Source organism: Escherichia sp. MOD1-EC7011 (assembly GCF_002965005.1).
Taxonomy (GTDB): domain Bacteria; phylum Pseudomonadota; class Gammaproteobacteria; order Enterobacterales; family Enterobacteriaceae; genus Escherichia; species Escherichia ruysiae.
The window spans coordinates 1-47,319 of the sequence record NZ_PTRD01000050.1; the positions used below are offsets into that span (position 1 = coordinate 1).

33 protein-coding genes are annotated in these 47,319 nt (G+C 49.1%); 7 read left to right on the forward strand and 26 right to left on the reverse strand.

Annotated features, from left to right (window positions below):
- The first annotated feature begins 314 nt into the window (after positions 1 to 314).
- Positions 315 to 1,385 (forward strand): porin OmpF, encoded by a 1,071-nt coding sequence (gene ompF / locus A7098_RS21815; protein WP_105281406.1) that lies wholly within the window; start codon positions 315 to 317, stop codon positions 1,383 to 1,385.
- A gap of 184 nt (positions 1,386 to 1,569) precedes the next feature.
- Positions 1,570 to 2,760 (forward strand): aspartate transaminase, encoded by a 1,191-nt coding sequence (aspC, locus tag A7098_RS21825; RefSeq protein WP_032225483.1) that lies wholly within the window; start codon positions 1,570 to 1,572, stop codon positions 2,758 to 2,760.
- A gap of 221 nt (positions 2,761 to 2,981) precedes the next feature.
- Here aspC and gloC read toward each other — a convergent pair whose 3' ends face one another.
- From gloC to cmoM, 7 genes are all read right to left on the reverse strand, one after another.
- Positions 2,982 to 3,629 (reverse strand): hydroxyacylglutathione hydrolase GloC, encoded by a 648-nt coding sequence (gene gloC / locus A7098_RS21830; RefSeq protein ID WP_001109462.1) that lies wholly within the window; start codon positions 3,627 to 3,629, stop codon positions 2,982 to 2,984.
- A gap of 26 nt (positions 3,630 to 3,655) precedes the next feature.
- Positions 3,656 to 4,204 carry a YcbK family protein gene (locus A7098_RS21835; protein WP_001516120.1) on the reverse strand — a complete coding sequence of 183 codons (549 nt, stop codon included), beginning with the start codon at positions 4,202 to 4,204 and terminating at the stop codon, positions 3,656 to 3,658.
- A gap of 180 nt (positions 4,205 to 4,384) precedes the next feature.
- Positions 4,385 to 6,232: a L,D-transpeptidase gene (gene ldtD, locus A7098_RS21845; RefSeq protein ID WP_000926032.1), complete on the reverse strand. Its 1,848-nt coding sequence runs from the start codon at positions 6,230 to 6,232 to the stop codon at positions 4,385 to 4,387.
- A gap of 254 nt (positions 6,233 to 6,486) precedes the next feature.
- Positions 6,487 to 10,947 carry a chromosome partition protein MukB gene (gene mukB / locus A7098_RS21850; protein ID WP_032225484.1) on the reverse strand — a complete coding sequence of 1,487 codons (4,461 nt, stop codon included), beginning with the start codon at positions 10,945 to 10,947 and terminating at the stop codon, positions 6,487 to 6,489.
- Positions 10,947 to 11,651 (reverse strand): chromosome partition protein MukE, encoded by a 705-nt coding sequence (gene mukE, locus A7098_RS21855; protein WP_010344468.1) that lies wholly within the window; start codon positions 11,649 to 11,651, stop codon positions 10,947 to 10,949. The genes mukB and mukE overlap by 1 nt, the downstream gene beginning before the upstream one ends.
- Complete coding sequence (mukF, locus tag A7098_RS21860) at positions 11,632 to 12,954, reverse strand: chromosome partition protein MukF (protein WP_001288859.1); 1,323 nt, start codon at positions 12,952 to 12,954, stop codon at positions 11,632 to 11,634. The genes mukE and mukF overlap by 20 nt, the downstream gene beginning before the upstream one ends.
- On the reverse strand, positions 12,951 to 13,736 hold the full coding sequence (gene cmoM / locus A7098_RS21865; protein WP_010344470.1) for a tRNA uridine 5-oxyacetic acid(34) methyltransferase CmoM: 786 nt from the start codon (positions 13,734 to 13,736) through the stop codon (positions 12,951 to 12,953). The genes mukF and cmoM overlap by 4 nt, the downstream gene beginning before the upstream one ends.
- A 135-nt stretch (positions 13,737 to 13,871) precedes the next feature.
- On the opposite strand from cmoM, the gene elyC reads away from it, so the two are divergent.
- Entirely contained in the window at positions 13,872 to 14,651 is a 780-nt protein-coding gene (elyC, locus tag A7098_RS21870) for an envelope biogenesis factor ElyC (protein ID WP_105281407.1), read from the forward strand.
- Here the strand turns inward: elyC and A7098_RS21875 are convergent.
- The 14 genes from A7098_RS21875 to A7098_RS21940 form a co-directional block, all read right to left on the reverse strand.
- A complete protein-coding gene (locus tag A7098_RS21875) occupies positions 14,628 to 15,521 on the reverse strand; it encodes a YcbJ family phosphotransferase (protein WP_000436930.1) in 894 nt (297 codons plus the stop codon). The genes elyC and A7098_RS21875 overlap by 24 nt on opposite strands.
- Before the next feature lie 152 nt (positions 15,522 to 15,673).
- On the reverse strand, positions 15,674 to 16,420 hold the full coding sequence (kdsB, locus tag A7098_RS21880) for a 3-deoxy-manno-octulosonate cytidylyltransferase (RefSeq protein ID WP_000011598.1): 747 nt from the start codon (positions 16,418 to 16,420) through the stop codon (positions 15,674 to 15,676).
- Complete coding sequence (gene ycaR, locus A7098_RS21885) at positions 16,417 to 16,599, reverse strand: protein YcaR (RefSeq protein ID WP_000350069.1); 183 nt, start codon at positions 16,597 to 16,599, stop codon at positions 16,417 to 16,419. Before ycaR ends, kdsB begins: the two co-directional genes overlap by 4 nt.
- A gap of 51 nt (positions 16,600 to 16,650) precedes the next feature.
- A complete protein-coding gene (gene ycaQ, locus A7098_RS21890) occupies positions 16,651 to 17,883 on the reverse strand; it encodes a crosslink repair DNA glycosylase YcaQ (RefSeq protein WP_105281408.1) in 1,233 nt (410 codons plus the stop codon).
- Between the two features lie 35 nt (positions 17,884 to 17,918).
- Positions 17,919 to 18,905 (reverse strand): tetraacyldisaccharide 4'-kinase, encoded by a 987-nt coding sequence (gene lpxK, locus A7098_RS21895; protein ID WP_032225489.1) that lies wholly within the window; start codon positions 18,903 to 18,905, stop codon positions 17,919 to 17,921.
- Positions 18,902 to 20,650 carry a lipid A ABC transporter ATP-binding protein/permease MsbA gene (gene msbA / locus A7098_RS21900; protein ID WP_000551251.1) on the reverse strand — a complete coding sequence of 583 codons (1,749 nt, stop codon included), beginning with the start codon at positions 20,648 to 20,650 and terminating at the stop codon, positions 18,902 to 18,904. The genes lpxK and msbA overlap by 4 nt, the downstream gene beginning before the upstream one ends.
- 36 nt (positions 20,651 to 20,686) lie before the next feature.
- A complete protein-coding gene (locus A7098_RS21905) occupies positions 20,687 to 22,951 on the reverse strand; it encodes a ComEC family protein (RefSeq protein WP_105281409.1) in 2,265 nt (754 codons plus the stop codon).
- A 206-nt stretch (positions 22,952 to 23,157) separates the two neighbouring features.
- The gene (gene ihfB, locus A7098_RS21910) at positions 23,158 to 23,442 is read right to left on the reverse strand and encodes an integration host factor subunit beta (RefSeq protein ID WP_000167328.1); all 285 of its coding nucleotides are present in this window, start codon (positions 23,440 to 23,442) and stop codon (positions 23,158 to 23,160) included.
- Positions 23,443 to 23,601: 159 nt separating this feature from the next.
- Positions 23,602 to 25,275 (reverse strand): 30S ribosomal protein S1, encoded by a 1,674-nt coding sequence (gene rpsA, locus A7098_RS21915; RefSeq protein ID WP_000140327.1) that lies wholly within the window; start codon positions 25,273 to 25,275, stop codon positions 23,602 to 23,604.
- Positions 25,276 to 25,385: 110 nt separating this feature from the next.
- Positions 25,386 to 26,069 carry a (d)CMP kinase gene (gene cmk, locus A7098_RS21920; RefSeq protein ID WP_000125014.1) on the reverse strand — a complete coding sequence of 228 codons (684 nt, stop codon included), beginning with the start codon at positions 26,067 to 26,069 and terminating at the stop codon, positions 25,386 to 25,388.
- A gap of 172 nt (positions 26,070 to 26,241) precedes the next feature.
- Positions 26,242 to 27,006, reverse strand: a complete 765-nt coding sequence (ycaL, locus tag A7098_RS21925) for a metallopeptidase YcaL (protein ID WP_010344473.1) — start codon at positions 27,004 to 27,006, stop codon at positions 26,242 to 26,244.
- A 168-nt stretch (positions 27,007 to 27,174) separates the two neighbouring features.
- Positions 27,175 to 28,458, reverse strand: coding sequence for a 3-phosphoshikimate 1-carboxyvinyltransferase (gene aroA / locus A7098_RS21930; RefSeq protein WP_085460584.1), 1,284 nt, complete (start codon positions 28,456 to 28,458; stop codon positions 27,175 to 27,177).
- Between the two features lie 70 nt (positions 28,459 to 28,528).
- On the reverse strand, positions 28,529 to 29,617 hold the full coding sequence (serC, locus tag A7098_RS21935; RefSeq protein WP_000057144.1) for a 3-phosphoserine/phosphohydroxythreonine transaminase: 1,089 nt from the start codon (positions 29,615 to 29,617) through the stop codon (positions 28,529 to 28,531).
- A 197-nt stretch (positions 29,618 to 29,814) separates the two neighbouring features.
- On the reverse strand, positions 29,815 to 30,507 hold the full coding sequence (locus tag A7098_RS21940) for a DUF421 domain-containing protein (RefSeq protein ID WP_000642857.1): 693 nt from the start codon (positions 30,505 to 30,507) through the stop codon (positions 29,815 to 29,817).
- A 129-nt stretch (positions 30,508 to 30,636) separates the two neighbouring features.
- On the opposite strand from A7098_RS21940, the gene ycaO reads away from it, so the two are divergent.
- The 4 genes from ycaO to pflA all read left to right on the forward strand — a co-directional run bounded on the left by ycaO (position 30,637) and on the right by pflA (position 36,929).
- Complete coding sequence (gene ycaO / locus A7098_RS21945) at positions 30,637 to 32,397, forward strand: 30S ribosomal protein S12 methylthiotransferase accessory factor YcaO (RefSeq protein WP_105281410.1); 1,761 nt, start codon at positions 30,637 to 30,639, stop codon at positions 32,395 to 32,397.
- Positions 32,398 to 32,802: 405 nt separating this feature from the next.
- The gene (focA, locus tag A7098_RS21950; RefSeq protein ID WP_105281411.1) at positions 32,803 to 33,660 is read left to right on the forward strand and encodes a formate transporter FocA; all 858 of its coding nucleotides are present in this window, start codon (positions 32,803 to 32,805) and stop codon (positions 33,658 to 33,660) included.
- 54 nt (positions 33,661 to 33,714) lie between these two features.
- Positions 33,715 to 35,997 carry a formate C-acetyltransferase gene (gene pflB, locus A7098_RS21955; RefSeq protein WP_001292822.1) on the forward strand — a complete coding sequence of 761 codons (2,283 nt, stop codon included), beginning with the start codon at positions 33,715 to 33,717 and terminating at the stop codon, positions 35,995 to 35,997.
- A 191-nt stretch (positions 35,998 to 36,188) separates the two neighbouring features.
- Positions 36,189 to 36,929 carry a pyruvate formate lyase 1-activating protein gene (pflA, locus tag A7098_RS21960; protein ID WP_000111043.1) on the forward strand — a complete coding sequence of 247 codons (741 nt, stop codon included), beginning with the start codon at positions 36,189 to 36,191 and terminating at the stop codon, positions 36,927 to 36,929.
- A gap of 122 nt (positions 36,930 to 37,051) precedes the next feature.
- Here pflA and bcsC read toward each other — a convergent pair whose 3' ends face one another.
- From bcsC to A7098_RS21985, 5 genes are all read right to left on the reverse strand, one after another.
- Complete coding sequence (gene bcsC / locus A7098_RS21965) at positions 37,052 to 40,159, reverse strand: cellulose synthase complex outer membrane protein BcsC (RefSeq protein WP_105281412.1); 3,108 nt, start codon at positions 40,157 to 40,159, stop codon at positions 37,052 to 37,054.
- Between the two features lie 112 nt (positions 40,160 to 40,271).
- Complete coding sequence (gene bcsB, locus A7098_RS21970; RefSeq protein ID WP_105281413.1) at positions 40,272 to 42,593, reverse strand: cellulose biosynthesis cyclic di-GMP-binding regulatory protein BcsB; 2,322 nt, start codon at positions 42,591 to 42,593, stop codon at positions 40,272 to 40,274.
- Between the two features lie 44 nt (positions 42,594 to 42,637).
- On the reverse strand, positions 42,638 to 44,752 hold the full coding sequence (gene bcsA / locus A7098_RS21975; protein WP_105281414.1) for a UDP-forming cellulose synthase catalytic subunit: 2,115 nt from the start codon (positions 44,750 to 44,752) through the stop codon (positions 42,638 to 42,640).
- Between the two features lie 84 nt (positions 44,753 to 44,836).
- The gene (locus A7098_RS21980) at positions 44,837 to 46,177 is read right to left on the reverse strand and encodes a GGDEF domain-containing protein (RefSeq protein WP_105281415.1); all 1,341 of its coding nucleotides are present in this window, start codon (positions 46,175 to 46,177) and stop codon (positions 44,837 to 44,839) included.
- Positions 46,178 to 46,181: 4 nt separating this feature from the next.
- Positions 46,182 to 47,319 (reverse strand): EAL domain-containing protein (locus tag A7098_RS21985; RefSeq protein WP_157943562.1); only part of this gene is annotated, 1,138 nt, incomplete at its 5' end.

Below are 47,319 nucleotides of genomic sequence, written 5' to 3' on the forward strand. Positions count from 1 at the left end.
TTAGCTAAATTTAATATAAGGAAATCATATATATAGATCAAACTCTCTGCAAACATCATTAAAGTCTAATGGAAATATGACGGCGTTCACAAAGTTCCTTAAAATTTACCTTTAGTTACATATTTTTTCTTTTTGTAACTATATCTTTATATTTGTAGCACTTTCACGGTAGCGAAACGTTAGTTTGAATGGAAAGATGCCTGCAGATACATAAAGACACCAAACTTTCATCAATAGCTCCGTAAATATTTATTGACGAAACTTATTGACGGCAGTGGCAGGTGTCATAAAAAAAACCATGAGGGTAATAAATAATGATGAAGCGCAACATTCTGGCAGTGATCGTCCCTGCTCTGTTAGTAGCAGGTACTGCAAACGCTGCAGAAATCTATAACAAAGATGGCAACAAAGTAGATCTGTACGGTAAAGCTGTCGGTCTGCATTATTTCTCCAAGGGTAACGGTGAAAACAGTTACGGTGGCAATGGCGACATGACCTATGCCCGTCTTGGTTTTAAAGGGGAAACTCAAATCAATTCCGATCTGACCGGTTATGGTCAGTGGGAATATAACTTCCAGGGTAACAACTCTGAAGGCGCTGACGCTCAAACTGGTAACAAAACGCGTCTGGCATTCGCGGGTCTTAAATACGCTGACGTTGGTTCTTTCGATTACGGCCGTAACTACGGTGTGGTTTATGATGCACTGGGTTACACCGATATGCTGCCAGAATTTGGTGGTGATACTGCATACAGCGATGACTTCTTCGTTGGTCGTGTTGGCGGCGTTGCAACTTACCGTAACTCCAACTTCTTTGGTCTGGTTGACGGCCTGAATTTCGCTGTTCAGTACCTGGGTAAAAACGAACGTGACACCGCACGTCGTTCTAACGGCGACGGTGTTGGCGGCTCCATCAGCTACGAATTCGAAGGCTTTGGTATCGTTGGTGCTTATGGTGCTGCTGACCGCACCAACTTGCAGGAAGCTCAGCCTCTCGGCCAGGGTAAAAAAGCTGAACAGTGGGCTACTGGCCTGAAGTATGATGCAAACAACATCTACCTGGCGGCAAACTACGGTGAAACCCGTAACGCTACGCCGATCACTGGCGGCTTTGCCAACAAAACACAAGACGTTCTGTTAGTTGCACAATACCAGTTCGATTTCGGTCTGCGTCCGTCCATCGCTTACACCAAATCTAAAGCGAAAGACGTAGAAGGTATCGGTGATGTTGATCTGGTGAACTACTTTGAAGTGGGCGCAACCTACTACTTCAACAAAAACATGTCCACCTACGTTGACTACATCATCAACCAGATCGATTCTGACAACAAACTGGGCGTAGGTTCAGACGACACCGTTGCTGTGGGTATCGTTTACCAGTTCTAATAGCAGACCTCTTTGTTAAATGCCGAAAAAACAGGACTTTGGTCCTGTTTTTTTTATGCCTTCCAGAGCAATCTCACGTCTTGCAAAAACAGTCGGCGTTTTCATCAGTAATAGTTGGAATTTTGTAAATCTCCCGTTACCCTGATAGCGGACTTCCCTTCTGTAACCATAATGGAACCTCGTCATGTTTGAGAACATTACCGCCGCTCCTGCCGACCCAATTCTGGGTCTGGCCGATCTGTTTCGTGCCGATGAACGTCCCGGCAAAATTAACCTTGGGATTGGTGTCTATAAAGATGAGACGGGCAAAACCCCGGTGCTGACCAGCGTGAAAAAGGCTGAACAGTATCTGCTCGAAAATGAAACCACCAAAAACTACCTCGGCATTGACGGCATCCCTGAATTTGGTCGCTGCACTCAGGAACTGCTGTTTGGTAAAGGTAGCGCCCTGATCAATGACAAACGTGCTCGCACAGCACAGACTCCGGGTGGCACTGGCGCACTACGCGTGGCTGCCGATTTCCTGGCAAAAAATACCAGCGTTAAGCGTGTGTGGGTAAGCAACCCAAGCTGGCCGAACCATAAGAGCGTCTTTAACTCTGCAGGGCTGGAAGTTCGTGAATACGCTTATTATGATGCGGAAAATCACACCCTTGACTTCGATGCACTGATTAACAGCCTGAACGAAGCTCAGGCTGGCGACGTAGTGCTGTTCCATGGCTGTTGCCATAACCCAACCGGTATCGATCCTACACTGGAGCAATGGCAAACGCTGGCGCAGCTTTCCGTTGAGAAAGGCTGGTTACCGCTGTTTGACTTCGCTTACCAGGGTTTTGCTCGCGGTCTGGAAGAAGATGCTGAAGGTCTGCGCGTTTTCGCTGGTCTGCATAAAGAACTGATCGTCGCCAGTTCCTACTCTAAAAACTTTGGCCTGTACAACGAGCGCGTTGGCGCTTGTACTCTGGTTGCTGCTGACAGTGAAACCGTTGATCGCGCATTCAGCCAAATGAAAGCGGCGATTCGCGCTAACTACTCTAACCCACCAGCACACGGCGCTTCGGTTGTTGCCACCATCCTGAGCAACGATGCGTTACGTGCGATTTGGGAACAAGAGCTGACCGATATGCGCCAGCGCATTCAGCGTATGCGTCAGTTGTTCGTTAATACGTTGCAGGAGAAAGGTGCAAACCGCGACTTCAGTTTCATCATCAAACAGAATGGCATGTTCTCCTTTAGCGGTCTGACTAAAGAACAGGTACTGCGTCTGCGTGAAGAGTTTGGCGTGTATGCGGTGGCTTCCGGTCGTGTGAACGTAGCCGGGATGACACCAGACAACATGGCTCCGCTGTGCGAAGCGATTGTGGCAGTGCTGTAAGCGTTAAAACCAATGAAGCCCGCTGAAAGCGGGCTGAGGTTGCTGACAAACGCAGCATTGCCTGATGCGCTACGCTTATCAGGCCTACGCGTCCCCTGCAATATTTTGAATTTGCACGATTTTGTAGGCCGGATAAGGCGCTCGCGCCGCATCCGGCATAAACAAAGCGCACTTTGCCAGAAATCCAGGCCCGCATTGAAAGCGGGCTTTTTTATACGCCTTTACCAGACGGGCATTTCGTCTTGCAGGAAGGGATTATGCAGGCGCTCATAACCAAGAGTGGATAATGGCCCGTGACCCGGAATAAATGTCACGTCATCGCCCAGTGGCAGCAGTTTATCTTTAATCGAAGAGATCAGTTGATTATGGTCACCACGAGGGAAGTCACTGCGCCCTACTCCGCCTTTGAAAATAACGTCGCCAGAAATGAGCAGTTTTGACTGATTATCAAAGAAGACCACATGACCCGGCGTATGCCCAGGGCAATGTAACACCTGTAAAGTCACATTCCCTATGCTGATAGTGTCGCCTTCGTTCAGCCAACGATCCGGCGTTAGTGGCTGACACTCCTCCAGACCGAACATACGGCTTTGCGCAGGCAAGCCTTGCAGCCAGAACTCATCTTCTTTTTCCGGCCCAAGAACCGGCACGCCGTAATGTTGCGCCAGTTCCGCCGCCGCGCCAACATGATCCAGGTGACCATGCGTCAGCAGGATCTGCATTAGCGTCAGGCCGCTGGCATCAACTTCCTGTTTGATTTTTTCCGCATCGCCGCCAGGATCAACCAGTGCAGCCAGGCGAGTTTGTTCACACCAGATCAATGAGCAGTTCTGGGAGAATGCAGTGACCGGAATAATACGATAATTCATACTGCCCCTGTTTTGTTAAGCGATTGTTACCAGTGCCGTGCTGGCCCGGTATCAATATGCACAAAGTTACTACGTGGGTAATATCCTACACCACCTGCACGCATAGATAACGCTGCTTTGCGAATATTGCTTAACGCGACACCTTCAATATGGAAATCCATCGCCTGGCCTTTGGTGTGATAGCTTTTCTTCGCTACCCCACGGCTGTGCGCGCGTAGTTCATTGTTGGTATCAATGGAGCGATAACCGGAAATGAGTTGCACCGGTTTGCGGGTGCCTAACAGCCCTTGCAGGCGATACAACTGGTCGAATAATCCTGGGTCGATGGACTTTATTTTGTTCGCGCGGAAATCGCGGAAAAAATGGTTTAGTTTTGCCAATTCTTCCTGAATATAGCCTCTGCCATCGAAAAACTCCGCTTTAATGGACTCTCCGGTATGGAGATTGTTGAGTGTCAAAATACGCGGACGTGGGGTAGAGAGTGTCGCAAACGCAGGGGTCGGCAAGATGGCGGCACCAAGTGCAACGCCACCAAGCGCCAGCAGTTTACGGCGATTAGCGTCGAATTTGTCCATGATAATCAAGTCTACAGGTCAATGTTATCGTTTATATGCACTTCTGGCGCACAAGAGGCACCTTAACCGCGCATAAAGCTAACGTCAAGATGACTCAATCCCAGCAGTGATGGGGGCTAGCGAGAATAGCCCCCAATTTTGCCAATTATTACGACAACTGATTTACCCGAACTACTTCATTTATCTGATTAATTGTTCCGCTTTCGATACAATTTGCGAGCTGGATCGCGCAGGCAGATCATAATTGTAAATATCTGTACGATATTGAGTACGACCATCTGCACCGACAAAAGCGGTCAGGTAGTAGAGATTAACCGGGATCGACTGACGGATATTGACGTAACGGGTATCTCCCTGCTTCAGGGCGTCGGAAATACGCTTGTCATTCCAGCCTGCATCCTGCAACAGCATATTTGCCAGATCAGATGCCTTATTCACCCGCACACACCCTGAGCTTAACGCGCGTGTATCACGCTTGAACAGATTGTGATTAGGCGTGTCATGCAAGTAGATAGCGTCTGAACTCGGCATATTAAATTTATACCGTCCTAGCGAATTTCGTGGGCCAGGAGCTTGCTGGAAGCGGAACGGTAAATTCGAGGCGGTAATCGTTGACCAGTCAACCTGCCACGGATCAATCGCTTCTTTGCTGTTCCAGCCGCGCATCACCGTATAGCCATGACTTTCCAGATAACCCGGATCGTTACGCACTTTCGGCAGAATATCTTTGCGTGCCAGCGTCGGCGGTACGTTCCACGGCGGATTCACCACCACATTGTTTAAAGCACTGCTCATCATCGGTGTTTTGCGGTCAGGACGGCCGACAATCACCCGCGAGTCCAGCACCTGATTACCGTTCTGGTAATAGACCAAAGAATAGGCGGGTATATTGACCATGATGCCAGTAGAAAGCTCCGCAGGCAGCAAGCGTAAACGCTGGATGTTGAGTGCCAGCACACCTGCACGCTGGGCTGGCGTTACATTTAACCAGTCCCGCGTTGCCGGACCAATAGCGCCATCGGCCCCCAATCCTTGCCATGCCTGAAAACGTTTAACGGCTTCCACCAGCTCATTATCGTAGGCAGCGCGTACGGCTGGCGCAGGTTTACTGCGAGCCGTAGTTTGCCTGTCCATCGGCTTAGTTTCTGCTGTTTCGACGGCAACGGCGGACGGACTCACGACTGCATCTGCGGGTGTTTCATCGCCAGGGAGCGCAATTTTCGGCCCGCCTTCGAGCATTCCCGTTCGCTGCAAAATCTCGCGCAGTGCTGGTACATCATTACTCCACTGGCCAGGACGCAGCGTTGCTTTACCGGTCAGTTGTGGCCACGGTTTCGTATCGCTGAGTAAGGTCAATAAAGATTCATGCATCGCGGCATATTGCGGATGCTGCGGAGCCAGTCCTGCAACAAACGTTGGCAACTGACCATTATTTAGCGCCACCTGCCATTGGTTAATGACCGAGAGCGGTGGTGTAGAGAGCGCATAAGGTTTACTGCTGTACAACCAGTGCGTACCTTTGACCGGAATGTTGGCAACGAAATGGAGATAGCCCAGCATTGCATCCGACAGCACTACGTCGCGTGCCAGACCGTTAACGCCAGGATCAGTCAGTAACTCTACCCATTTATTAAACTGCGGCTGAAAACCGGCAATCGCCACTTCCGCCAGTTGCTGCTGGAAGGCTTTTACCGCATCACGGTTTTCCCACATAGGCTGCATGTCACGTGCGGCATACAGCAGTTGAAGCTGGTTAAGATAAACCGGCTTATAACCTGCGGGTAATTGAGATTCGATTTGTGTGCGAGCGTTTTCCGCCGCACCCTCTGGTAGCGGCTGAAGTCCCGCCATAATTGCCGTAGCTTGCGCTTGCGGCAGTGCATCTCCCTGTTCGCTAACAGCCACCGGGCTGTCGCCAGGGATTACTTCAGGCTCATCAGCCTGCACACTGAACAGTGGAGCGAATGTTACGGCCAGACACAAACTTATTGCCGAAAGCCGACGACCACACATCATGTTAAGCAACATCCCTTGCCCCCTGTTTTTATCATACTTTGAATAGCCAGGCTGCTTTTCTCTACTTGCCTGTACAACGCCAATACTCACGAAAGTATGACGAGCAAGCCTGTTACTTATCAGGCTTACCTTCAGTATATAAACACCGATACGTTTTTACACAACCTAATGTAAAGAAGTTTAAAGAAAAGCGCGCCGTAATGCGGCATTTTTTTAGTGCAGAAACGGAGTTTTCTGAAAAAGGCGACATCGCTGCCGCCTTAATCTTAACTTGCCTGGGAAGACGCTTCGTCAGCCCCTGGAAGCATTTCTGGAAGCTGCGGCGCAAAGCCACGTAAACCAACCACATGAACGTGCTCGGTATTCTGGAATACCTTACGTACCAGTTTGTAGGTGGTGCCTTTCTCCGGGCTAATATTTTCTGGCGCCGCGATGATGAGCTGCATTTGCAAACGCTCACACAATTCAAACAGCGTGGCGATAGAACGAGCATCCAGTCGCGCTGCTTCATCGAGGAACAGCAGGCGGCAAGGAGAAATGTCTTTACCGCGCAGTCGGCGTGATTCATCTTCCCAGCTCTGTACCACCATCACCAGAATCGACATACCTGTACCAATTGCTTCACCGGTAGATAGTGCGCCCGATTCCGCACGCAACCAGCCATCGGAACCACGGTTAACCTCAACTTCCATCTCCAGGTAGTTGCGGTAATCCAGCAGTTCTTCACCAATGGTCTGCGGTGTGCGCTGGCCCATATCAATCTGCGGGTTAAGACGCTGATACAGTTTCGCCAGGGCTTCCGAGAAGGTCAGACGGTTGCTGTTAAATAGATCCTGATGTTGTTCATGCTGTTCAGAAAGGACATCCAGCAGCATGGCGTGAGTTTCACGCACGTTCACGTTCAGACGCACGCTGTTCACCTGACCGAACGAAACGTTCTGCAATCCCTGGTTGAGCATACGGATGCGGTTCTGCTCGCGCTGAATGGTTTTACGAATGATGTTTGCCACGCTGCGGGAACTGATCGCCAGTTTCTGTTCGCGGGAAGTTAACTCTTCGGTCAGACGGCTAAGTTCGATTTCCATCTGCTCGATAGCTTCAACCGGATCATCGGTACGAATAATATCCTGACGAATACGTTCACGCAGATGCTGGTAAACCGCCACGAAAAACTGAATTTTACGTTCCGGACGTTTTGGATCTTCCGACATACGCAGCACGTCGCGTAGATGTTCGTTATCCGCTACCGCCAGACGCAGCGCACCTAACGCCTTATCCGACATGGAACGCAAATCATCAGCGGAGAGATAAGCCAGCTCGCGACGGTGCAAGCGACGCTCAACACCGTTATCTTTCACCATGCGCATGACTGCACACCAGCCCGCTTTGGCGGTCACCACCTGCTCGCGCATCTCAAAGTAATCACGTTCCAGCTTGCGCAGTTTGCGGGTCAGGTTGTCCATCTCCGCTTCGCAGAAGGTAAGTGCTTTTTCCAGTTGGTTGCGACGAGAACGGTTATTGCTCAGTTGCGCATGTAGTTCGTCACGGCGAATGCGCGCCCGTTCTTCTGCCCCGCTATCGGCACGCACACCGATATCCTGCAATTCGCGTTGCAGATCGTTAAGCAGCTCTTTTTTGGTGTCGTAAGAACTTTTCAGCGAGGCCAGTACCTGGTTGTACTGGCTCAACTGCGCTGCATGACCACGCAACGCTTCACGAGCGCGGGTACGTTCCGCCTCTGCCTGCTCCAGACGTTCACGCAGTTTTTCGTTGAGATCGCTGTTACCGCTGAGCATTTCTGCCGAGTCGGAGTAGCTAAAGTGCGCACGACGCTGCACAACTTCAGTCAGGGCAAATGCCTGCTGACGGGCATCGCGCTGCATCTGCTGGGAGTACGCGTAATCTTCTTTTAACTGTTCGAATTGTTCAGGGTCGCTCTGCAATACTGAAACCATCGGCTCCAGTTTCGCCAGTTGATTACCGAACTGCTGAACAAAACGCGCGGCTTCCTGGGCTTCATCCAGACGTTCGCGGATTTCATCGACGCGATCTGCCAGGCTGTCATCAGCCAGCAGGTTGAGACGCGGCAGAATGCGGTTCAGCGCGGTAACGCCCTCTTTCGCCTGCTCAAACTGAATACGCTGCTGCTGGTTATCATTTTCATGATTACTCAGCGCACGCTCCAGCTCGACGCGACGGCTGTTGAGTTGGCGGATTTCGGCTTCCGGATCGGACTCAAACGCCACCGCCAGATGGCTGCCGATAAAGCGGCTAAATGCCTGATGCAAACGCTGGGTTTTCTGTACATCAAAGGAGAGCGTAGCAAAACGTTCAGAGAGCACTTCACGCTCAGCATGAAGGCTTTCAATGCGGCTTTCGCGCGCCGCACGACCAAACAGAGGAACTTCCGGGAAGCGAGAGTAACGCCACTGACGGTCGGCAACTTTCACCACTACCGCTTTTTCCAGCTCATCAACGCTGAACACGCTGTCATCGAACGACTGCGGATCACCTTCGATCAGATAGAGATCTTCCGGGCAATCGGTTAAACCTTCCAGTTGTTCGGCAATCTGCGACAGATCCGGCACGACGATCGCGTGACGAGACGGGCCATATAGCGCAGAGAAGTACGGCGCGTCTTCAAGGCTAACGTCGTCATAAATTTCTGACAGCAGCACGCCGCCAAAACGTTCTGCCAGCGCATTCAGGCGCTGATCTTCAGAGCCGCCCGGCTGGCTTAAACGCTCAATCTCTTCGTCAACGGCGTTTTTGCGTGCCCCCACTTCGTCACGTTCAACAATCGCTTCGCGCTCACGCTCCAGCAACTGTTGCATGTATTCAGTGACGTCCTGGCTGGAAGTGAACTCTTCACCGCACTGCTCACTCAACTGATTGAGGCTGTTTTGCGCCGCCAGCCAAACCGGCGCACGCTGCATCAGACTCTGAATGCGTGATTGTAGTTGTTCCTGTTCCTGACGCAGCGCCATGCGCTCTTCACGGGCGTTAGACACGCTGTCAGAAAGAGAGGCAATGCGCGCTTCCAGCTCCTGATGCAGGGCTTCCAGTTCGTCGATATCGAAATTCTTGCCCTGACGTTTGCAGAATTCTGCCAGCAGGCGTTCGGCTTCTTGCTGCTCGCGCAGACGCTGTTCCAGTTCGCTTAAGCGCATCCGCAGCGGCTGAACCTGTTCTGCCAGGTGGCGCTGATCGACCCCTTCGCGCAGCAGTTCGCGGGCGACCTCCCACGCTTCGTTACGCGCCAGCGGACCGTTGATTGCTACTACCAATTGATAAGCCTGCTCAAACTGGCTGTGCGCGGTTTGCGCCATGCTCATTTTCTGCTCAAGAGAGAGCATTTTTTCGGTCGCTTCCAGCTCTTTCGCCTGGAAGGTTTCCAGCCATTCGGCGGCGCTGTCGGCGGTTAAGTCCGGCAGATGACACAATTCTTTGGCACGATTAAGCGCAGCAATCGCCTGGTTGTACTGGATCGCGCGCGTTTGCTGGACGTCCAGCGCCTGCTGGTAGTCAGCAAGCTGGCTTTTCAGCTCATCCACTTCCAGTTCGGCGGCTTCCGCACGCGCTTCGTTCTCTTCCTGGCGCTCGATGGCTTCTGCCACCACTTCGTTTTGCTCTTCCAGACGGATCTGCAGCTCATCGAGATCCGCTTCGTAACGTTCGATCTTTTCCTGCTGACGCAGTGCAGTCTGCACCAGGTTCAGGTGATCGCTGGCCGCCTGATAATCCGCTTCCAGATCGCCTTCGGCACCGTTGTGCTCTGCCAGCTCACGCGCCATATCGACGTGTTTGTACTGCTCCGCCGCCAGTTGCTGACGCGAAGTGTGTAGCTCACGACGAAACTCCAGAGCTTTGTCGAGATGGACACGGCGCTCGTTGGCGTGACGCATGTAGTCCGCCGCCACGTAGTTGGTGGCTTCGCTAATCAGATGCTTGAACAAGTCACGGTCAGACTGGGTGACACGAATCGCTTCCAGCGTCATGCGGTTTTCACGCAGCGCCGCTTCCATGTCCTGGAACGCTTTACGCACACCGCTGTTTTCTGGCAGCAGGTAGTCGCGCAGAGAACGGGTAATGGCGCTGGAAATACCGCCGTACAGCGAGGCTTCGATCAGACGATAGAATTTACTACGATCAGAAGCAGAACGCAGACGACGCGCGATGATGCCCAGATCGAACATCAGCGAATGGTAATCGGTGATGGAGTTGAACTGCTTAAACTGCACGCCTTCCATCGCTTCGAGTTTGTCTTTCAGCTCGTTAAGCGGCAGCACGCGCGCCTGACGTTCGTTCAGGGTTTCGGTCACCAGTTGCGTCGGCTGCACCGACATCGGCAGCCCCTGAATGGCAAACGGTTTGATATCAACTTTACGATCGCGCCCGGCAACCTGTTGTAGACGCACACCAACCACCACGCGCTGGTGGCGCGAGTTGATGGTGTCGAGCATTGAATAACAGACACCCGCTTTTAACTTACCGTGCAGGCCTTTATCGCGCGAACCGCTGGTGGCTCCGGCTTCCGTGGTGTTACGAAAGTGCAACAAGGTCAGGTCGGGGATAAGCGCCGTAACGAACGCCGCCATGGTGGTTGATTTACCCGCACCATTACCGCCGGAAAGCGTCGTGACCAACTCATCAAGGTCAAAGGTACGGGCAAAAAAGCCATTCCAGTTAATCAGCGTCAGTGAGCGAAATTTACCGCGTTCAATCATTATTCTTCCTCTCCGCTATCTGGCTGATTCTCTTCAGTTTCGTCGTTGAGTTGCAGGTGGTTTTCCAGCGACATAGCTTCACCATCGCGAATCAGGCGACGCTGGGCTTCGCGCGGATCGTCGCCCGCACGGACATCCGCACCGAAACGGAACACCGATTCAGTAATGCGGAACTTGCTGCTGTCGTGCCCCATAAACCACACCATGCCTAAGCGGCGCAGACGGTTGAGCGAAGAGCGTACTTTTTCCTGCAACTTCTGGCGATCCACGTCCGAACCGGTAGAACGATTGTTTACCAGTTTCAGCAGTTTCGCTTCATCAGCCAGGGTGAGCAGTTCATCATACAGTTCCTGCTGAGTAAAAATCCCCTCGTTCGCCAGCCGTTCCGGGCTGAGATAGAGATAACAGAGGATTTTCCCGACCATCATGTCCAGTTCCGACAATACGGAGCGCGGGATAATAGTGGTAGAACGTGGGCGCAAATAGAAAAAACCTTCCGGCGCGCGAATAAGCTCCACGTTATAACGTGCGTAAAACTCTTCCAGATATTCCTGAAAATCCATCAGGAATGCATGATTATCCAGTTCGTCGAGGCCAATATGACGGCCTGAACGTAAGGCGCTATCCAGCGCCGGAAATAACGGATTCGCCAGTGCCTGCGCCAGCTTAACCGGCATCACTTGTTCAATATTTGTCGATGACATGCGCCTGTACCTTGGCTCCGTAATCATTAATCGGCTGCCATTTCGCTGGCAGTCCGGTGAAATCTGCTTGCGCTACGCCGAGGCGTACCGCCTGATCAATAACAATACGCGCAACGTCAAAGTGACGCGCACGTGGATACTGCGCCAGATATTCGCGTACCACCAGACCAAGATCCAGCGGTACTTGTCTGGTTTTGTACACGGCGAGCTGTTCTTCGATGATCGCCGCCAGTTGTTCGCGGATCTCGTTGAACTCTTCGTACTCTAAATCTGGCGGAAGCTCCCCGGTCACTTCTTCGTCGCGCAGCGCCATCTCTTCGTCACGCATATCCAACAGACGATCGGCATTAGCGTAAGTCAGCGCCCACGGTTCATCAAAATAGGTTTGTACCGACTGACGTAACCGCTGAGCAAAGACGCGGTTTTTATCCATATCGATAGCAGTACGGATAAATTTGTGTACGTGGCGATCGTAGCCAATCCACAAGTCGATAGATTGCTGTCCCCAGCTGATAATACGATCGAGCTTACTTTGCAGATCGAACACCAGACTATCGACAAAATGCAGATCGTCATGCGTCATGGTCGCATCCTGGATGCGCAACAGGTTAGCCTGCAATTTGTCACCTGCCGCTTCCAGCGTATCCTGCAATTCACGCAGCGTACCGGAGGTTTCTGAAAGCAACAATTCGCAGCTGGAGATCGCCGCGCGCCAGTCTTTATTCAGCAACTGAGCGATGTCATCTTTCACCTGCTGCTGCTGCTCATCCATCAGACGTTGCGTTAGATCGATGCTGTCGAAAATTTCTGCTACCGAATATTTCAGCGGAGCATAGACATTGCGGTGCCAGTGAAACTCATCGCCGCCCTCTTCTGCCGCGTCCGCCGCACGCTTCAGTTCGCCTGCAACGATCGACAACTGCATAGAAAGACGTAGCGTAGAAAACTCACGCTGACGGATGTAGTAGTCAGTAATGCCGATGCCGAGCGGCGTCAGACGATATATAGCATTCCCTTCCGCCTGCTCACTGGTAAAGCGGTTCAGCAGACGTTGACGCACCATGTCGTTGATCGCGTTGTTGGCGCGCACGCCGATGGTTTCGCTGGTTTGCTCAAACGCATCACTCACATGGCGGAATGCATCCACCAGCTCGCCTTCACTCATCTCACCATCCAGACGCTCGCCATTCAGCGTGGCAACCGCCAGCAGAAAAGAGAGTCGGTCTACCGGCAGCGAGATGGAGAAGTCATTTTTTCTGGCCCAGGCAACCAGTTCGGGGACTGTCTGGGAAAATTCACTCATACTTTATCCTTGCTCTGCGGTTTGCGCGCGGTGACATGAATATAACGCCCCAGGCTGATATACGGTTCCTGACGGCAATAACGCGTTTCTAATTCAAGTAATGCTTCGTAGCAGTCGCGCTGCTGGTGCTTTTCACGCAGATAATCATGAAACACGCGAACGCCGGTTTTACCCATAATTTGCCATCCAGCTTCTTCCAGCCACTGATATACCTGCGCCGGGTCGCGTGGATAGTCTGGCGAAAGCGTCCGTTTTTTCTTTTTCGGCATTCCCGCCTGCACGTAATCAAAATTCCCTGCGACCATGTTATGCATCAGCAAGCCATGCGCATTGTAGAACATTAATGACAACACGCCGCCTGGGCGCAACACTGACCACAACGTTTGCAATACGCTGCGGGGATCAGCCACCCATTCCAGCACCGCATGGAACAATATCAGATCAACGGGCGTTTCCAAATGCGAAGCAACGTCCTGAGCGGCGCAATGTATAAATTGCATGTTGTCGCTCACACCTTTAGCGTCTGCCGCCTGCTTTGCGCGGTCGATCATCTGGGCGGAGAGATCGCATAAAATGACCTGATGCCCTCGTTCGGCCATTTTGATCGCGGTCTGTCCTTCTCCACCACCGGCATCCAGCACACGCAGTTTTTGCGGTTCCATATCCACCAGCACACGATCGAGATCCTGCCACAGAATAGCCTGTCGAAGCTGTCCTTTGGTGGTGCCGTAAATGTTACGGGAAAACTTTTCCGCAATGTCATCAAAATTACGATCCTGCATTGCTTTCTCCACCGGTTGGCTAAGACGTTTTCTGATAAAGGCGCTATTTTGTCACAGCCACGGCGAGAATGAACCCGTCTGGTGTAATATCACTGTCGATCCCTCGCTATATGGTTAAAAAAGGAACCAGAAAGGATGCTTTTTACACTGAAAAAAGTGATTGGCGGTATGCTGCTGCCGCTTCCGCTAATGTTGTTGATTATCGGTGTGGGTCTGGTGCTACTGTGGTTTAGCCGTTTTCAAAAAACTGGAAAGATATTTATTAGCGCAGGATGGTTGGCGCTTTTGTTATTAAGTTTGCAACCGGTAGCCGACCGCCTGCTGCGTCCCATCGAAAGCACTTATCCGACATGGAATAATGCACAAAAAGTGGACTATATCGTGGTGCTCGGAGGTGGTTATACCTGGAACCCGCAGTGGGCACCAAGTTCAAATTTAATCAATAATAGTTTGCCGCGCCTGAATGAAGGTATTCGTTTATGGCGCGAGAATCCGGGATCAAAAATGATCTTCACGGGAGGCGTAGCAAAAACCAATACGGTGAGTACAGCGGAAGTAGGTGCCAGAGTGGCGCAATCGCTGGGCGTGCCGCGTGAACAAATTATTACGCTGGATTTGCCAAAAGATACCGAAGAAGAAGCAGCCGCAGTGAAACAGGCCATTGGTGACGCCCCTTTCCTGCTGGTGACATCTGCGTCTCATTTGCCGCGCGCGATGATCTTTTTCCAGCAGGAAGGCCTGAATCCGCTGCCAGCCCCGGCGAATCAGCTGGCAATCGACTCGCCGCTTAATCCGTGGGAACGGGCAATTCCCTCTCCGGTCTGGTTGATGCATAGCGACCGTGTAGGCTATGAAACGCTTGGTCGCATCTGGCAGTGGCTGAAAGGTTCGTCAGGCGAGCCAGGGAAGGAGTGATTTTGATGCCAGATCGAAGTTGCGCCGACTAAACCGTCCAGTATTGACCAGTTGCGCAACTTCATCCCATAACACATACAGCCAACGCCGCCAGATGAAAGACTCCGCCACTGGCGCGCGTTGCAGGTAACTCCAGAGTAAATCTTCTGCCAGAGTGTTATCCATCAACCGGAACAGCTCATACTCACGTGGCGCCCAAAGCATGAGGCCCGGCCCTACCATCGCCAGTAATTGATCGCTACGAGAATCTTTCAACATGCTGCGCAAACAGAAATTGCCATGAATCAGCACACAATTGTCGTTAAAGCCTTCAAATAAGGCCGGAAGGCATTCGCGAGTGCGGAACAGGATACGCTTATCCTGCATCGTTAGTCCGGTGTTATGGAACTGATTGAGCGTGGTCCATAGCACTTCAACATGTTGCCGATACCAGGAGGGCCAGAAATTTTCCTGAGTGTTGTCGACTGCGCCGACGCAACCTCGACTGTCCTGTCGATGCCAGGCCAGCAGAGCTTCAACAATTTGCTCTTTCAGATGCTCCCAGCGTTCCGGTGTACGCGCGGGAGCTTCTACAGAAACACCACGCATCCGCTCCAGTAACAGGACATCGGGGCCAGGATGTTCTTCATGTGTCATCACGCCATAGATGGTTGGCATACGAACAGTCCCGCTGCGCGCCAGCATGGTGGTCTTCCATGCCAACTGGCGGGCTTGGCCTGGCGTACTAAAGCTTCTCGCCATTAACGGCATTGGGTTTCCCTGGCTGTCATACAAAGCCCACAACGCCGTATCCGCTTTTTCATTGACGCACTCAATACGACTGAGTTTTTCGCCCAGTAAATGGCTTAATTCGGCACGCAGCTGTTCCATTCAGATTACCCTCATAAAAGCTACTGCCTTCATAATGAGCGCCAATGTAAAAGATGTCACCTGAATGAGATCAATTGTTGAAAAGAAAAATGAGGAAAATCGTAACGGTACGACACTCCCCCCAAAATCAGGTGGAGTGTCGTGAAATCAGCTTAGAGCATTTCAGCGCGAACGCGCTCGAGATCTTCAGGGGTATCCACTCCTGTACCAGGAACTTCCTGGGCAACAGCAACGTGGATTTTTTCGCCGTACCACAGTACGCGAAGCTGCTCTAACATTTCGATGTGTTCTAACGGACTTGGCTGCCAGGTGACGTAACGACGGATAAAGCCTGCACGGTAGCCATAAATACCAAGATGACGCAGGAAGTTATCACCAACGGTTTCCAGACCTTTTGCAAAACGGTCACGATCCCACGGAATGGTAGCTCGTGAGAAGTAAAGCGCATAACCTTCAGCGTCAAGCACCACTTTAACCGCATTCGGATTAAAGGCTTCTTCCGCACTGTGGATGGGTACAGCCAGAGTAGCCATGCCTACTTCACGCTGGGCGAGATTATCAGCAACCTGACGAATGATTGTCGCAGGGATCATTGGCTCATCGCCCTGCACATTAACAATCACCGTGTCGTCACTGAACGCGCATTTTTCGACAACTTCCGCCAGGCGTTCGGTGCCTGACTGATGATCGGCGCGCGTCATGCACACTTCCCCTCCTGCCGCTTCAACAGCGCGGGCAACATCTTGATGATCGGTTGCGACAATGATGCGATCGGCTCCTGATTCGCGGGCGCGTTCAAGAACATGAACGATCATCGGCTTACCGTTAATATCGACCAACGGTTTACCAGGCAGACGCGTAGAAGCGTAGCGTGCAGGAATAATCACCACAAAACTCATGATTTACTCTCATCAGCAGTCAGCACGCGGGCTTCCGTTTCCAACAGCACAGGGATGCCATCGCGCAGCGGGAAAGCCAGGTTATCCAGTTTGCAAATCAGTTCTTGTTTTTCCTGGTTATACCAAAGTTTGCCGTTGCAAACCGGGCAGGCAACGATTTCAAGCAGACGATGATCCATAGTTCCTCCAGATGGATCGGGTTATGAATGCATAAATCTTATCATAATCATTTATGCCCAGGGGGCTATTTCCCAGCCTGTGCGGCAATCACTAAAGAGACCGTGTGGGCAGCGCCCTAATGTCACTCGCGTTGCCTGCTGCCAGCCAGCAAAATCGGTAATCGCCTGGCGTAATCCTTTTTGAAGAGAAGCAGTCAGTTTGATGCCATCCTGTAACCAAAGGGCGATAACTTCAAGGACGCCCGTCTGGCGATGCATTTTAGCATCCATTCGCCCGACTAATTGTCCACGATGCAGTAACGGCAGAACGAAATAGCCATACTGGCGTTTCGGTGCCGGCGTGTAGCATTCCAGCCGGTAGCTAAAATCAAAAAGCTGCTCTGCGCGTTTGCGATCCCAGACGACAGGGTCAAAGGGTGACAGTACAGTGCTATGCGTCGCGGTGAGTTTCCCCGCGAGAGCTGTTTCGAGAAGAGGCAACAAATCAATATGCAGCCAGAGTTGTCCTAACCTCTCCACATTTACGGGGATAATTTTCCGCTGTTCAGCACGCACATCACGCCAGGCAGCCAGCGCCGGGCGTTTAAGGCGATAGTAATCCGCCAGCCACTGTTCGCGGAATATTCCCAGGCTACGCGCACTGTTATCCAGCATAGTGATTTCTGCTTCTGTTTGCGAAACGAGGTCACACTTATCATCCCAGTGCGGCATGACACGATGGGTTAAATCATAAACGCGCTGGAAATTACGCCGTTCAATCACCATCACCTTTCCAGCAGTAAACAGCCCTTCCAGATGGCGTTTATGCGGCTTCCACTCCCACCAACCGCTTGCCCCTTTGCGGGGATGAGCAAAATCGGCTGAACGTACGGGTCCGTTATCCTGAATGTACTGAAGTAACTGTTCAATTTCTTCTGCATGTTCCCGCATCCAGGCGTCTTGATATTTCCAGCCCATTTTTTCTGGCGCCAGCATCCGGTGGCGAATGAGATGAAAATCACTACGTGGCATAAAGCAGGCTTCATGCGCCCAGTATTCCATTAATTCGCCATGCGCCAGCGACTCGTCCAGCCACTGCGGAGGATAATTACCCAGACGACTAAAAAGCACCAAATAAGGGCTGCGAGCAACGATATTGATAGTGTCGATTTGCAGCAAGGACATGCGGGAGATAGCTGCCAGAACATCTTGCGGCAACGCGCGACGACGAGATTTTTTTAACAGACCTTGCGCAGCGAGATGAAGATTACGTGCATCAGCAAGAGAGATATACGGCAGCGTCATTCATGGCTCCATCAATTGAACGCTGCTGCTGCGAATTAGTTGCCAGAAGCCAGCGAGGAAAGTTGCGCGAGCAGTTTCTCTGGCTCAGCGCCCGAAAACTGTGCGTCAACGGGCAAATACCACCAATTTTCTTCTGCAAAGCCCCGGCATTTCACCGCATCTTTTTCAGTCATAACCAGTGTTTGCCCGGCACTTAACAATGCGCTGACATCTGCATGATTCAAAGACTGATGATCGGACAACGGCACACATTTTTCCGGTTGCACACCACACATCTTCAGCGTGGCAAAAAAGCGCGGCGGATGACCAATCCCCGCCATTGCCACCACATGTTCAAGTTGTGCAACATCACAACGAGCACCGGTACGCAAATTCACCGCCTGACCCGGCAGCAGATGCATGGGGATTTCACCGCTGCGGGGGACACCGCCGTTGACGATTACCGCATCAACCGACTTTAAGCGCCCCGCTCGCTCACGCATTGGCCCCGCCGGCAACCACCAGCCATTGCCAAAGCGACGCACACCATCAATAACGACGATTTCCACATCACGCGCCAGACGATAATGCTGTAAACCGTCGTCGGTTACGATGAGCTGCACATCAGGATGTTGCGCCAGAATGGCTTTTACCGCATCAGAACGGACGGGAGAAACTGCAACAGGCGCGCCAGTACGCTGATAAATCAGCACCGGTTCATCACCCGCCTGTGCTGTGGTGGTCTCTGCCGACAATAACATCGGATACGACTCGGCCTTACCGCCATAGCCCCGGGATACAACACCAACACGAATACCACGTTTTTGCAGTTGTTCTACCAGCCAGACAACGACCGGGGTTTTCCCGTTGCCACCTGCGGTGAGATTACCGACCACCACAACTGGCACCGGGGCACGCCATGCGCGCTTCAGTTTTAGTTTATAGCAAAGACGGATAGCGCCACTCACCAGGCCATACAACCAGGAGAGTGGCAGCAACAGCCGCCACAAAGGAGATTCACCAGACCAGATTTTTTCGATCATTGACCAAATTGCATTTTGTGAAGTTGCGCGTAGACACCACGGTGCTCAAGCAAATCGTTATGCGTGCCGCGTTCCACAATGACACCATCCTCAACGACCACAATTTCGTCTGCCTTTTCAATGGTAGACAAACGGTGAGCAATCACCAGTGAGGTACGGTTTTTCTGTAGCTCGTCAAGCGCCGCCTGAATCGCACGTTCGGATTCTGTATCCAGCGCCGAGGTGGCTTCATCAAGGATCAGAATCGGGCTGTCACGCAACAAAGCTCGAGCGATAGCGATACGCTGGCGCTGACCGCCAGAGAGCAACACGCCGTTTTCACCAATCACCGTATCAAGACCGTTATCCATCTTATTGATAAAGTCCATGGCATAAGCCATACGCGCCGCTTCTTCAATTTGCTCACGGCTGTACTGGTCTGTACGTGCGTAAGCAATGTTGTTGGCAACCGTATCGTTAAACAAATGGACATTCTGCGATACCAGTGCAACCTGGTTACGCAATGACGCCAGGGTATACTCGCGCAGATCGTGACCATCCATCAGGATTTCGCCTTCATCAATATCGTAGAAACGCGTGATCAAGCTGGCGATTGTTGATTTACCTGAACCAGAACGTCCGACCAGAGCGACCGTTTTCCCTGCCGGAATTTTTAGGTTGATGTTACGCAGAGCGGGAACTTCACGCCCCGGATAGGTAAAAGTGACATTGCGAAATTCGACGTCGCCGATTGCTCGTTCAATCTCGCGTTTACCTTCGTCTTTCTCCTGTTCACTATCCAGAATGGTAAACAGCGTCTGACAGGCCGCCATACCACGCTGGAATTGGGCGTTAACGTTGGTCAGCGATTTCAGCGGACGCATCAGTGCAATCATCGAAGAGAAGACAACGGTAATCGTACCTGCTGTCAGGCTATCCATTACACTTGGGAAGCTCGCTGCATACAGAACAAACGCCAGCGCCAAAGAGGCAATCAGCTGAATGATTGGGTCAGAGATAGAAGAGGCTGATACCATCTTCATTCCCTGCAAACGCATCTTGTTGCTGACCTTATCAAAACGCTTCGTTTCCACTTCCTGGCCGCCAAAAATCAGCACCTCTTTGTGGCCTTTCAGCATCTGTTCTGCACTGGTGGTCACCTGCCCCATGGTGTTCTGCATGTTTTTACTGATGCTGCGAAAACGCTTCGATACGATACGAATCGCAATCGAGACGATCGGCGCCAGCACAATTAAAATGATCGACAACTGCCAGCTGTAATAGAACATCATGGCGAACAGACCGATAATGGAAGCACCTTCACGCACCACCGTAATCAGCGCGCCGGAAGACGACGAAGCAACCTGTTCAGAATCGTAAGTAATACGTGAAAGCAGTGTCCCAGTTGACTGTTTGTCAAAAAATGACACCGGCATTCCCATCATGTGACCAAACAGGCGGCGACGCATAGTCATTACCACTTTTCCTGATACCCAGGAGATGCAGTAACTGGAAATATAACTGGTGATACCACGTAAAATCATCAGCCCAATAACCACCAGCGGCATCCACATCAGCACGGAGCGATCGGTTTTACCAAAGCCATCATCGAGAAGTGGCTTAAGGAGCGATAACATGAAGGTATCGCTGGCTGCGTTGAGAATTAACGCTATGCCCGCCACGATCAGACCCGCTTTAAAAGGCGCAATGGTTGGCCACAGTCGGCGGAATGTCTGCCACGTAGAGAGATCTTTGTCGTTATGCATTCAAAAAACCAGCATTTGTTGAAATAGCCGCATATTCTACCCGTTATCCACTGGCACGCCAAACCACTGATGATACCAACGAGGTAAAATTTGCTCTCTTAGGCTGCGTACCTGCCAGCCTTGCGCTGAAAAATCGACGGTTATTTGCCCCTGATGCGGGGTGTCAACCCATTGATATCCCTGAAGTTGATAGCGTCTTTTAACTTTACTGGAGGGTAGTCGCCATGCGTTATAGCGCGATGCCGATGCCAGTGCCACTTTTCCATTCACACGCTGAATTAATGGCAATGATGATGAGGTATTACTGCCATGATGGGGCACCTGAAGTAATGTTGCCTGCACGTGTTGCCAGTAACGACTTAGCATTTTTTGTTCAGCGAATGCTTCAATATCACCGGTTAAAAGAATGCTATACGTTCCGTCATCAATCTTAACCACACAGGAATGGTTATTTCCTTTATCGTTGCTACCTTGTAAAGGCCAGTGTGCGCTAAAACGTAATCCTTGCCACTGCCACGCTTCACCACGCATACAGGGCTGATGATGTTCCCAGTTTAAAGGACTTCTGACCCATAACGTCGGCCAGACATGTAATATCGAGTCCAGCCCTCCCCGATGATCCAGATGCTCATGACTCAGAATGACGCCTTCCGGTTCAAGGTTATGCCAGCGTAGCCAAGGGACAATCAGTTGTTGCCCGCTGTCACCTTCTGGCCAGGCGAGCCCCGTATCATAGAGAATCGCTTTGCCGTTTCGCGCAATTACCATTGCCAGCCCTTGCCCGACATCAAGCATATACACTTGCCACTCGTCAGGTCGAGGTTTTTGCCACAGCGGCCAGCACATCAGCAAGCCCCCAGCCACACACATTGCTGGCAACGTTCGCCAGGCGTTTAATCGCCATACCACCAGTAAGAACCATGGGGAAAATGATAGCCATTGCCAACGTTCAGCAATGTTGATCCACCCTTCCGGCAAACTCTTTAACCCCCAGAAAAGTAAAGCCAAAGACCGGTCGGCAAGAAACCATAACCCTTGCTCCAGGATTAACGGCCCGCTTAAATGCACAACCATAGCGGCGAGGATCAACGGAACCGTGATAAATGTCACCAAGGGAATTGCAAATAGATTTGCAATAAACGAGGTCAGGCTAATGCCATGAAATATGACTATTTGCACTGGCATGAGCAGAAGCGTTATTCCCAGTTGCAGATGGATGAAGGAAACAATAGCGCGCAATACTGGCGGCAGCGACCAGACCGGACAGGGAAACCACTGATACCAAAAAATCAGCGCCGCCACCGCTGCAGCAGAGAGCCACAAACTTTGCGAAAGGATGGCAACAGGATCCATTAGTAATATTGCCGCAAGGCAGCATAACCAGACATCCCAGCCACGCCATTGTCGCCCACTTAACTTAAGCATTCCCCACGTTGCAAGCGCCACGATAGTACGCAGTGCCGGAGGTTGCATACCAGTCAACCAGGCATAAAAAGCGGCACAGCAAATTCCGCCAATTAATGGCATCTGCCAGTGGATCCAATGACCAGGGAGGAAAATTTGCCCAACGCGAATGAGCCCGGCTGCCAGCAACGCCGCAAAAGCGATGTGCAATCCCGATATCGCCATTAAATGCGCTGTACCAGTATTGCGCATAATATCTTTGATTTCTTTGGGCACAGATAACCGTTCACCCATACCTAAGCCAAGAATCACCGCTTTCCACAGATAAGGTTGCAGGGTCGTTTGCAAAGAGGCCAGATATTGCGCCCGCAGACTACACCCCGGTTCAATGATTCTTGCCTGAAGAAAACGCCCGGTTAGAGGCTGGTGCTGGGCAATAGCATAACGCTGGCTGTCAAAGCCGCCATCATTAAGCTGACCGTGAACCGCACGAACTCTGAGTTTCATTGACCATTGTTGTCCGGCACAAACCGCTTGTGGCAGATACTCGCCATACAGCACGATGCCTGGCGCAGGGAAAAGACGTCGACCTTGTAGATGGGTAATTTGAGCGTAATGAGTGGTCATGCCGTCAGTTGCAGTAATCTCGACAATTGCATCCTGCGTCGCGCCAGTTAAGGTTTCTCCTGCCCACAAAATTTGCTTTGCCGCCAATACGCCCCAAAGGAAAAACAGCAATGTTAGCGTGAAATAACGAACGGCTTTTACAGGAATAAATGCCAGTACGCCGGCAAAGACAGTCAGACACGCAAGGGGTAATGTTCCAGGCAATTGCGGCAAAATCAGCAGCGGAAAAATTCCGCAAATAATGCATACACCGACTGTCGTTATTTTCATGCACCCCTCCCTGTTTTTGGAAAGTGTGCAACTTTGTTGAACGGTTGTCTGGCGGGAGTTTTGCGTTCCCCGAGACGGGTTCAGAAGAATTTAACGGAAAGGTGAAAACTACACAAAACTCTGCGAGGCAGCTTCCAGTTCCAGATTACAGAAATGAAAAAAGCACCCGACAGGTGCTTTTCTCGCGTTCAAGTTTGAGTGAAAACTTAACCGTAAATATTGGCGCGATCGCGCAGTTCTTTTCCTGGTTTAAAGTGAGGAACGTATTTTCCTTCCAGTTCTACTTTATCGCCAGTCTTCGGATTACGTCCGGTACGTGGTGCGCGGTAGTGCAAAGAGAAACTGCCGAAACCGCGGATTTCAATACGCTCGCCCTGCGCAAGAGTCGAGGCCATATGCTCCAGCATCTCTTTTACTGCATCTTCAACCGTCTTAGCGGGAATGTGCGATTGCTGGTTGGCAAGTCTTTCTATCAATTCTGACTTGGTCATGATTCCTCCGGTTCCTTAAAGGCAAATTAAGCGGCTGCTGTTGCTGCATTGATTAAGGGCGGCCGTAGCCGCCCTTAGTGCTTGATTACAGGACGAAACCTGCAATCTGTCAAGTAAACTCAACAAACTTCGGAATAAAAATCCCGAAGAGTCAGAGAATTACTCGCCTTTAGCTGCTTTGAAAGCTTCAGCCATTGCGTTGTTGGAGAAGTTTGCATCTTCCTGTTTGTTAACAGTTGCGATTGCATCTTTCTCGTCAGCTTCGTCTTTCGCACGAACAGACAGGCTGATTGCGCGGTTTTTACGATCAACGCCGGTGAATTTAGCTTCAACTTCGTCGCCAACGCTCAGAACCAGGGTAGCGTCTTCAACGCGGTCACGGGATGCTTCAGAAGCACGCAGGTAACCTTCAACGCCGTCAGCCAGTTCTACGGTTGCGCCTTTAGCGTCAACTGCAGTTACTTTACCAGTTACGATAGCGCCTTTCTTGTTCAGAGCAACCCAGTTGTTGAACGGATCTTCTGCGAGCTGTTTAACGCCCAGGGAGATACGTTCACGTTCTGCGTCAACTTGCAGAACAACTGCAGCGATTTCGTCGCCTTTTTTGTATTCACGAACTGCTTCTTCGCCTGCAACGTTCCAGGAGATGTCAGACAGGTGAACCAGGCCGTCGATGCCGCCGTCCAGGCCGATGAAGATACCGAAGTCAGTGATAGACTTGATTTTACCTTCAACACGGTCGCCCTTGTTGTGGGTTTCCGCGAACTGCTGCCACGGGTTAGCTTTGCACTGTTTCAGACCCAAGGAGATACGACGACGTTCTTCGTCGATATCCAGAACCATAACTTCCACTACATCGCCAACGTTAACAACTTTGGACGGGTGGATGTTTTTGTTGGTCCAATCCATTTCGGAAACGTGTACCAGGCCTTCAACGCCTTCTTCGATTTCAACGAAGCAGCCGTAGTCGGTCAGGTTGGTCACGCGACCAGTCAGTTTAGTACCTTCCGGATAACGTTTAGCGATAGCTACCCACGGATCTTCGCCCAGCTGTTTCAGGCCCAGGGATACACGGGTACGTTCGCGGTCGAACTTCAGCACTTTAACAGTGATTTCGTCGCCCACGTTGACGATTTCGCTCGGATGCTTAACGCGTTTCCAGGCCATGTCAGTGATGTGCAGCAGGCCGTCAACGCCGCCCAGATCAACGAATGCACCGTAGTCAGTGAGGTTCTTAACGATACCTTTAACTTCCATGCCTTCCTGCAGGTTTTCCAGCAGCTGATCGCGCTCTGCGCTGTTTTCGGATTCGATAACGGCACGACGAGAAACAACAACGTTGTTGCGCTTCTGATCCAGCTTGATTACTTTGAATTCAAGCTCTTTGCCTTCCAGGTGCAGAGTGTCACGCACCGGACGAACGTCTACCAGAGAACCAGGCAGGAACGCACGAATACCGTTCAGCTCAACAGTGAAGCCGCCCTTAACTTTGCCGTTGATAACACCGGTAACAGTTTCAGCATCTTCGTAAGCTTTTTCCAGCGTGATCCAGGCTTCGTGACGTTTAGCTTTCTCACGGGACAGCAGAGTTTCACCGAAGCCGTCTTCTACTGCGTCCAGAGCAACGTCAACTTCGTCACCTACCTGGATTTCCAGCTCGCCCTGGGCGTTTTTGAACTGCTCAGCCGGGATGGCAGACTCAGATTTCAGACCAGCGTCAACCAGTACTACGTCTTTGTCGATAGCAACAACAACGCCACGAACGATAGAACCCGGGCGGGTTTCGATTTCTTTTAAGGACTCTTCAAAGAGTTGAGCAAAAGATTCAGTCATGTTTAATCTTCAGGTTTATATTTAACGTCCACCTGGCTCCGTGCCGGATGGGGTTGTTTAACATACCCGCTGTCATTCCATTGCAACGGGGGTACTGCAAATTCGGTCGCTTATGCGAGAGCCAATTTTTGGCGCGCGTAGTGTAACGCTTTTTCAATTACTTGCTCAATGCTTAAGGTGGTGGAATCCAACACTAAAGCATCGGCTGCCGGAACCAGTGGCGCTACCGCTCGGTTACGATCGCGGTCATCGCGTTCTTTGATCTCGGCCAAAAGGCGTTCAAAGTTAACACTAAAGCCCTTCTCCTGCAACTGTAGCATTCGGCGATGCGCACGTTCTTCCGAAGAGGCGTCAAGGAATATTTTCACTGGCGCATCAGGGAATACCACTGTTCCCATGTCGCGGCCATCGGCAATCAGGCCAGGCAATTCGCGAAACGCACGTTGGCGACGCAATAATGCTTCACGAACGCGTGGGAATGCCGCGACTTGTGAAGCGGCATTCGCCACTTCCTGAGTACGAATTTCACCGCTGACATCTTCCCCTTCGAGGATCACTTCCAGATTGCCATTGGTTGACACAAAACGTACATCCAGGTGGGATGCCAGCGGCACCAGAGCGTCTTCTGACGCCACATCAACATGGTGATGTAATGCCGCCAGCGCCAGTACGCGATAAATTGCACCCGAGTCCAGCAGATGCCATTGCAACGCTTCCGCCATAGCCTTACACAAGGTGCCTTTCCCTGCACCGCTTGGGCCATCAATGGTAATAACCGGGGCAATTGCCGTCATCTTTATCTCCTTAAAACAGGCGTACCGTTAACATAACCGCGCGCATTATACGCGCCGACGCCACAAATCGTTAACGCTGTGTGCAAAAACCAGTTTTGTCTGTATTCAGATGGGGATTTATTGCGCAATTATAGCGGGCTGGCAGAAGACCAGCCCGAAAGATGACAATGATTTACTTACCAGAGGCGATACGATCACGGATGTGTTGCGCACGCTCTGTTGATGGTGGGTGAGAGTCAAACATGGACTGGGTACGACCGCCATCCAGGCTGGCCAGTTTTTCAAAGCTACCGACCAGTCCCTGGGTGCTGATGCCACGTTTCTTCAGCAGATCAAAGGAGAAATCATCTGCTTCAGACTCTTTATCGCGGGAGTATTTAGCATTAATAGCGCCTTCTGCGATATCACCTAATTGTGAACGGGAAAGCTGGGAAGCAACACCGCTGGTGGCGGAAATCGCATCACGTGCGGCAACAATCGCATAAGAGGCTTTCATTTCAGCCAGCGAGTGTCCCAATGCGACGTGGCCCAGTTCATGGCCCAGAACCCCTTCAATTTCGTTGTCGTTCATCATGTCCATCAGGCCACTGTAGACACGAACACAGCCGTTCGCCATCGCCCATGCGTTGACGTCGCTGGTCATATAAACCTTATAGTTGACCGGCGTGCCGTTAATATTGTTACCCAATGCTTTAGCGATTTTTGCCAGACGTTTACCGTACTTGCTGGATTTACTTGCGACTTGATTGCCGCTGTCCATTTCGGCACAGCCCTGATTGGCAATCGCTTTTGCATCGGCATCGCTTAACGTTACAGCTTTATAGGCATTTAAACCGGAACTGATGGCCAGATCGGTATTAATACCATGCGTATTCTGACACCCCGTCAGCAATGCTGCAGAGGTCGCAATCGCCAGCAGTAATTTAGTATTCTTCATGTGAATCATCCGTTGATTAATCATATATAAATATTATGTATCAACAACTTACATTGACAGTTAACGCTACCATCAATAAAAATGGTTCACAATGTCCGAAAAAAAACGCCGACAATGTGTCGACGTTTTGATAAAGAAAGATTTGGCTATTTATTGCCCATCGTTTATTCAGGCAGCCTGGCTAATCCGCGCCAGTTGCTCGAAATAATCCGGAAATGTTTTGGCCGTACATTTTGGGTCAAGAATTGTCACCGGCGTATCTGACAAGGCCACCAGCGAGAAACACATCGCCATGCGGTGATCGTTATAAGTGGCTATCTCGGCAAAGTTCAGTTTTTCCGGCGGCGTAATGCGAATGAAATCATGTCCCTCTTCTACTTCCGCACCGACTTTACGCAACTCTGTTGCCATCGCAAACAGGCGATCCGTCTCTTTTACGCGCCAGTTATAAATATTGCGCAGCGTAGTGGTGCCTTTCGCAAAAAGCGCCGTTGTAGCAATGGTCATCGCCGCATCGGGAATATGGTTCATATCCATATCGATGGCGTTCAGTTCACCATGCGTGCAGGAAATATAATCATCGCCCCAGCAAATGGTCGCGCCCATTTTTTCCAGCACATCAGCAAAGCGAATATCACCCTGCATACTGTTGCGTCCAATGCCGGTCACTTTTACAGTGCCGCCTTTGATTGCTGCTGCTGCCAGGAAGTAAGAAGCTGAAGATGCATCGCCTTCGACCAAATAAGTACCCGGAGACTGATAAGACTGCCCGCCTTTTACGACAAATTGTTGATAGTGCTGATTTTCAATTTCAACACCAAACGTCTTCATCAGGTTGAGCGTGATGTCGATATAAGGTTTAGAAACCAGATCACCTTTAATACGAATAACCGTATCTTCCGACGCAAGCGGCGCGGTCATTAACAGTGCGGTGAGGAACTGGCTGGAAACGGAGCCATCGACTTCTACGTTGCCCCCCACAAACCCCCCCTGTAAACGCAGCGGTGGGTAATTCTCTTGTTCCAGGTAAGTAATTTTCGCCCCGCCCTGGAGCAGCGCATCCACCAGATGACCAATCGGGCGCTCTTTCATGCGAGGCTCACCCGTCAGGACAATATCATTGCTTCCCAGACAAAGTGCCGCCGCCAGCGGACGCATCGCTGTTCCCGCATTACCCAGGAACAACTCCAGCGCATTTTCCGCATGTAATGGACCGCCGTTACCGATGATTTCGCAGCGCGTACGATCGGCAGAAAGCGTATAGCTCACTCCCAATGCCTGCAACGCATTCAGCATATGACGAACATCATCGCTATCCAGCAGATTGGTTAATACTGTTTTGCCGTGTGCTAATGCCGCCAGCAATAAAGCGCGGTTAGAAACGCTCTTGGAACCAGGCAGATTAATAGTGCCATCGACACGGGCGATGGGGTGTAACGTCAGGGATTCCATGAACTCAACTCTCTACAACCGAAATAAAAACCCCACAGTCTGGCTGTGGGGATTAAGCAAATTTTAGACATTAGCCGTGACGACGTTCGAACTCAACCATGAAATCTGTCAAAGCTTTAACGCCTTCCAGCGGCATCGCGTTATAAATAGAAGCGCGCATTCCGCCGACTACACGGTGACCTTTCAGAGCATGAAGACCAGCGGCAAAAGACTCTTCGAGGAACAGCTTGTCAAGCGCACTATCTGCTAACTGGAACGGCACATTCATCCGCGAACGGTTAGCTTTCGCCACATCATTACGGTAGAAATCGCTGTTATCAATCACGCCATACAGCAGTTCTGCTTTTTGCTGATTGATATTATCCATTGCAGCCACACCACCGTTCGCTTTTAGCCATTTGAAGACCAGGCCAGATAAATACCAGGCAAATGTTGGCGGCGTATTAAACATGGAGTCGTTATCGTTGAGGATGGAATAATCCAGAATCGACGGGCAGGCGATATTTGCTTTACCCAGCAAATCTTCGCGAACAATAACGATCGTCAGGCCAGCCGGGCCGATATTTTTCTGCGCGCCAGCGTAAATCACGCCATAACGGCTGACATCAATCGGGCGGGAAAGAATCGTTGAAGAAAAGTCGGCAGCGACCACCACATCTTTGCCGAAGTCTGGCGTTTCGTCGATGGCGATACCGTCGATGGTTTCATTCGGGCAGTAATGCATATAAGCAGCATTATCTGAGAGTTGCCATTCACGCATTGGCTTAACCGCGCGCAGGCCATCAACAGTCACTTTGGCGTCAAACACATTTGGCGTGCAGTATTTTTTCGCTTCTTTGATGGCGCTTGCCGCCCAGTAGCCGGCATCAACATAATCTGCGGTGGTTTTATCACCAAGAATATTCAGAGGTACAGCAGCAAACTGACCGCGACCGCCGCCGTGACAGAATAATACTTTGTAATTGGAGGGGACGTTAAGAAGATCGCGAAAATCCTTCTCGGCTTCCTCTGCAACCTGAATGAATTCTTTGCCACGGTGGCTCACTTCCATCACCGACGTGCCAAGACCGTTCCAGTCGCGCAGTTCCTGTTGAGCCTGTTTAAGCACCTCTGCCGGTAGCATTGCCGGACCAGAACTAAAATTGAAGATTTGAGCCATTTCCCCTCACCACGTTGCGTTGCTATTAACCCCGGTCAATCGATTGCGACCGCAGGTAATATGTTATTCCTGTGGCTATCGGTTTTATCATTCAGTGACACGCATCGCAATGGGTAAAACCGTTGAGAGCAAAAATGCGGTACGCGTCAAACAATAGAAAATCTCGGATTATTGGAAAAAAACCGATATTTTTGCTGTCAGGTCACTCGTTTTGCCCGACTTGCCTTCGTCCATTCTGGATTTGCACAGCGCGGACATAATTGTTTTTCACCCGCCTTCATGTGAATGATTTCACTGCAACGGATGCAGGCATAGTCCGCCGACTCCGGCACCACTTTATAACGCTGGGTACAATCACTGGGTAAAATAAGTAACCCCGGCTTCACCTTGTCATCTTCAAAGAAATAGACGCTGATTTCACCGTTGGTTTCAAGAATAGCCAGGCGTACCTGTCCCAGTTGTTCTACACCACGCAGTCGCAGCTCCATAAAAAACTCAAATTCCGTCATGTTGGAGTTATTGAGTTTCGACCAGGCCAGTTCGCCATCTTCAATAATGACAACCGGCTTGCCCTCCAGCAGATCTTCTAGTTTCTCACTGTGCGCCATCAGCCACATCACAAGGCGGTATAACAACGCCAGGGTAATGAAGACGATAAGCACCGGGATCATCGGCACATCGTCGTAAAACGCCACATCCCCTGCTGCCGACCCCAGTGTCAGAATGATTAACACTTCAAACAGCGACATTTGCCGCACTCCACGCCTACCTGTCATTTTAAGAAACAGAAAGACCAGTACAAAGGTATAGAGACTGCGTAGAGCGACTTCGCCAAGAAAATCCAGCGGCACTTTATCGAATGCCATACGGTGGAGATCGAACGCCTTCATTTTTATGCTCTTATCGTAATTTATCCGCTAAAAGCATAGTCAACAGTTCACCGGCGTGGCGGCGGTGATAGCGCCTTTGAGATAAAACCCGTATTATTGCGCGCTTTCCGTACGACTAAAGTGATTTTCATGACACAAACATTTATCCCCGGCAAAGATGCCGCCCTGGAAGATTCCATCGCTCGCTTCCAGCAAAAACTCTCCGACCTCGGTTTTCAGATTGAAGAAGCTTCCTGGCTGAATCCGGTGCCTAACGTCTGGTCTGTACATATTCGCGACAAAGAGTGCGCGCTGTGTTTTACCAACGGTAAAGGCGCAACCAAAAAAGCGGCGCTGGCTTCTGCTCTGGGTGAATATTTCGAGCGTCTCTCAACCAACTACTTTTTTGCTGATTTCTGGCTGGGCGAAACTATCGCCAACGGTCCGTTCGTCCATTATCCCAACGAAAAATGGTTTCCACTAACCGAAAACGACGATGTGCCGGAAGGCCTGCTTGATGACCGTCTGCGCGCATTTTACGACCCGGAAAATGAATTGACCGGCAGTATGCTAATTGATCTGCAATCCGGTAATGACGATCGCGGTATATGTGGCCTGCCGTTTACGCGCCAGTCTGACAATCAGACCGTTTATATTCCGATGAATATTATCGGTAACCTGTACGTTTCCAATGGTATGTCCGCTGGCAATACCCGCAACGAGGCGCGCGTTCAGGGGTTGTCCGAAGTTTTCGAACGCTACGTGAAAAACCGCATTATTGCTGAAAGCATCAGCTTGCCGGAGATCCCGGCAGAGGTGCTTGCACGTTATCCGGCTGTAGTTGAAGCGATCGAAACACTGGAAGCGGAAGGTTTCCCAATCTTTGCTTATGACGGCTCGCTTGGCGGTCAGTATCCAGTGATCTGCGTCGTACTGTTCAACCCGACCAATGGCACTTGTTTTGCCTCCTTCGGCGCGCATCCTGATTTTGGCGTTGCACTGGAACGTACCGTGACCGAGCTGCTGCAGGGTCGTGGCCTGAAAGATCTGGATGTGTTTACTCCGCCGACCTTCGATGATGAAGAAGTCGCCGAACATACTAACCTCGAAACGCACTTTATCGATTCCAGCGGTTTGATCTCCTGGGATCTTTTCAAACAAGATGCCGATTATCCGTTTGTGGACTGGAATTTCTCTGGCACCACTGAAGAAGAGTTTGCCACGCTGATGGCTATCTTCAACAAAGAGGATAAAGAAGTTTATATTGCCGATTACGAGCATCTGGGCGTTTATGCTTGCCGCATTATCGTGCCGGGTATGTCCGATATTTATCCGGCGGAAGATCTGTGGCTGGCAAATAACAGTATGGGCAGCCATTTACGTGAAACGATTCTTTCGTTGCCAGGCAGTGAGTGGGAAAAAGAAGATTACCTGAACCTCATCGAGCAACTGGATGAAGAAGGTTTTGATGACTTTACCCGCGTGCGTGAGCTGTTAGGTCTGGCGACCGGGTCAGATAACGGTTGGTATACCCTGCGTATCGGTGAATTAAAAGCAATGCTGGCACTGGCTGGCGGCGATCTGGAACAAGCTCTGGTCTGGACTGAATGGACGATGGAATTTAACTCATCGGTGTTCAGTCCGGAACGCGCCAACTATTATCGCTGCCTGCAAACATTGTTATTACTGGCGCAGGAAGAAGATCGCCAGCCGCTGCAATATCTGAATGCCTTCGTTCGTATGTACGGCGCAGACGCGGTAGAAGCGGCCAGTGCGGCAATGAGTGGCGAAGCGGCGTTTTATGGCCTGCAACCGGTAGATAACGATCTACACGCGTTTGCTGCGCATCAGTCGCTGTTAAAAGCCTACGAAAAGCTGCAGCGTGCCAAAGCGGCATTCTGGGCAAAATAAAATCAAATAGCCTACGCAATGTAGGCTTAATGATTCGGCTGAGTTATATTACGGGGCGTTTTTTTAATGCCCCGCTTTACATATATTTGCATTAATAAAATAATTGTAATTATAAAGTTAAATATCGGTAATTTGTATTTAGTAAATACGATCGATATTGTTACTTTATTTGTCTGATGCTCCCTTTTAATTAACTGTTTTAGCGGAGGATGTGGAAAAAATTCAACTCATTTGTTAATTTTTAAAATTTATTTTTATTTGGATAATCAAATATTTACTCCGTATTTGCATAAAAACCATGCGAGTTACGGGCCTATAAGCCAGGCGAGATATGATCTATATCAATTTCTCATCTATAATGCTTTGTTAGTATCTCGTCGCCGACTTAATAAAGAGAGAGTTAGTGTGAAAGCTGACAACCCTTTTGATCTTTTACTTCCTGCAGCAATGGCCAAAGTGGCCGAAGAGGCAGGTGTCTATAAAGCAACGAAACATCCGCTTAAGACTTTCTATCTGGCGATTACCGCCGGTGTTTTCATCTCAATCGCATTCGTCTTCTATATCACAGCAACTACTGGCACAGGCACAATGCCCTTTGGCATGGCTAAACTGGTTGGCGGCATTTGCTTCTCTCTGGGGCTGATTCTTTGTGTTGTCTGCGGAGCCGATCTCTTTACTTCTACAGTGTTGATTGTTGTTGCCAAGGCGAGTGGGCGCATCACCTGGGGTCAGTTAGCGAAAAACTGGCTGAACGTCTATTTTGGCAACCTGGTCGGCGCGTTGTTATTTGTGCTTTTAATGTGGCTTTCCGGCGAGTATATGACCGCCAATGGTCAATGGGGACTTAACGTCCTACAAACCGCCGACCACAAAGTACACCATACTTTTATTGAGGCCGTCTGCCTCGGTATCCTGGCTAACCTGATGGTATGCCTGGCGGTATGGATGAGCTATTCTGGCCGCAGCCTGATGGACAAAGCGTTTATCATGGTGCTGCCGGTCGCGATGTTTGTTGCCAGCGGTTTTGAGCACAGTATCGCAAACATGTTTATGATCCCGATGGGTATTGTAATCCGCGACTTCGCATCTCCGGAATTCTGGATCGCTGTCGGTTCTGCACCGGAAAATTTTTCTCACCTGACCGTGATGAACTTCATCACTGATAACCTGATTCCGGTTACGATCGGTAATATTATCGGCGGTGGTTTGTTGGTTGGGTTGACATACTGGGTCATTTACCTGCGTGAAAACGACAACCATTAATGGTTGTCGAAGTACGCAGTAAATAAAAAATCCACTTAAGAAGGTAGGTGTTACATGTCCGAGCTTAATGAAAAGTTAGCCACAGCCTGGGAAGGTTTTACCAAAGGTGACTGGCAGAATGAAGTAAACGTCCGTGACTTCATTCAGAAAAACTACACTCCGTACGAGGGTGACGAGTCCTTCCTGGCTGGCGCTACTGAAGCGACCACCACCCTGTGGGACAAAGTAATGGAAGGCGTTAAACTGGAAAACCGCACTCACGCGCCAGTTGACTTTGACACCGCTGTTGCTTCCACCATCACTTCTCACGACGCTGGCTACATCAACAAGCAGCTTGAGAAAATCGTTGGTCTGCAGACTGAAGCTCCGCTGAAACGTGCTCTTATCCCGTTCGGTGGTATCAAAATGATCGAAGGTTCCTGCAAAGCGTACAACCGCGAACTGGATCCGATGATCAAAAAAATCTTCACTGAATACCGTAAAACTCACAACCAGGGCGTGTTCGACGTTTACACTCCGGACATCCTGCGTTGCCGTAAATCCGGTGTTCTGACCGGCCTGCCAGATGCTTATGGCCGTGGTCGTATCATCGGTGACTACCGTCGCGTTGCGCTGTACGGTATCGACTACCTGATGAAAGACAAACTGGCACAGTTCACCTCTCTGCAGGCTGATCTGGAAAACGGCGTAAACCTGGAACAGACCATCCGTCTGCGCGAAGAAATCGCTGAACAGCACCGCGCTCTGGGTCAGATGAAAGAAATGGCTGCTAAATACGGCTACGACATCTCTGGTCCGGCTACCAACGCTCAGGAAGCTATCCAGTGGACTTACTTCGGCTACCTGGCTGCTGTTAAGTCTCAGAACGGTGCTGCAATGTCCTTCGGTCGTACCTCCACCTTCCTGGATGTGTACATCGAACGTGACCTGAAAGCTGGCAAGATCACCGAACAAGAAGCGCAGGAAATGGTTGACCACCTGGTCATGAAACTGCGTATGGTTCGCTTCCTGCGTACTCCGGAGTACGATGAACTGTTCTCTGGCGACCCGATCTGGGCAACCGAATCTATCGGTGGTATGGGCCTCGACGGTCGTACCCTGGTTACCAAAAACAGCTTCCGTTTCCTGAACACCCTGTACACCATGGGTCCGTCTCCGGAACCGAACATGACCATTCTGTGGTCTGAAAAACTGCCGCTGAACTTCAAGAAATTCGCCGCTAAAGTGTCCATCGACACCTCTTCTCTGCAGTATGAGAACGATGACCTGATGCGTCCGGACTTCAACAACGATGACTACGCTATCGCTTGCTGCGTAAGCCCGATGATCGTTGGTAAACAAATGCAGTTCTTCGGTGCGCGTGCAAACCTGGCGAAAACCATGCTGTACGCAATCAACGGCGGCGTTGACGAAAAACTGAAAATGCAGGTTGGTCCGAAGTCTGAACCGATCAAAGGCGACGTCCTGAACTACGATGAAGTGATGGAGCGCATGGATCACTTCATGGACTGGCTGGCTAAACAGTACATCACTGCACTGAACATCATCCACTACATGCACGACAAGTACAGCTACGAAGCCTCTCTGATGGCGCTGCACGACCGTGACGTTATCCGCACCATGGCGTGTGGTATCGCTGGTCTGTCCGTTGCTGCTGACTCCCTGTCTGCAATCAAATATGCAAAAGTTAAACCGATTCGTGACGAAGACGGTCTGGCTATCGACTTCGAAATCGAAGGCGAATACCCGCAGTTTGGTAACAACGATCCGCGTGTAGATGACCTGGCTGTTGATCTGGTAGAACGTTTCATGAAGAAAATTCAGAAACTGCACACCTACCGTGACGCTATCCCGACTCAGTCTGTTCTGACCATCACTTCTAACGTTGTGTATGGTAAGAAAACGGGTAACACCCCAGACGGTCGTCGTGCTGGCGCGCCGTTCGGACCGGGTGCTAACCCGATGCACGGTCGTGACCAGAAAGGTGCTGTAGCTTCTCTGACTTCCGTTGCTAAACTGCCGTTCGCCTACGCTAAAGATGGTATCTCCTACACCTTCTCTATCGTTCCGAACGCACTGGGTAAAGACGACGAAGTTCGTAAGACCAACCTGGCAGGTCTGATGGATGGTTACTTCCACCACGAAGCGTCCATCGAAGGTGGTCAGCACCTGAACGTTAACGTGATGAACCGTGAAATGCTGCTCGACGCGATGGAAAACCCGGAAAAATATCCGCAGCTGACCATCCGCGTATCTGGCTACGCAGTACGTTTCAACTCGCTGACTAAAGAACAGCAGCAGGACGTTATTACTCGTACCTTCACTCAGTCTATGTAATTAGATTTGACTGAAATCGTACAGTAAAAAGCGTACAATAAAGGCTCCACGAAAGTGGGGCCTTTTTTAGCAAGAGAGCCTTTTTTGTCAGCTATCTATACTTTAAGGTAACTGCCAAAACAGACTCGACGTAGCCTTCGAGCTGCGCACCAACACGGCCTCAGATGGGCCACATCTGGAGAAACACCGCAATGTCAGTTATTGGTCGCATTCACTCCTTTGAATCCTGTGGAACCGTAGACGGCCCGGGTATTCGCTTTATCACCTTTTTCCAGGGCTGCCTGATGCGCTGCCTGTATTGTCATAACCGCGACACCTGGGATACGCATGGCGGTAAAGAAGTTACCGTTGAAGATTTAATGAAGGAAGTGGTGACCTATCGCCACTTTATGAACGCTTCCGGCGGCGGCGTTACCGCATCCGGTGGTGAAGCAATCCTGCAAGCCGAGTTCGTTCGCGACTGGTTCCGCGCCTGCAAAAAAGAAGGCATTCATACCTGTCTCGACACTAACGGTTTTGTTCGTCGTTACGATCCAGTAATTGATGAACTGCTGGAAGTGACCGACCTGGTAATGCTTGATCTCAAACAGATGAACGACGAAATCCACCAGAATCTGGTGGGCGTTTCCAACCATCGTACACTCGAGTTTGCTAAATATCTGGCGAACAAAAATGTGAAAGTCTGGATACGTTATGTCGTAGTACCTGGCTGGTCTGACGATGACGATTCAGCTCATCGCCTCGGTGAATTTACTCGCGATATGGGTAACGTCGAAAAAATCGAGCTCCTCCCCTACCATGAGTTAGGCAAACATAAGTGGGTGGCGATGGGCGAAGAGTACAAACTCGACGGTGTGAAACCACCGAAAAAAGAAACCATGGAGCGCGTAAAAGGGATTCTTGAGCAATATGGTCATAAGGTGATGTTCTAAAACATCATATTTCGACCTGGGCCCCTTCCTTTAGTAGTAATGAGTAAATCAGCGTTAAGAACATGCTCGACGCTGATTTACTGGATTTAATTTCCGAGTTTTAACCTTCTGATTCTACCTCATTACCAGTCGGCGTAAGGTATCAGCGGCTGCGGCGGTAAATCCATGTCGCCCTGCCATCCGGCGGCGGAATACCGCACGTAGAGCAGGAAATGGCTTGGCGCATAATCTTTCGCCTGCTGGATATCGATTGCCGTGCCGACAAACCAGTTGGACGTGACCCGACGCTCAAGTAACGCCCGCGCCGTGTAGCCAAAGCCCTGACTGCTGCCGCCGTCGTTGGTCTGGCTGGCGGCATCCTCTTTCCAGTCCGTCGGGATCAGGTTCATCAGCGGATAACGCGGCATGGTTTTGGTGCGCGAATGCGACCACGAGCCAGACGCACCCAGCTCCCACGACCAGTTTTCCGTCCGCTCACGCCACATCACCGGTATGGCAAACGACAGGTATTCCTGCGGGCTGTAGTAACCGCCCTGACCAAGTGAGTACCCACTCAGGTCTTTGTCGTAATGCCAGATCATATTGTTCAGACCGATTGTGACGCGGCGATTGTTCTGGTTGATGACCTTATAGTAATAGCCCGTCATCCAGCGCACACGCCAGTTATCTTCGACATTTTTACCTGTTAACTGGTCGCCACTAAGCGATGCCCAGACACCGTTTGCTTCACCTTTATCGTAGCTCAGACTTAGCCCCACGCCGTCGGCACGCACGCCGCCCCATTTTTTCCCGGTATTGCCCGGAGAGTCTTTTTGCCCGCCAAAGGCCAGCAAAGAACTGGAGATAGGCCGACGGTGGGCGTTAACGGTGTAACCAAGCGGCCCGATATCATCGCTGTAACTGATGCCGCCGACCACATCCACCACGTTGAAGCCCATCGGCGTGGTACCGATATCCCAGCTCCAGACGTCATTTCGCCAGCCGACCGCCACGCTGGCACCGGAGTCCGACTGGCTGCGGTTGCCACTACAGTCCTGTAATGTACAGGTGCCCCAGTTGTTATCCCATTTACCCTCGGCGTCGGCGGAAAAACTGCCGACATTGATATTGACGAAATCACTGCGAAAGAACATCCGTCCGTCGGAATACGGTGCATCCACCTGCAACATGGTGGTGTGCGCTTTCAGGTCGGAATAGCCACCGGTGCCGCTCGATCCCCAGTAGTCGTGCACCAGGGTGACGTTAAGATCCTGCTGGCGATAGAGATCCGCCGCATCGCTGCGCACGCCGCGCTTCAGCCAGTTGTCCTTCTCATCGTTACGGGTCAGACGGGTAAAGGTGTCGTTATCCTGCGGACGCGTCGTGGTCACACCGGATGCGACCATCGCGTCTTTGTAGGTTTCCAGCGCCTGCTCCGGATCGCCCGCCTGCGCTTCAAACCCTGCACCATCACGCAGTACCATCGCACTTTCCATCGACGGCGGCTGAGATTTTGCCTGCGGGATCAGCTTGTTAAACGTCTGCTGCGCCGCTGCGGTATCGCCAAGCTGCGCCTGTACCAGCGCCACGCGCCGCTGTGTATTCAGTGAGGTATTATCGGTGGCGGGCAGTTTCGCCAGCTGGCTGCGTGCCGCCACTTTGTCACCGGCGGCGATATCCACTTCCGTCAGGCCAAGAATGGCATCAACGTTAGCTGGCTCCCGCGTCAGGACATTCTGATACGCCGCGCGGGCGGCGGTGTCATCACGTCGCTGCTGTGCCCAGTCGGCCAGGGTGAGGTCAATGCGCGTGGACGGTGGCTGTTGGCGCAGCATCGCTTCCGCTTCTGCCTCTTTGCCGCTTTCACGCAGGCGGCTGGCAGTTTCCAGTACCTGATCGCTTTGCAGGCGGTTTGCCAGTTCCTGAATATTGCTGTTCCACTGCGCGCGCGGCAGGCTGTTGATATGCGCCAGCGCGGCTCTGTCCTGGTCGTGACCGGAAAGATACAGTCCGTAAGCGTAAACCTGCTCCGGGTCGTTCGGCTTCTGTTGCGCCAGATTGCGCATTAACGTATCGGCCTGGCTGCGTTGTCCGGCCTGCCAGAGATCCTGCGAAAGCCGGTAAGTAATCCACACACTGCCGGGATCGAGCGCCAGTCGCTGGCGCTGAAGTGCTGCCGCCTGCGCCCATTTGCCCTGGTTTTCCAGTGCCTCTGCCTGCTGTGATAAACGCGTGTTTTGCAGGCTGCGTTCGATGTCATCAACGCTGCGCCGCTGGCTGGCAGAGAGCGAGGCGATAAATGCTTCGGCTTTTTCCGGCGACTGCTGGCGATAAAGATTCGCCAGCCCGCGCACGGCGTTAGTGTTGCCGCTGTCCATGCGCAGCGTCTGCTGGTAATAGCGTTCAGCGGCGGGATAATCTTTGCGCGCCATCGCCACATCGCCCAGCCCCAGCACCGCATAGCTGTCGGCGTTATCGACATTGCGCGCCTGCTGGAACAGGCGTTCTGCCCGGTCGGGATTATTGGCTTTCAGTGCAGCATCGCCCTGCTGGATCGCCAGACAGTAGCGATTCACCTTCAGCAGACTGTTCCATTTGTCGTTGTTGCTGCTGTGCGGATCCAGCGCGAGGGCTTTTTCCAGATTCACCACCGCATTAGCGCGATCGCCATTCTGGGAATACGCCTGCCCCAGCGCCCCAAATATGGCACCAGAGTCAGGATTATCAATATTAAGTATTTTCAACTGACGAATCGCTTCGTTGCGACGGGAGGCAATTTGCGTCATTGCCCCCCAGTATTCCAGCGCCATTTCGATATCTGGCGGTGCCCCGTTAAATAGCTTGTCGTAACTGTCGATAGCCTCTTTATGTCGCCCGGAGATAGCTTGTAAGCGTGCCATTTGCAGTGCCTGACGCCCCTCAGACGAAGAAAGTCGCATGGCCGTGCGCGATGCTTTATATATTTTTGAATCAGGAGCGAGCAGGGAAAGTCTGGCAAGTTGTTTTTGCGCGCCTTCAATATCCCCCTTACGCAGCAGATAGCGAAAACGCGCCGCAACGACATCTGGATTATCAGGTTCCGCCAATTCAAGACGATAAAGCGACTGTTCGACCAGATCTTCACGATGAATGTCTTCGCCTAACCGAATCTGCGCCATTAACAGCTTGTGTGCAGTTGGTGTGGCTTTCGCCATCGACATTACCGCCAAACCAAGGGATATTGTGAGTAAATTTAGGGTGAATTTGTACATGCCTGCCTCAATCAGGTGTTAACTCACTTTTTATTAAAAACAGAACGGGCGCAGCTCCCTGCCTGTATAAAGTCAGGACAGAATGGAGCCGCAAAATAGAAATGATGATGAATTACTGTTGATGAGGGTTCAGACGACGGCGACTAATGTTACGTAACAGACTCCATACTACCCACGCCAATAGCACCACACTGAGAGTTGCCAGCACTGCCAGTAGAATGGGGTGTCTGGCTAACACATATTGCACTCGTTCAATCCAGGGGAGATGCCCAACGTAATAAGTATCTCCAACCTGTAAACTATTGACGCCAGATTCGCGAATAACCGCGACTGAACCAAAAATATTGCCGCGTTTTGTACTATTAATTAACGCATTGTTGAGTAGCGTATCGCCGCGTGATCCCTCGGACATTAAAGCAATTACGCTACGTTGGGCATGATATGGGGACTGAAAACCAACTATCGCCGCCATTGGCAATGGGGAATTTATAGTTGTTTGTATTTCAGGTTTTTGATCGTTTTTATCTGCCATAATTTTTGCGTAATCAGTGTTCCGCATTGGGCTTTTTACCCAACTCGTTGTTGCCTCAATGAGCAGATTAATTTGCTGATTGTCTGCAAATTCTTGCGGAAGTGTTCCTATAAGCAGAATATCTGAATCCTTACCCTGGACAGAACCTATATCATCAGTAATTGTCAGATTAATTGCCGGAAATCCAGTTTGAGCACCAATCAGTCCAAGGGTATTTAATAATGTTTCAACTTGCGTTGTACCAGGATTTTCAGGCATAACCACAACCGTTTCTGATAGATCGGCCATGCGGCTAAATGGAAAGCCTGAGCTGGCAAAAGCGCGTAAATCTGGCATTGCGATAAAGTGATGGTACTTTGAAAAATCGATAGTGGAATCATCTGCAATAACCGCATGATTTTTTAGAGGCCTGGAAATAATACAGCTATCAGCATCAGAACGCGGCATTGTATTAATGTACTCAAAATTAAATCGCAATTGATTAAGCGCCCCTAACGTCAGCGCAGGAATGGTAATTTCATTATTACCATCCAACAATTCTTGCAATAACGGTAAACGTAACAACAATCTATCGGTAGCAGATTGCGGACTTAGCCGGAAAGATTCAAGGTACTGGTTATTAAGGCTGACATCCATGCGTGAACCACCTATCGTTGGCGTGGTATAGCGATAGTTAATCTTCATATCAACCCCACGATTACGCAATAGAAAAAGATCAGGTGGCAAATTAAATGAAACATTAATTGCCGCAGACTCCAGGCCACTTGCCTGTAACTGCCCTTCATAATTTTTAAGCTCTGCGAAAGTTACAGGACGGTCAGTGCGTACCCAGTTTGGCGCATCATAAGGTTTACGCGGCAGTAACGGCGTCACTTCATTTACGATCACACTATCGCCGCGAAAAAGTATATTTCCCTGTGCAAGGCCTTTTGCCGCCTGTAATAAATCTTTGTCATCGCGGCCCAAAAGTACCAGCAATTTGATAAAAGGATTTTGTGGATGACTGATCATTTTAATAACAGGCGCATTCACCAACGGATGCTCGCGCAGAAAGTCCGGGCGTCTATTGTTAGTGGCAAAGACCACTGCATTACTTTCCGGTAACTGGTTATAGAAAACCGGAAATCGGTGACCACGCCAGCCAGATTGCGCACCAAACCACGAAGCGACAATAGCTGATGCCTGCTGCAAACCAGTCTCAGGAGTACCTGCAAAAACCATCGGCAATGTATTAGTGCGGTTATCTCGCGGGTCAAAAAACGGTACAGGAAAATATGAAAGATCATTTTTCAGATTAAGTCTCTGAAATACCAGTTCAAGTTCACTGGTACGTCCAATATCAAGCCACAAATTGCTGCTGGTCGGGTTTTCACAGGCGCTCTGGTAGTGACTAATTAATTCGAGGCGCAAGCGATTAAAATCAGAAAAATACAATGGGTTAAGAGTTATTTCCGCCAGCGTTTTCTTCCCCAGTTGTTCTTTGGTAATCGGCAATACCCCCATCAACTCGTCATTAAGATAGACCTTAAGCTGTGACTGGACAGGGATCAGCGACGGTGATGGAGTGTATTCAAGTTTTAGTTTTGCTTCTGATACTATTTCATCGCTACGCATACCAAACTCAATTTGCCCCTGTGGGTTAACGCCATTCAGGACTATGTTTCCTGGAGCTGGTGCGATTTGTGTAAATGGGAGTTTAAAATGGCGAGACGACTCTTTCGCATAAGCAGAGATATTTGTCTTCTGGATAGATGGTAATACTTCTCCAGAGGAAGACTTACTGATTACTGTATCTATAGCCGATGCTGTATTTGCCTGGTAAAAACATAATAACCCCAAACCAATTATCGCAGCACTTAATCTCAAAAATTTTCTTTCCATTTTAAAAAATTCAACAACCATAATAAACACAAACAATATATTTAATTAGCAGTCAGAAATTAGAACTAACTTTTGGAACTGCTTTTCAGCGTCCGCAGAATATAAAAAACCATATTGCAATAACCTTTCAGAGAGATGAAACATATTTCAAAAAAACTCTTTAGAATATTGTCCCGTCTAATTTTATCATTCCACTCTTGCCATAATGAATCACGAGAAAACGTTGCCCTTACATAATTAACACTTTGTTCATAACTCATTGGCATAATCTTCAGACCAATTTTATTATTGTAAGCATGAACTATTTCTACCGGAATATCACATTTCCCGTTGCTATCATCCAGATAAAGAGACAATTGCTGTGCTTTAAGCATATCTTTTACGTCGGAGATATTATCAAGGATTACACCTAATCCTCCTTCGGAAAAATCAAGAACAGAACAAGGATAGCGCCGTCCATCATCCAGTTGTATAACGCCCTTGAAAGAAACATCAATACGGGGAGAAAAACGCACCTGCTTTTGTTCAATAGAAACAGCCAAAGTTGCGCCAATAATAATTGCATTATAAAACAACCAGATTAAACAAAACAAATTCAAGATGGCAATATGCCCTTGCAAACTATAAACATTAATAACACCTATTATCAGCCCGATTACATTTAAAATAGCAAAAATAAGATAGGGATAGGAAATTCGCCAGTCAACAAACTTATTTTTTATCAGTCCCCCTTTGGCCGTAACGTTAAAACGACCTTTTGCTGGCGCAAGTAAAGCTACAAGCGTTGGTAGCGTAATATACCAGGCCAGAACCATTTCATAAATCTCATTCCAGAATGAATGTCTGTATTTACCTTGTACTCTTGAATTAGTTAAAATAATAACAAATAGATAAGGTAAAACATAAGACATAATATCTGCAACTGATGCATCGATCAGATTGACCGAAAAGAAAATAGGACATAACGGTGCGAACAAGAAAATCAGGCGTGGCACACCTGATAAAAAATGCATCATGCTGCTGAGATAGCAAAGGCGCTGTGATAATGTCAGCCCCTTGCCCAATAATGGATTGTCAATACGCAAGATTTGAATCATGCCTCGAGCCCACCGAATCCGTTGTCCAATATGAGCAGACAATGTTTCGGTGGCTAGCCCGGCAGCCAGAGGATAGCGAAGATACGCAGAGCTATAACCTGCACGATGCAAGCGTAACGACGTATGCGCATCTTCTGTTACTGTTTCGACTGCAATGCCTCCAACCTCATCCAGAGCAGATCTACGGATGATTGCACATGAACCACAAAAAAATGAAGCATTCCATGTATCCGTACCATTCTGGATTAATCCATAAAAAAGGTGTCCTTCATTTGGCTTTTGCCGGAACTGTCCCAAATTTCGCTCAAAAGGATCGGGGGAAAAAAAATGATGTGGTGTTTGCAACATAGATAATTTTTTATCGGCGATAAACCAGCCCATCGTTTTCTTTAAAAAAGAAACTGAGGGTATATGATCGCAATCGAAAATAGCAACAAATTCGCCATTAGCTATTTTAAGCGCATTATTTATATTTCCGGCCTTAGCATGTTCATGTGTTTCTCTTGCGACATAGTAAATTCCTGACTCGTTCGCGAATTTCCTGAACTCGTCCCTGGCTCCATCATCAAGGAGCCAGATATTTAGTTTATCCGTTGGCCAGTCTAAGGCCAACGCACCATAAACTGTATTCTTCACGACTGTAAAGGGTTCGTTATATGTGGGGATTAATATATCAACAACGGGCCATTCTTCTTTATTCTCTGGTAAGGGTATACTTTCTCGGTTCAGCGGGAAGCAAACCTGAAAGTAACCAAGTAATAAAACAAACCATGCATACGTCTCAGCAACTAATAGCGTGACTGAAAATAAACAGTCTGGAAATTCATCCAGGATTACTGAAGAAGAGTAACGCCACCATAGATATCGGGATGATATGAGTATTCCAACACCCATTAGAATCAGAGTAATCATCCTTCCTTTGAGAAAATTAAGGAAGATAGCAGCGATACAAATAATAATTGAAAATAATGTTTGTTGATAAAATCCAAGGGGCTGTTCAACAATTGATAAAAAAACAAAACATAGCAGTATAGCAACAACCAAAAGGATTTTGTTTAATATTACTTTATTTTTTATGAGCATTGCACTTAACGATTCATTAATAATATAACTTGAACTGTGTGATTTTTGTAAACATCGATGACCAATGCCATGCAAATTAAAATATCAACACCACGTTATCTGTGCTCGGCCATTTTGCTTACTTTTATATAACCGTTCATCTGCCAGCAATTTCAAACGTTCAATGTTATTCATGCACTCATCTGTGCTGGCAACACCTATACTGCAACTACAATTTAACCCACCAATGGCGAAATGAACAACTCTGTGCAAAATTCTTGATAGCTTATTTTTATCTTTCTCATAATAAATAATAGCAAACTCATCACCGCCAAACCGGTATATTTCCCCTTCACGACGGGGTAACTCTTCTTTAATGATATTAACAAGTTTGATGAGTACTTCATCACCAAATAAATGACCAAACTTATCATTAATGGTTTTAAATTTATCCACATCAAATAGACACAGGTAGCCAAAACTTTTTCTCAGTATCTTGATTTCTTTATCAAAACTCCGGCGACCAGAAGCCCTGGTTAATGCATCACAAGTGCCAAAGTCATATATCTCTCGAATTGCATTAATCTCTTCCGTATTAAAGAATAGATTTTCTCCACGTAAATCATATTGATGATTCGACAATATAGATTCTTTTTCCAATCTACCCTTATTTATAATATCACGCAATAATTTAACATAATAAACATACATTATGACTGCAGATATTGCCGATGCGAAAACGAAAAACGCACATATATATAGATATTTACTTTTTTTATAGGCAACAATAAACATCATTTCTGGAAGATAAGAATACGACAGAGTGATAGCTGACATCTCAAATACTGCATCATTTATCAAAAAATCATCACCTGCGATTTTCTTTTCATTATCATTAATATCATAAAATGATACATAGATATCTTCTCGTTCCCCTGATTGATTTCTTATCAAAGATAAATAACGTTCAGGATCTACCACTGATATCAAACTTGTACGTTTTGCAATGGGATGAGCATAATAAACATAGCACTTATTTTTTAAGCTAATAATGCCTCTTTCAAATTCATTAATTACCCGAATAGAGGAAACTATGTCGTCACAAAAATTATCCCCTTTCGTTGTAACTTTGATACATTTACCATCGCTAATCATATAAGGACCGAGATCATACAAATATCCAGGGTTTTCATAGCCAGCAAAGCTATTGCGTATTTTTTTTAACAACTCTTCTGGCGAAACCTCAAGTTCATAAAATATATGATTAGATACTGAGCGGCGATACTCAGAAACATTAGCTATTGCAAGCCCACTATCTACAATAGATACCTTCACCGAATTAATGCGGCCTTTAACATAAATGGTGTATAAATAACAAGTTACTACAGCGACGCACAAAAAATACAAAAAACAGATCACTGCCGCCTTTTTTTTATATTTGAACATTGCTTTATTTTCTTTTTTTCGGTTTGTTGTCTATATGCCATTCTGAAAACGGTAACGGTTTCTGGTATAAGTATCCCTGAACATGAGAAAATCCTAATTTTTGTAACTCTCTAGCCTGATTTTCAGTTTCAACACCTTCAGCTATTACCGGCATATTTTCTTCACGAGCAAGACTGGATATAAAATATACAACTTTGTTAGTTTCATCGAAAATACCAGAGGTAAACTCTGAATCAATTTTAATGCTATCAGGTCTTACTTTATAAAGTTTTTTCAGGTCAGCTAATCCACTTCCGAAATCATCAAGGGAAATCTTGATACCATTTTCTTTTAAAATATTTATATTATTGTAAAAGCTATCATTTATATCTTTTACTGCTGATTCGGTGATCTCCAGGCAGATTTGTTCAGCATTTACACCAAATGCATTAATTAAAGTAAGAACACGAGTGTGGAAGTCAAATTCATTTAATTGCCAGGGAGAAACATTGATATGCAGGAGAAAATCGTTAGCAACCTCATATTCACAACTAAACACCCCAAATTCGCTAATAGCTGTTTCGAGAACAAAATCACCCAGTTCTTTAATTAATCCTATTTCTTCAGCAACAGGTACAAAAATTGATGGCGGTATTACCCCATTTTCGCAGGACAACCAGCGACATAACGCCTCCGCGCCTACAACCCTATTATTATCCATATCAACAATCGGTTGATATACTAAATAAAGCTCATTACTCGCAATCGCTTTTTTTATATTTCCTGCCACCCAGACCTTTTGATCAAGTTCATGGACTTTGATGTCATCATAAAAAATAAATTCAGATTCTTTATTTTCCCGCATAGCTGTTAATGCCAGTTTCAGTTTCCTTTCATAAATCGATACATTTTCCCCTGAAAAATTTTCGCAAATGGCAATCTTGTGGATATATATATTTCTTATGCAAAATATATGTTCAGGAAAGTTTAAAACCGATAATTTTTCGATGAACTCTTCGCAATCAGTGTGACATAGCAACAAGTATGTTTCAGTTGAGATTTTTACGATATCACAATATTTTGAATATTTTTGTGATATCTTAGATTTTATATCATTAAAAATCTCATGAAATTTCTGACTTCCATATACCGCTTCAACAAAC

Bases quoted from the DNA above. Each gene is read 5' to 3' on its own strand.
- ompF (WP_105281406.1), top strand. From the start codon at position 315: ATGATGAAGCGCAACATTCTGGCAGTGATCGTCCCTGCTCTGTTAGTA.
- aspC (WP_032225483.1), top strand. From the start codon at position 1,570: ATGTTTGAGAACATTACCGCCGCTCCTGCCGACCCAATTCTGGGTCTG.
- gloC (WP_001109462.1), bottom strand. From the start codon at position 3,629: ATGAATTATCGTATTATTCCGGTCACTGCATTCTCCCAGAACTGCTCA.
- A7098_RS21835 (WP_001516120.1), bottom strand. From the start codon at position 4,204: ATGGACAAATTCGACGCTAATCGCCGTAAACTGCTGGCGCTTGGTGGC.
- ldtD (WP_000926032.1), bottom strand. From the start codon at position 6,232: ATGTTGCTTAACATGATGTGTGGTCGTCGGCTTTCGGCAATAAGTTTG.
- mukB (WP_032225484.1), bottom strand. From the start codon at position 10,947: ATGATTGAACGCGGTAAATTTCGCTCACTGACGCTGATTAACTGGAAT.
- mukE (WP_010344468.1), bottom strand. From the start codon at position 11,651: ATGTCATCGACAAATATTGAACAAGTGATGCCGGTTAAGCTGGCGCAG.
- mukF (WP_001288859.1), bottom strand. From the start codon at position 12,954: ATGAGTGAATTTTCCCAGACAGTCCCCGAACTGGTTGCCTGGGCCAGA.
- cmoM (WP_010344470.1), bottom strand. From the start codon at position 13,736: ATGCAGGATCGTAATTTTGATGACATTGCGGAAAAGTTTTCCCGTAAC.
- elyC (WP_105281407.1), top strand. From the start codon at position 13,872: ATGCTTTTTACACTGAAAAAAGTGATTGGCGGTATGCTGCTGCCGCTT.
- A7098_RS21875 (WP_000436930.1), bottom strand. From the start codon at position 15,521: ATGGAACAGCTGCGTGCCGAATTAAGCCATTTACTGGGCGAAAAACTC.
- kdsB (WP_000011598.1), bottom strand. From the start codon at position 16,420: ATGAGTTTTGTGGTGATTATTCCTGCACGCTACGCTTCTACGCGTCTG.
- ycaR (WP_000350069.1), bottom strand. From the start codon at position 16,599: ATGGATCATCGTCTGCTTGAAATCGTTGCCTGCCCGGTTTGCAACGGC.
- ycaQ (WP_105281408.1), bottom strand. From the start codon at position 17,883: ATGACGCTGCCGTATATCTCTCTTGCTGATGCACGTAATCTTCATCTC.
- lpxK (WP_032225489.1), bottom strand. From the start codon at position 18,905: ATGATCGAAAAAATCTGGTCTGGTGAATCTCCTTTGTGGCGGCTGTTG.
- msbA (WP_000551251.1), bottom strand. From the start codon at position 20,650: ATGCATAACGACAAAGATCTCTCTACGTGGCAGACATTCCGCCGACTG.
- A7098_RS21905 (WP_105281409.1), bottom strand. From the start codon at position 22,951: ATGAAAATAACGACAGTCGGTGTATGCATTATTTGCGGAATTTTTCCG.
- ihfB (WP_000167328.1), bottom strand. From the start codon at position 23,442: ATGACCAAGTCAGAATTGATAGAAAGACTTGCCAACCAGCAATCGCAC.
- rpsA (WP_000140327.1), bottom strand. From the start codon at position 25,275: ATGACTGAATCTTTTGCTCAACTCTTTGAAGAGTCCTTAAAAGAAATC.
- cmk (WP_000125014.1), bottom strand. From the start codon at position 26,069: ATGACGGCAATTGCCCCGGTTATTACCATTGATGGCCCAAGCGGTGCA.
- ycaL (WP_010344473.1), bottom strand. From the start codon at position 27,006: ATGAAGAATACTAAATTACTGCTGGCGATTGCGACCTCTGCAGCATTG.
- aroA (WP_085460584.1), bottom strand. From the start codon at position 28,458: ATGGAATCCCTGACGTTACACCCCATCGCCCGTGTCGATGGCACTATT.
- serC (WP_000057144.1), bottom strand. From the start codon at position 29,617: ATGGCTCAAATCTTCAATTTTAGTTCTGGTCCGGCAATGCTACCGGCA.
- A7098_RS21940 (WP_000642857.1), bottom strand. From the start codon at position 30,507: ATGAAGGCGTTCGATCTCCACCGTATGGCATTCGATAAAGTGCCGCTG.
- ycaO (WP_105281410.1), top strand. From the start codon at position 30,637: ATGACACAAACATTTATCCCCGGCAAAGATGCCGCCCTGGAAGATTCC.
- pflB (WP_001292822.1), top strand. From the start codon at position 33,715: ATGTCCGAGCTTAATGAAAAGTTAGCCACAGCCTGGGAAGGTTTTACC.
- pflA (WP_000111043.1), top strand. From the start codon at position 36,189: ATGTCAGTTATTGGTCGCATTCACTCCTTTGAATCCTGTGGAACCGTA.
- bcsC (WP_105281412.1), bottom strand. From the start codon at position 40,159: ATGTACAAATTCACCCTAAATTTACTCACAATATCCCTTGGTTTGGCG.
- bcsB (WP_105281413.1), bottom strand. From the start codon at position 42,593: ATGGTTGTTGAATTTTTTAAAATGGAAAGAAAATTTTTGAGATTAAGT.
- bcsA (WP_105281414.1), bottom strand. From the start codon at position 44,752: ATGCTCATAAAAAATAAAGTAATATTAAACAAAATCCTTTTGGTTGTT.
- A7098_RS21980 (WP_105281415.1), bottom strand. From the start codon at position 46,177: ATGTTCAAATATAAAAAAAAGGCGGCAGTGATCTGTTTTTTGTATTTT.